Consider the following 57671-nt stretch of genomic DNA (forward strand, 5'->3'; position numbering starts at 1 on the left):
GGCGCGCGTCGCGCCGGTGATGACCGCGATGCCGAACAGGATGACGGCGACGATCTCGATGATGTGCTGCGAGACGTGCAGCGTCATCAAGCCCCAGGCGACGCCGCCGATGAAAATGATCCATCCGACCAGGTAGATAAGCAGGGTCATCGCTTTTTCTCCTTGCTGAATTGGCCCGTGGCGTCGGGTGCCGGTCGTGCAAAATTTACCGGGCGCGCCGTGAGCGCGATGAGGGCACTATCCGGGCGTGCAGGAGCATATTCCGGGCCTGGCCTTGCGATGCCGGACAGCATTCCCGATGGTCGCCGCTTGCGGAGCGTCTTCATTCGGGCGCCGCATCGTGCGCATGCACCCCGAGCCGCGCCATGAGCCGCCCGGCATCGAACGGCGCCTGCGTTTTCGTGTCGTTGTCGAAATAGCAGTACACGTCGCGCGTCGCCGCACGCGGCGGTTTCAGCGCCGGTGCGGCGAGACGCGCATCATCGGGCTGCGCGCCCCGGCTCCACGCTTCGATTCTGCGCGCCCATCGTTCGAGCGCCGCATCGGCGTATTCGCCCGAATACTTCGTTTCAGTGCCGTGCAGCCGGATATAGACGAACCGCGCGCTCAGATCCTCGAACTGCGGCCACGCCTCGGTCGAATCCGACACGACGAGCGCGACCTTGTGGCGGCGCAGCAGCTTCACGAACGCCGGATCCACGAAGCTGTCGTGCCGTACTTCCACCGCATGACGCAACGCGCGCTTGCGGTCGATCCGCAGATACGGCTCCCGGACCCGCGCATCGTGCCGTCGCGCGAGCGTGAGCGCGGCTTCCGTGTCGTGCGGGAGCAGGCTCAGGAAGCGTTCCATGTGAGCCGGATCGAACCGCAGCGACGGCGGGAATTGCCACAGCAGTGGGCCGAGCTTGTCCTTCAGTGCGAACAGCCCCTGAGCGAAAAAATTCGCGCACGCGGTCATGGCCGTTTCGTCGCGAAAGCGCAGCATGTGCGTCAGGTAACGCGAGCCTTTCACGCTGAACACGAACCCGGGCGGCGTGTCGGCGTACCAGCGCCGCCAGCTGTCAGGTGCTTGCAAGCTGTAGTGCGTGCCGTTGATTTCGATCGTCTGCATGTGGCCCGATGCATACCGCAGCTCGTTGGCCTGCTTCAGGTCGGGCGGGTAGAAGGTCCCCCGCCAGCCGGGGTAGCGCCAGCCCGAAATGCCGATGTGAATCCTGCCGGATGTGCGTGTCACGTCGATGCCCGGCCGCGCCGGTCCCTGATGCGGTTCGGGCGACGAGCAATCCGCGTGCCGCCGCCGTCGCCGATTTGATTTTTTAAAGACCGCGCCACGTTCGGCCGGTATGATCGCTGCGCTCGCGAACGATGCCATCGGCCGGTGCATCCGGCCGATGGCGTCACAGCCTTCGCCGGCACGGCAATCACGACACAACCGGACGGGCCCCGGCGACACGCGGTCCGCCGATCCGGCCGAACGGGCCAACCCAGCACGACGGAGTATCGACAGGATGTGGACGGAGACAGGGGCGGGACGGCGCGCGACAGTGATCGCGGCCGGCGGAGCGTTGTGCGTGGCCGCCGCGGGCGGCGCGTACGCGCAGGCATCGGCGCCGGGGGCGACGGGGGCCGTGCTGCCGCCCATCGACGTGCGAGGGCCGGCCGATGCGTCGTCGGTCGGGCTCGTCGGGCGGCGTACCGCCACCGGCACCAAGACCGACACGGCGATCGACGAGATTCCGCAAACGGTCAACCTCGTGACCGCGCAACAGATCGACATGACCGGCGCGACCGACCTGAACCAGGCGTTGCGCTACGTGCCGGGTTTCGCGACGTTCGGGGCTGACAGCCGCACCGACTGGTATGCGGCGCTGCGCGGCTTCACGCCGACGCTGTACGTCGACGGCCTGCCGGCGCCGGACACGGCCGTGATCGCGAACTGGCGCGTCGATCCGTACACGATCGATTCGATCGCGGTGCTGCGCGGGCCGACGTCGGTGCTGTACGGCGCGGGCGAGCCGGGCGCGATCGTCGACGCGCACACGAAGCTGGCCGATGGCGAGCGGGTACGCGAAGCCGGCGTGCAGATCGGCAACGATGCGCGCAAGCAAGCGATGCTCGACGTCGGCGACACGCTGGACCCCGATCGCAAGTATGCGTACCGTTTCGTCGGCGTCGCGCGCGACGGCAATGCGGTGACCGGCCCGAACGGTAACCGGCGTGTCGCGCTCGCGCCGTCGTTCCGGTGGCGGCCGAACGCCGACACGTCGCTGACGGTTTCCGCGACGTTCCTGCAGGACAGCGGCGACATCTCGTCGAACTTCCTGCCCGCATCGGGCACGGTGCTGCCGAACCCGAACGGCCGCCTGTCGCAGGATCTCTACATGGGCGACCCGTCGTTCAACGACTACCGCAAGAAGCAATGGTCGCTCGGCTACGCGCTGGAACACCGCGTGAACGCGATCTGGACGCTGCATCAGGACGTGCGCTGGTCGCACCTGTCGCTCGACGATGCGACGGTGTTCGGCAACGGCCTCGCGCCGCGCAGCACGACGAACATGATGCGTTTCGCGGGGCTGTTCCAGCTCAACTACAGCCGGCTCGATGTCGACAACCACGCGCAGGCGCGCTTCGGCACGGGGCCGCTCGAACACACGCTGCTGTTCGGCGTGCAGTTCGACCGGCAGACGACGACCAACAGCGTGTACCTCGCGCTCGCGCCGTCGCTGGACCTGTACCACCCGGTTTATCGGCCGGTGACGGCCGCGATCTTCTCGGGGCCGACGTCGCTCGGCCACGTCGACCAGTACACGGCGATGAACGCGGTCGGCGTCTATGCGCAGGACCAGATCCGCTGGCGGCGCTGGACGCTGACGCTCGGCGGCCGCGAGGATGTCGTGAATGCGCGGTTCGACGACCGTACGGCCGGCACGCACGCTCAGCAGGACGTCAGTGCGTTCTCCGGGCGTGTCGGGCTCACCTATCGCGGCGACGCCGGTTTGTCGCCGTACGTCAGCTATTCGACGTCGTTCGATCCGGTCATCGGCGTGCGGATGTTCGGCGGCGGCCTGCCGAAGCCGACCCGCGGCGCGCAGACGGAGGCCGGGCTGCGCTGGGAGCCGGCCGGCCGCAACCTGATGCTGAACGCGGCCGTGTACCAGATCGACCAGACCCACGTCGTGACGCCGACGCCGGTCAATCTCGACCCGACCGGCACGACGTCGGTGCAGACCGGCAAGGTGCGCTCGCGCGGCATCGAGTTGAGCGCGGTGGGCAAGCTGACGCGCGAGCTGTCGATCGTCGCGTCGTATGTGTATCAGGACGTCAAGAACGTGCAGGCGAACGACGCGTCGCTGAACCACTGGCCGGTGTCGGTGCCGCTGCCGCGGCAGATCGCGTCGATGTGGGCCGACTGGACCTGGCATACCGGCGCGCTGGCGGGCCTCGGCGTTGGCGGCGGCGTGCGCTACCAGAGCGCATCGGCGGGCGCGCCGGACAACTCGCTGACGGTGCCGAGCGCGACGCTTTACGACCTCGCGATCCACTACGAGCTGCCGCACTGGCGTTTCGCGGTGAACGTCGCGAACCTGTTCGACCGGCGCTACGTGAGCGGCTGCCAGTCGTACGCGGTGTGCGTGTTCGGCAACGAGCGGACCGTGCTGGCCAGCGCGAAATACAACTGGTAGGCGGGAGCGCGTCGCATGCGGCCTACGCGCGGCGTTGCGGTTCCCGGGCCGCGGTGCGCGCGCCGGCATGGGCCTGGCGCCGCCATTCGGTCGGCGTGATGCCGAACCGTTCGCGAAAGGCGGTCGCGAAATTGGCCGGCGTGGAAAAGCCGATTTCCTTCGCGATGCTGGCGATGCTGAGCGACGTGGAATCCAGCAGATCCTGCGCGATCCGCAGCCGCTCGTAGCGCAGATACTCGAACACGGTCTGGCCGAGATTGTCGCGAAACGCGCGCGACAAGCGCTTTTCGTGCGTGCCGACCGCGCGCGCCAGTTCCTCCACCGTCGGCGGATCGTTCAGTGTGCGCGACAGGTGGCGGATGGCCGCGCGCACGATGATGTCGTCCTCCTTGCCGCCCGCGGGCGGGCGTTCCGCCTGCTCCGTCACGGCCGGCCGTTCGCGCTTCGTCCGCGACAACTGCACGCGAATCCGCGCGATCACCTCCGCCGGCTCGAACGGCTTCGCCACATAGTCGACGCCACCGATCTCGAGCCCCTCGAGCCGTTCGTGCAACGCGTCGGCCACGGTGAGGAAGATGACCGGGATCGCGCTCGTCAACGGATCGGCGGCCAGCAGGCGGCATGCGGTGAAGCCGTCCATGTGCGGCATGCGCACGTCCATCAGGATCAGGTCGGGCATCAGCGCCTGCGCGCGCTGACACGCTTGCGTGCCGTCGAATGCGATGCTGATCCGGCATCCCGTGCTGCGCAGGATCTCGATCAGCAAACGGAGCTGGTCGGGTTGATCGTCGACGATCAGGATATGCGCGTCGCTCAACGCGGAGATCGGTGAAGACATCGTGCACCTGTGATGAAAAGGCGGTTGGCTGCGTTTCCGCGGGTGGCCTGCCCGGTGCGGTGGAAACGTCGGAAGCCGCTCTGTGGCGACGCATCCATGGCATCGCACGCTCGCATCGATGCCGGGCAGCCCGGCGTCGCGTGGCATGCAACCGTTCGACGCATCGCACGGCGTGCGTCGTTTTAATGACGGAGCCGGTCGACACGCGACGGATTGCCGTGATCGCGTGGTGAACGATCGCGACTGCCGGAATCGATGCGAGCGGAATTGTAGGAGCATATTTCGAATCCGGCCAGACATGACGGCTCTATTCGCATCATTCAATCTTCGCGATTATCGAAAATGGCGGTTTGCAACAGGAACGTAAGGCGGCGATGTGCGTCAATACTCATGGTTTACACGTATATCCAGTGAGTATTCGCGCGGCCGGGCGGCTCCCTGATTGTTTTTTGAAGAAAAAATATTATTGCAATCCGCTTTGGCAAAGTATTTATCCGCTCGGTAAAAGATTTTGAATAACGGCGTTGGCGCGAAATCGTTTGCGTAATGGCTGTATTTTTCGTAAGCCATTGAATATTTGGAATTTTACAATCTATAAAGAATGCCGGCTTTAATAATTCAGGCTCGTGTCTCATAATTCGTCCGAACTTTGAATGACGGGTGGAGCAGGGCAGCGAAAGCGCCGCAAGCGGTGACGGACGTTGCCCGACCCGGGGCCGGCGCATCAATTGATGGCTGTCCAGGCACGTGCTCGCTGCACCGAAATGAAACCCCGGTTGCCGGGGATGAAATAAAAGAAGCGTGGTGGGTCGCGGTCAACGCGACGGCGAATCGGGAATGGTCATGACGACGGGTTGAATCTCCGGATTCAGTCGGGGGAAAACTCGTCCATAAGAATCAATACGCATTCCTAATGTAATTGCAGAATTGACGGGACGGGACGTCAGGCCGACGACATGCCCGCGGCTTTCGAACGCCCTGCCGAAACGGGTGCTCGATGCGCGTCGTGTCGATATGGCCGGCCCGGTCGCGGAATCCGCTTCCGAAACGAAGTCGTAATCGAAGTCGAAGCTGTCAATAAAAGTAAGTAGTCCGTATTCAAACCAGACGCTACACAACGGAGCAGAAGACCATGAAGAGGAAGCAGATTTCGGCGCTCGCCGCCGCGATGTTCACCGGCGCGGGTGTGTTGATCGCCGGCGCCGCTCACGCGGACAACTTCGTCGACCGCGGCAACCCGGACAATGCGCTGAGCGGCCAGTGCATCGACGGCACCAACCCGCTATGCGTGGCGACCAGGAACGGCAGCTACGTGGCGGTCAGTACCACCAACGTGACGCAAGGAACCAATGCGAAGGCCGGCGCCAGCGGCATCGCGATCGGCGACCAGTCGAATGCGAGCAGCAAGGGCGGCAGCGGCAGCGGCGGCGCGATTGCGATCGGGGTCGGCTCGCAGGCGCTGGCGAATTCGGCTACCGCGATCGGCACGGTGGCGGTCGCGCAGGGCAACACGGCGCTGGCGATCGGCCGCCAGTCGGCGGCGGTCGGCGATTTCTCGATGGCGCTCGGCAACGTCGCGGACGCGCACGGCACGAGTTCGATCGCGCTCGGCCACTCGGCGCTCGCGAGCGGCGACCGCTCGGTCGCGATCGGCGGCGCGAACCCGACGTCGAGCGACGGCGTGTCGGCCGGCGCATCGTACGACGCGGCCACGCAGACGCGTGCTGGCGGCACCCAGTCGGTGGCGATCGGCGCCGGCGCGCAGACGAACGACAACAACCAGGTGGCGATCGGCTCGGGCAGCGTCGGCGCGAACAACGGCGGTACGCCGGTGTTCGGCGGCACGGCCGCGCCGGTCGGCGGCGCGGTATCGTTCGGCGCGCCCGGCAGCGAACGCCAGCTCAAGAACGTCGCGGCGGGCGCGGCCGATACCGACGCGGTCAACGTCCAGCAGCTGAAGAACGTGAACAGTACGCTGAGCACGGGCATCGGCAATGTCGACGCGCGCGTGACGTCGGTCGGCAATTCGCTGTCGACCACGATCTCGAACGTCGACCAGCGCGTGACCAGCGTCGGCAACAGCTTGAGCACGAGCATCGTCACGGCGACGCAGAACGTCGTCAAATACACCGACGACTCGCATGCGACGATCGCGCTCGACGGCGCGACCGGCACGACGATCGGCGGCGTGGCTGCCGGCGTCGCCGATACCGACGCGGTCAACGTCGGCCAGTTGAAGGGCAGCGTCGCGCCGTTGCAGACGTCCCTGTCGACGGCGGCGTCGAACATCACGAACCTGCAGAACAGCGTGACCGGCATCAACGGATCGTTGAGCACGGCGGCATCGAACATCGCCGGCCTGCAGGCGGCCGATACGCGCAACGTCAAGTACGACGGCGCGAGCGGCTTCGATTCGGTGACGTTCGCCGGCCCCAACGGCACGACGCTGCACAACGTCGCGGACGGCAAGGATCTGCACGACGCCGTGAACGTCGGCCAGTTGACGGGCGGCCTTGCATCGCTGAGCACGAGCGTGACGAACAACCTCGGCACGGCGCTCGGCAACCTGAGCACGTCGATCACCAGCCAGATCGGCAACGCGACGAAGAACGCGGTGCAGTACGACGACGATGCGCACGGCGGCGTCACGCTCGGCGGCACCGGCGCCACGGCGCCGGTCGGCCTGCACAACGTCGCGGATGGCGTGGCGGCAGGCGATGCGGTGAACGTGGGCCAGCTCGGCAAGGTGACCGACACGCTCAACCAGTCGATCACGGCCGTCGGCAACCAGGTGACGACGAACACCGGCAACATCGCGGCGCTTCAGCAGGACGCGCTGCAGTGGAACCCGGGCCTCGGCGCGTACGATGCGAGCCACGGCGGCCACGGCCCGCAGTTGATCAGCAACGTCGCGGCCGGCAAAAGCGGCACGGACGCGGTCAACGTCGATCAGTTGACCGCGGCGATTCACGACGGGACGAGCCAGCTCGACGCGCTCGCCGTCAAATACGACGATGCGAGCAAGCAGCAGGTATCGCTCGGCGCGGGCAACGGCGGCAGCCCGGTGCGCGTGACCAACGTCGCGGAAGGCAACGTGGCGGCCGGCAGCACCGACGCGGTGAACGGCGCGCAACTGCGTCGCGCGACCGACGGCGCGGCGGCCGCGCTCGGCGGCGGTGCGACGGCGAACCCCGACGGCTCGATCGGCGCACCGAACTACAAGATCGGCGGCAGCGCGTTCAACAACGTCGGCGACGCGCTGACGAACCTCGACGGCCGTGTCGGCAGCAACACGACGACGCTCGCGAATCACGAAACGCGCCTCGGCAATGCCGAAACGAATATCGCGGGCAACACGGCGGCGATTGCCGGGCTGCAGCAGGATGCGCTGCAATTCGATCCGGCGCTCGGCGCGTTCAATGCCGCGCGCGGCGGTGCGCCGACGAAGCTGACGAACGTGGCCGACGGCAACCTGGCCGCGGGCAGCAAGGATGCGGTCAACGGCGGCCAGTTGTCGGGCGTGAAGACCGCGCTCGAACAGCAGATCACGAACGTGTCGAACCAGGCCGGCGAAGCGGTGAAGAACGTCGTCAAGTACGACGTCGACCCGAGCGGCAACCGGCTGAATTCGGTATCGCTCGTCGGCGGAGACGCCACGTCGGCGGTCGTGCTGAAGAACGTTGCGGCGGGCACCAGCGATACCGACGCGGTGAACGTGAAGCAGTTGAAGGACGTGCAGTCGAACCTGAACCAGCTTGGCGCGCTCGCGGTGCAGTACGACGACAGCTCGAAGAGCACGATCACGCTCGGCGGCGCGGGCGGCACGCGCATCACCAACGTGCAGGCCGGCACGCTCGGCGCGACCAGCACCGACGCGGTGAACGGCTCGCAGCTCTACGCGACCAACCAGCAGGTGTCGAAGAACACCACCGACATCTCGAACCTGCAAGGCAGCGTGACCAACATCGCGAACGGCAAGGCCGGCCTCGTGCAACAGCAGGACCCGAACGGCGCGATCACGGTCGGCAAGGACTCGGGCGGCACGAGCGTGAACTTCTCCGGTACGGCGGGCGACCGCGTGCTGACCGGGGTCGCGGCGGGCGTGAACGCCAACGACGCGGTCAACATGGGCCAGTTCAACGCCGCGCTGCAGAACGTCGCGGCCAACGACAGGATCCGCGCGACCGCGACCGACGCGAACACCACGTGGATCGCGCGCGCCGATGCGGGTGCGATCGGGTCGACGGCGACCGCGACCGGCAAGAACGCGGTGGCGGTCGGCGCGGGCTCCGTCGCCGATCGCGACAATTCGTTCTCGGTCGGCGCGAAGGGCAGCGAGCGTCAGGTCACGAACGTCGCGGCCGGCACGGCGCCGACCGACGCGGTGAACGTGCAGCAGCTGAACGACAACCTCGCGACGGCGTCGACGCAGGCGAAGGGCTATACCGACCAGCGCATCGGGCAGGTGTACAACGCGTTCAACGACCTGAAGAAGGACATGTACGGCGGCGTCGCGTCGGCGATGGCGGTGGCCGGCTTGCCGCAGCCGACCGGCGCGGGGCGCTCGATGGTGTCGGCGGCGACGTCGAACTATCACGGCCAGCAGGGCTTCGCGGCCGGCTACTCGTACGTGACGGAGAGCAATCGCTGGGTCGTCAAGGCATCGGTGACGGGCAACACGCGGTCGGACTTCGGCGCGGTGGTCGGCGCGGGTTATCAGTTCTGATGCAGGCCGCGTCGCGTTGAGCGATGCGCGGTGCCGGGCAATGGATGCACAGCCCGGCGCCCGCTGTCGATCGAAGGCCCGGGGTTCGTTTGCGAATCCCGGGCCTTCGTCGTTGAGGTCGCCAGTCGATCGGGCATTGGGTATCGACGATGCCGTCGCGAATGCGAGTCACCCCATCCGCCGCGATCGTCGCCCTCCCGCAACCGACGGCGCGGCAAGGGTTTCACGCGCCGCCGGCGGAACGTCCAATGCGAGTTGTGGAATGCGAGCCCGCGCCCGTATTCTGAAGTCCTCGGGCGGCATGGCATGGCGCCTCGCCCATCACCGTATCAGAGAGTCCGACAATGACCGACACGACACACACGATGAAGCTCAACCACCTGAGCTTTCCTTCTGCCGACACGCTGGCGACGGCCCGATTCTTCGAGCGATACCTCGGCTTCACGATCGCGGGAAGCTGGGACAAATCGTGGATACTCAAACGCCCGGGCTTCGACGTCGTGATCGATCACGTCGGCGACGGCGCGCCCGCGTGGCCGGCCAACTTCCACGTCGGCTTCGAACTGCCGAGCCTCGATGCTGTGCATGCGCTGTTCGCGCGTTTCAAGGAAGAGGGCGTCGCGATGGAGACGGACGTCTTCAACAACGGGCGCGGCTCGCGCTTCTTTTGCCGTGCGCCGGGCGGCGTGATGTTCGAACTGAACACGCGCGCGGATGCCGCGCCGGAATATCAGGGCACCTTCGACGATTGACGTCGGAACGAGCGGATCGGGGAAATCCATCCCACGGGCAGAAGGTGAAGCCGCGTGTTGTGCCCCGATGCGCGACGGCCGCCATGCGGCCGCCGTCGCCTGTCGCGATGCGTCGCGCCGTCAGCGCGGCTGAAAGCGGATCCATGGCGTCGCATTGTTGGTCGGATAGACCACCCACCAGTGCGCGTACACGTCGACCTGCAACTCGTTGGCCAGCGCCTGCGCGAAACTGAAGCGGCCGGCCATCCCGGCGAAGCAGGTGACGAGCTTGATCGGCCTGCCCGACGCGGCGGGAAAGTTCGTATCGGCCGCGCCATAGCCCTGTGCGCGCAGGAACCGCGCCAGCGTGGACGCGGAGGTCGGCCGGTTGATCGGCACGCCGTTCGCGCCCGTCCACTCGACCATCGCGCTGCGCGAAATGCCGTGCGTCGCGACGACGTCGACGTCGAGGTTGCCGACCCGCGTGAGATTCTCCGCGAACTGCTGCCGCTGCAGATCGGTGGTGAACGCATCCCACGTGGCTTTCACGCTGGTCGTGACCGGATCGTTCGGCATCAGGATCCGCACCTTCCCGACCAGACCGTTCTGGCCGGGTTCGCTCGGCAAGCCGGGCGTGTTCGGCGGCGGATAGTTCGGGATTTCGCCGGCGTTCTCCAGGGGCGTCGGGTTCACGCCGAGCGACGCCTTGCCGGTGAAGAAGGTGAGGTGCGCGCCCGCCGCCATCAGCCCGGCGCCGCCGCCGGCCACCGCGCCGATCGCGATGTTCAGCGCGGTCGCCCGGCTGAAGAACGGCTGCCCGGTCATGCCTGCCGTCACGCCGGCCCCGGCCGCACCGCCCGCCACGCCGCCCGCGATGCCGGAGACGAGCGACACCGACAGCGTGGTGGCCACCTTGCTCGCGCTCAAGCCGAGCGCCGCGCGCGCGGTCAGTGCGCCGGCGCCGCCGCCCGCGAGCGCGCCGGCCGCGCCGGCCGCCGCACCGGCCAGCGCATCGATGCCGAACTGTTTCCAGCTGATCTGGTCGCCGGTGGCCATGCTCATGAGGTCGCCGGCCATCGACCCGACCGCGCCGGCCACGACGCCCACCAGGATCGCCGCGCCGATGCCGGTGCCGAGCAGCAGCACGCCGGCCACGCCCACCGCCAGCGTGACCAGCGCGCCGACGATGATGCCCCACACGTTCATGCCGCTCGGATCGGTGAAGACGAGCGGGTTGTTGCCGACATAGACGTACGGCGACGGCGTTTCCAGCATCGGATCGACGCTGAGGTAACGGCCGTAGCCCGGGTGGTAGAAGCGCGCGTTGCAGTCGTAGAAACCGGAATCCGCGTCGTAGTTGTGGCCGGTGAACAGTCGCGGCCACGCGAACGGCGCGGCCACCAGCACGGTGGGCTGGCCATACACGTCGTACTGCCACGCACCGACGGTCTCGCCGCTCGCGTCGAGCAGCACGCGCACGCTGCCGAGATGGTCGAGCAGCGCGAAGTAGAAGCGTCCGTCGTGCCACGCCACCTGGACGTCGAGCGCGGCGATGAAGCGGGTCGGCGTGCTCGCGCCGTTTGCCGCGTCGATCACGAGTTCGCCGTCGGGCATCGACGTCTGGAACCGCTGCGTGGTCGCGCCGCCGCTCGTACGGGTAAGCGCCGCGCGATTGCCGTCCGCGTCGCGCAGGATCGACAGCGACGCACCGGGGCCGGCGTAGCTGACGGGCCGCCCGGTGCCGGCGTCATAGCCGATCTGCCAGCGCGTCGCACCCGTGCCGTCGCTCGCGCCGACGATGCCGCCCGCATGGTCGTACGCGAACGTGGTGGTGTCCTGCGCGGCCGTATAGCCGGTCAGGCGGTTCGTGCCGGCTGCATACGTGTAGCCGGCCGAATCCGCGCCGCGCGTGTGCCGCTCGAAGTTGCCGTTCAGGTCGATCTCCCAGCGTTGCGCGTCGGCGCCGGAACCGAACGCGGTCAGCTGGCCGAGCGAATCCATCGTGGTGCAGGCCGGCCCGACCGACCCGCCGGGCACGTCCGACGTGACGGTCTGTCGTGCGATTTCGCCGTTGTAATAGCCGCCGCCCTCACAAGCGCCGGTGTCGTAGGCGAGCGCTTCCCTGAGCACGCCCCCGGCATCGCTGACGGTGGGCCAGCCGGGCGGCGTGTACGCGAAGCGTCGGGACAGCATCGACGCGCCTTTGCCGTCGGGCAGCAGGCGGGTGAGCGTCGGTTTGCCGTTGGGCGCGTACTCGTGCGCGATCAGCACCGTCGTCGTGCCGCCGGTATCGGCCGCGACCTCGAGCACGCGGCCGAGCGCGTCGTAACGGCGCAGGCTGACGAGCCCCGTGGTCGAATCCGTGCTCGACAGCAGGTTGCCGCCGGCCGACCACGTATTCGCGATGACGCAGTCGCCCGCCGGCATCCCGGCGAATTGCCGGCGCCGCGCGAGCACGCGCCCGGCCCGGTCGTACGCGACCGTCTCGGTCAAGCCGGCCTGCGCGGCGTCGCCCTGGTTGACCTCCACCTTCCAGAGCCGGCCGACGAGATGGTCGTCCTGGGTCGCATCCGACCCGTCGCCGTCGTAATGGCGGCGCACGCTCCAGGTGGGCGACGACGGCGGCCAGTCGGGGTCGTCGGCATGCTGCTGAAGCTGCGCGCGGTCCCACGCGACGGCACAGGTGCCTTCCTCGATCACGCGGCTCAGCGTGTCGTATTTCCGATAGGCGATGTAGCCGCCGTTCAATGCGTTGCCGTCGGCGAGGAAGCGCATCAGCCCGGCGCTGCTGTAGACGATCTGCGTCGTGCCGCTGTCGGGATCGGTCGAGCTGAGCCGATGCCCGGCGAAGTCGTAGTCGGCGGTGCTGCTGCCGGCCGGCACGGCTTTCGTGCCGGCGCCGCCTGCCGCGTACGACGCGGGCGGCACCGACGCGACGGTGCGGCCCTGCGCGTCGTAAATCTGGCTCATGCGCCAGTCGAGGCTGTCGTCGGTGAGCGCGTTCTGCACGACGCGGCCGATCAGGTGCTCGGCCGTGTCCGACCAGCTTTGCGTGACCGCGCCGTTGGGATCGACGTCCGTCGTCAGGTGATACTCGCCGATCGGCAACGGATAGGCGAAGCGTCCCGCGTCGGCGTTGACGCCGTAGCCGCGCGTCGCGTAATGCGTGCTGCCGGGCCGGATCGCATAGTCGTAGCCGGGCTGACCAAACGCCACCGGCCGGCCGAGCGGCGCGTTTTCGTAGACGGTGCGCGCGAACGGATAGCCGCCGGCGTCGGGATGCCAGGCGGCGAGCGCGCCCTCGAGCGGCGCGCCTTGCCAGAGGCTGCCGTCGGCGCCGCCGTTGGTCACCAGCCCGTCCTGGTAGACGAACAACGCCTGGGCGCCGGACACCGTGACGCGGCTCGTGAGCGCCCGGATCGCGGTGTTGCCGCGATCGTCGTACACGCCGGTGTCGAGCACCGCGCTATCGGCCGATTCGAGCTTCAGCGTCTGCAGGCTGCGCGCGAGGCCGTCCCGATACTCGACGCTCAGGCCGACGTCCTCGGCCACGGCCAGCGCCGAGAAGCTGCCGGGCTGCGTCATGCCGAGCTGGAGGCCGAACGGGGCGGCGACCGCGGCGTCCGCATATTCGAACACCTTGCGCCCGTCGGCGAAGAACAGCACGCGGCCCGTCACGGCCACCAGCAGCCATTCCCGGGCGGCCGGCGCGACGCTGTCGGATTGCAGCAGCACGGGGTTCGCGCCGTCGAGCCGCCACAGGCGCCAGCCCTGCGCCGGGCTGAAGCCGACGAACCAGGTACCGGTGCCGAGCACCGCGTCGCCGAGGCTGGCGCGGTCGACCAGCACGCGCGCGGCGATGCTCGTCGCCGCGAAACCGGTGCGTTCGAGCCGCGCGCCGAGCGGCCCGGCCGCTTCGCCGTGATAGCTGAGCAGCCCGCCGCCCGCGGTCCAGTCGGCCGCATTGCCCGACGCGGCCGTGTAGAACGCCAGCGCGCCGTTGCAGAAGCCGTCGTACACGCCGATCCCCTGGCCGTTGACGTTGATCGCCGCGTTCGGCGTGGCGCGCGGAAACGGCGCGGCGGGGCCGATCGTCGTGTCCTGCGCAGCGAACCACGTCATGCTGATCAGGCTCGGATTGTCCCAGGGGCCGACCGTCACGGACGGCTCGGCGAACGGGTTGTAGAGCGTGCGCGAGCGCACGCCGTTCGGCGCGGTGGTGCCGAGCGTGCGCAGCCGTGCGCCGTCGTAGGCGATCGACTGGAACTGGCAGTCGAGCGGCGTGAAGAACACGTCGTCGAGCCGCAGCCACGCCGCGCCGCCCGTCGGCAGTTCGGCCCGAATGCCGAGCGTGACGGTGGCGTTCGCGCCGAGGCCGAGCGACGACGGATCGACGGTCCATTGCTGCGGTTGCCACTGGCCGGCGGTGGGCGCGAGGCGCCGGCTCAACTGCGCGCCGCCCGGCGCGGTGAGCGTCAACGTCACGGTGAAGTCGCTCGCCGTCGCGCCGGTCGGGCTCTTGAACCACAGGCCGAACACCTGCCGCGCGCGACCGTCGGTCAGCGTCACGGCGCGGGTGAGCGTCGCCGACGCGGTGATCTGCAGGCAGGCGGTGCCGCTGGCCGCGTCGTCGCGATAGACGGCCGCGCCGGCCGGCAGGCTCCAGGTCGGCCGCTGGTAATCCTCGAAACTGTCGTATGCATTGCCGCCCGCCGAATTGACGAAGCCCGCGATACGAAAGCGCCCTGCATCGTCGAACAGCGAAGCCATCGGGCGGCCGGTGACGTCGTGAGAGAGCAGCACGTTGCCCTCGCCGTCGCGCGTATCGATACGCTCCTCCAGCAGCCAGCCCGCGCCGGGCTGACCGCCGTTCCATGCGGCGAACGGCGGCGCATTCTCGTCGACCGCGACCCAACTGTCGGCTTCCGCGAGATAGGTGGTGCCGTCGTCGTGATCCCAGCTGCGGAAGGTCTGCGCCTTCGCGGCCTGCAACAGCCAGTCGCCGTTCGCCTGCACCCGCGTCGATGCACTGGCCACCGGCGCGAGGATGTGCGCGCTCCACATCGCCGGGTAGACCTCGAAACCGAACAGCGACGTGCGCTGCGTGACGTTGAGCTCGCCCTGGCTGTCGTAATAGGCGGTTTGCACCGTAGCCGGATAGCCCGACGCCGCGTTGTACGCATAGGTCATGGTGCGCGCGACGCCCTGCAGGCTCTCGACCGACGTCGCGATCTGCGGCACGGCGTCGTAGAGATTGCGCAGCGTGGCGCCGTTCGCGTCGCTCGCGACCTGGTCGGTGTAGGTCCACTCGCTGGTCGTGGACGACAGCAGCGTGCCGTCGCGGTCGTACACCGAGGTCGACAGCAGCAGGCCGGCCGCCAGCGAATACGCGTCGTCGACCGGCGCGGCCGTACCGCGTACGCCGGCGCGGATGCGGCAATCGTCCGGCAACTGCAGCGTCCGCGCGGGCAGGCCGTTGTAGAAATGGCTCGTGGTCCAGCCGTAGCGCTGCGCCTGCGGCGTCGCGCACGCCTGGTATTCGGACACCTTAGAGAATTGCACGATGCTGCCCGACGGATCGGTGTTGGCCGACACGTCCGCGTACGCGTAGCAGCGCAGCATCGAGTCGTAGCCGCTGTCCATCGCGAGCGCGGTCACGACGAAGGCCGCCAGCGGCGCATGCAACGAGTGATTCGCATAGCGGTGCAGCGTGATGTGGGTCGACGCGTCGATCTCGTTGCCCGACGGGAAGGTCACGAACCCCGACGGAATCGCCGGCAGCTTGCCCGAAATGGCCGTCTCGTAATGCAGCGTGCTGTTGAGCAGGCGGAACATCTGCTGCCCGGGGAAACGCTCGACGACCGGCTCGCCTTGCGCGTCCCGCAGCAGCCCGCCGTTGCAGAAGAAGCGTACCTGCGTGTCGAGCGGCGCGCCGTCGGCGTCGAGCGTCATGAACGCGAGGAAGTCGGGCGCCTGGTTGATGACGGTCGTGCTGTCGAAGCGATCGACGGTGATCTCGCCCAGCCGGAAGCCGGCGAGCGGGTTCCACGCGGGCCAGACCGACCGGCCGTAGAGGTCGCGGTTCTGCGACAGGAAGGCGCCGGCCAGCGTCGGGAAGCCCTGCGTCTCGCGATCCGCGGGCGCCGGGTCCTCGTCCTGCAGCACCTGGGTGACCCAGGGCGTGTCGGCGTCGGGATCGAAACTGTCGAGCGCGGCGTAGAGCGCCGACGTCGTGTTCTCCGTCTTCAGCACGCCGAGCTGATCCCACGCGTACCAGTAGAACTGGCGGTTCGCGTCGCTGCCCGGCGGGTACTGGATGCCGGCGAAGTGGTAGGACCAGCTCACGCCGTCGAACACCAGCACGTTCGGGCCCGAGCCGATCAGGCTGTTGCCGGTGATCACCGGGCCGAGCGTCTGCATGAACGCCGGCGACAGGTTCGTGAAGCCCGGGCCGTCGAATACGTCGGGCAGCGGGCGCAATGCGAGGTTGCCGTAGTCGTCGTCCCACGCCGGCACCGCGAGGCGGTAGTCGAAGGCTTGCACCACGCCGCCCGACGATGCGTAGCGGTCGATCCACGCGGCGGCCGCGAAGCCCTGGCCCATCGACAGCTGGAAATACGATGTGGCGCCGACCGCCGGAATCGTGATCGCGTCGGTGTCCAGCGTGCTGCCGAGCCGCCACGCCAGCGTCGCCGCATCGCGGACCATCAGGCTGAAGCGGCCCCGCGCCGTGTCCTCGTCATAGCAGAACACCAGATAGTGGTTCGTGGCCGCCGCCACGTACGATTGCGTATTGACGCTGCCGGACGGGCAGCACGCGCCGCTCGCGAGCGCGGGCGCGACGTCCCAGCCGCGCGTCTGCCAGTTCAGCGCGTAGCGGTCGATGCGGCGATCGTCGTCGTCGACCACGACGAAGAAGTCGGCGCCGTTGGCGATCCGCAGCCGGGTGCTGTCGTAGCGGTACGGCGTGGGCGAGCCGGGCTCGCCCGCGAAATGCCAGTCCGCGTTCGCGACCGGCCGGCGCGACGCGAGATAGAGCGTCGATTGCGTATCGTCGAGGTTCGCCAGCAGCAGCATGAAGCTGTCGGCGCTGGTCGTGGCCACCGTCCGGTCGAGATCGAGCGCGCCGTCGAAACGCTGCCAGTCCGTCCAGGCCGGAATCCAGCGGCCCAGCCACGTGTAGACGTTCACCAGCAGCGCGTTCTCGCTGGCCTCGTACCAGGCGACGACCACGTAGTCGCCGCCGTACCAGATGCGCGGCGCGCCCGGCCGGCTGGCGCCGAACGGATTGTCGACGGTGAGGTTGCGCGAGCCCGGATCGACGTTCTCGTCCGCGCCCACGTCGATCTCGGCGTACGTGTAGCGCAGCACGCCGCCGGTGGGCAGCGTCATCGACGTCATCGCGCCCGGGTTCGCCGTGCCGCCGGCATCGAAGTTGTAGTCGAATGCGATGCCGGGGCGGGCCGCGCCGCCGCTGAAGGTATCGGTCACGCCCTTCAGATAGCGTTTGTAGCAGGCGCCGGTGGCGAGCGGATTGGCGGCGTCGCGCGGCGCGAGCAGGGTCAGGTCGTACCAGTCGAAATCGAGGCGGGTCTGCTGCGCGCCCGAGCCGTCGATCACGTCGACGTGGTCGAGATAGCGCGTCTCGTAACGGTCTTGCCACGCGTTCGGCGTGTCGCCCGGCACGCGAGTCGGGTCGCCGTGCGCGGCCAGGTATTCCTTCGGCGCATCGAGCGAGCGGGTGTCGTAGGTCATCGGCTGCCACGCGAACCGGCACGACCAGCCGAGATCGTTTTCCATGCTCGCGATCTGGCATTCGCGCGTGTAGGTCAACGTGCCGTCGCCGACCGCCTGCTCGATCGTGCTGTACGAAAATTCGATCCAGTGCCCGAGCGTGTTGCGCAGCTGCGCGAGATTCCACGCGAGCGCGTAGCGCTGCTGGTTTTCCGCGCGGCGGCTCGGGCCGACCCAGTTGCCCCAGCGGATGCCCCACTGGATCAGGCTGCGCGCGGCGGCGGCCGCATCCGAGCCGCCGTAGGTGGCGACCGTGCCGTCCGGGCGGACGACTTCCCAGCTGTCCCAGGCCGGGTAGTGCGTGATCTGCCAGAACTGGTAGGGCGCCGTTTCATAGGACTCGCCGTCGGTGGTCACGGCGATCGTGCCGTCCGGTTGCCGGCGCAACAGGTGCGAGCGGCGCAGCGGCGCATCGTCGACGCGCCACTCGTCGGGGCGGCCGGTGGACGCGATACGCGCGTCGCCGGACGGGCGCCAGCCGTGTCGTTCCAGCGCGGACGCGAGCGGCGCCGGCACGCGGTCGCTCGAGAACAGCGCCGCATTCGCGGCGTCGTCGAACGCGTCAGCGGGCAGCGTGCCGCGGCTCCACGCCGTCGGGATCGGCACGAGCTGCATCGCCTGGCCCTGGCTCATCAGGTAATACTGGACGTCGAGCGGGCTGCCCGTCCCCTGCGTTTCCGCGACGATGCGTTCGAGGGGCATGCTCCAGCCGACGCCGAGCGCGCCGCTCGGGTTCGTGAGGTTCCATTGCGAGACCTGGTCCGCGACGTTGCTCTGGTACAGCAGGGTCAGGTCGAACGCCAGCCCGCCACGCGCGGGCAGCGTCAGCAGCTTGAGCGGGAAGGCGAGATTGCCGCGGAACAGGTTCACGGCGGAACCGAAGCTGCCGGCGTCGAACTGGAGCACGCCCAGGGCGGGGATGTCGGCTTGCTGGCTGGCGCTGGTGGACATGGCGACTCCTCGAGAAAATGGTCCTCGACCCGAACCGCGGGCGGAGGACCATGAAAGGCACGACTGCAAACCCGACAATGGAACGACGCCGCGCATCGCGGCGACGAACGTCGCTTATTGCGCCCAGGCAATGACCGACGCGGTCAACGAGCAGCTGCTCGGGTTGAGCTCGTTGCTGCTGTTGTCGATCAGCTGGAGCGAGCCCGTGATGGTCACCGTCGGCGAATTGTTCTGCGTCTGTACCTGCACGCTCGCGCCTACCGTGCGCAGGTGGTGGTCGGTGTTGCCGAACGAGGCCGAGTAGCTGGCCACCGACGCGCCGGCCGCAATCACGTTGGTCGGGAAACTGTAGGTGGTCTGGGCCGTGATGACGCCCGAGTCGGACGGCGTGGCGGTGCTCACGGGAATCGAGATGTTCTGCACGTAGACGGACGGCATGAAAGACTCCTGTCGATCGGTAGGGTGGGGAAACACGCTGCGCGCCGGATGACGCGCATGGGCCGTACGGCGACTGCAAGCTGCCGCGACGCGGCGACCCGTCCCGCGCGCGGAATACGGTTCAGGGCAGGGTCACGCCGTGAGAATCGTTCTCGCCGGTCACGCCCGACTGCGATTCGCTGTTGCGGGTCCAGAAGATGTACAGGTACTTGCGCTCGCCCGGCGCCGGATCGCCCCATTGATTGCTGGCCGTGAATACGCGCTGGCCGTTCTTGTAGGCCGCCGCCACCTGGGTGGTGACATCGATGGTCGAGTTGTAGACCCCGTAACCGGCATTTTCGATCGTCGTGGTACTCATTTTCATTCCTTCATCAATATGTGAAATATCGACGCGCATGATTAAAAAAATCCCGAATTGGTAATGCATGGCCGGTGAAATTCGGGATTCACCGGATTTTGAAAATGGATATTCCGCGAACTTGCCGTCTCGCATTGAAACCCGACGCATGCGCGATGCGATGCGGGTGGACGACGCACGTGACGGCGCCGCCCCGGTTCTATCGAAAAACCGGCGGCGGACCTGCGTGGTCGGATGGCTGAATGGCGGGAATCAACCGCCAGGCGGCGGTTTGCTGGTAGCGGACATGGATGTGGCCCCCGTTCGGATCACGCCTGTTTTACTTCTTCGTCTTGCATTTCGCCGACACGCATTCTTTTTGCATGCCGATGCAAATGCAACTCTCAGTCCTGTTGTTTTTTCGCGCTGCGATTTCGTATTGCGTCGAGTGCAATGGGAGTAAATACCACGCGATTCGGCATGTCAAGGATGCGCTTATAAAAAGCGTTTGTAATCGACCGTCATTGAATCGGCGTGCTTTTCGTGATGGCGCGGCGGCCGCGCACCCTGGCGCGATTTCGATATGGAGCAGGGGCCGGAAGGGCAGCGAGGGGCCCGATCCGGGCCGGCGAACCCGCGCCTCGATCAATCGAGCGGCGGCACCGCGCCATCCCGCAACATCTTGACGAGCCGCGCGCGCCGCTTCTCCAGATCGGCGATCTGGCGGTCGATCGCGTCGAGCCGTTCGCGCTGGACCTCGGTGATCTGGTCGCACGCACGCGCGCCGTCGATCAACAGCATGCAGTCCGGAAAGCCGCGAATGTCGTCGAGCGTGAAGCCGGTCGCGATCATGCGCTGAATCTGCTTGACCTGCGTCACCGCGTTGTCGGCGAACAGCCGATAGCCGTTGGCCGCGCGCACCGACGCGAGCAGGCCGTGCTCGTCGTAGTGCCGGATCGAGCGCACGCTCGCGCCGGTGAGCTGCGCGAGTTTGCCGATGGTCAGCAGGGGTTGAGCAGGCGATTTTTTCATGGACGGCAGGTTAGCACGATCCGCTTGACTCTCACATCAGTGTGAGGGTTGAGACTGGGCGTTCTTTCACCCTGGAGGAAAAATCGTGACTACCCGAGTGCTGATCCGCTGGCTGATCGCCGTGACCTGGTGGGCGATGCCGTTCGCGTTGGCGTACCACGCGGCCGCCGCGCCGCTCAGCTATACCGTGACGTCGACGGATGGCGTGAAGCTGGCCGTGCAGGAAAGCGGCGACCCCGACGGCGTGCCGGTCATCCTGATCCACGGCTTGCTCGGCAGCCGCCTGAACTGGGACGCGCAGGTCCGCAGCCCCGACCTGCGCGGGTTCCGGATCATCACGTACGATCTGCGTGGCCACGGGCTGTCGGACAAGCCGTCCGGCGCACAGCCGTACCGCGACGGAACCCGCTGGGGCGACGATCTCGCCGCGGTGATCGACGGTGCGCATGCGCGCAAACCCGTCGTGGTCGGCTGGTCGCTCGGCGGCGTCGTGATCTCGAACTACCTCGCGAAGTACGGCGACCGCGCGATCGCAGGCGCGGTGTACGTCGACGGCGTGGTCGAGCTTGCGCCGGGCCAGATCATCGATCATCCGGACGTGTACCGGGACATGAATGCGCCGGACCTGAAAACGCATCTCGACGGCGAGCGTACGTTTGTCGGCCTGTGCTTCAACCGTCGGCCGGAGGCCGCCACGTTCGAGCGCTTGCTCGCGAACGCCGCGATGGCGTCGTGGGACATGCAAAAGGCGATCCCGATGATGTCGGTATTTGCCGCCGAGGGCCTCGGCAATGCGCGCGTGCCGCTGCTTTTCATCTACGGCGGCCGCGACGCGCTGGTCGATACGCACGCGACGCTGGCTCGCGCGGCCGCGCTGAATCCGCGCATCGCCAGCAAGGTGTACGCGGCGTCCGGGCACGCGCCGTTCCTCGAGGAAGCCGAGCGGTTCAATCGCGATCTGGCCGCGTTCGTGCGGTCGGCGTCGGCGCAGTGAAGTGGCGAGGTCAGCCCGGCGTGACCGCGATGCCGGCCGTGTCGCCCGCCGCACGATCGTGAAAGCGCTGGAACGCATCGAGCAGCCGTGCGCGCTGGGCGGCCAGCGCCGGATCGCGCCGATCGCGCGGCCGGGCGACGTCGACGTGGATGTCGTCGTCGATGCGGCCCGGGTTCGGCGCGAGCATCAGCACGCGATCGCCGAGATACAGCGCCTCGTCGAGATCGTGCGTGACGACGATCGCGGCCGTCCGGTGCCGGTGGACGACGTCGAGCAGCAGCGTCTGCAAGCGCATCCGCGTGATCGCGTCGACCGCGCTGAACGGTTCGTCGAGCAGCAGCAGATCCGGCTCGCCGAACAGCCCGCGTGCGATCGCGGCGCGCTGCGCCATCCCGCCCGACAGCGTCGCCGGCAGTTGCCGCGCGACGCCGGCCAGGCCGACCTCGTCGAGCAAGCGCGCGACGCTCGGGTCGCGCCCGCCGCGTGCGCCGGACGCGAAACCGACGTTGTCGGCGATCGACAGCCACGGCAGCAGCCGCGGCTCCTGAAAGATCACGCCGACGCGCGCGGACGGCCCGGCGAGCGCGCTGCCGTCGAGCGTCACGCTGCCGCGGAAGTCGGCGTCGAGGCCGGCGACAATCCGTAGCAGCGTGCTCTTGCCGCAACCGCTCGGGCCGACCACGCAGACGATCTCGCCGCGTGCGACCTGCAATGCGATGTCGGTGAGGATCGTGCGATCACCGTAAAGTTTGCGGGCGATCCGCAGGTCGAGCAGCGGCGTCGCGCTGCCGGCGGCCGGGCGGACGGAAGGAGAGGCACTCATTTCCCACCCTCGCGCGACGTGCCGTCGAACGCATCGCGCCAGCCGAGCCAGCGCGACTCGATACGGCGCATCGCGCCGTCGGTCAGCTTGCCGAGCAGCGCGAGCAGCAGGATCGCGCCGAACACGAGATCGGGCCGCCCGGTTTCGCGGCCGTCGCTCAGCAGGAAGCCGAGGCCGCGCGTGGCCGCGATCAGCTCCGCGGCGACCATGAACATCCACGCGAGACTGAGGCCGGTGCGCAGGCCGGTGACGATCTGCGGCAGCGCGGCCGGCAGCAGGATCCGGCGGAACAGCGCGAGCGGGCCGAGCCGGTACACCGCGCCGAGTTCGACGAGCTTGCGGTCGACATCGCGAATGCCGGCGACCACCGCGAGGTGAACCGGAAAGAACGCGCCGATCGCGATCAGCGTGATCTTCGGTGCTTCGTCGATGCCGAGCCACAGCAGCAGCACCGGCACCCACGCAAGCGACGGAATCGCGCGCAACGCCTGGAACGTCGGTTCGAACAGCGCGTCGATTCGCCGGCTCAGGCCCATCGCCGCGCCGACGACGAGCGCGAGCCCGGCGCCGGCCGCGAACCCGGCCGCGACGCGCAGCGTGCTCGCGCCGACATGGCGCGCGACCCGCGTGACGCCCATCCGCGCGAGCGTATCGAGAATCTCGCTCGGCGCCGGCACGAGATGATCGGGCAGCCAGCCGCGCCGCACCGCGACCTCCAGCAGCACGAGCGCGGCGAACGGCAGCGCGAGCCCCGCGATGCGCCAGGCGCGCAGCGGGTCGCGTCGCGCCGCGCGGGGTGGCGCAGCAGGTTGACGCGATGCGAGCGCGTCGCCGCGCGCGGTGGTGTCCGTCATCGGCGGCACGCTCAGTGCGATGCGGCGACGATCGGACGCGCGAACGACGGATCGATCAGCGTATCGACGATCTTCGCGGGATCGACGCCCGGCTTGGTCAACTGCTCGGCCGTCAGCACCGGCGCGGCAGCCTTCAGCGCCGCGCGCTGCGTGTCGCCCGGCACCGGGTCGCTGAAGTCGTTGCGCTGAAGCTGCAGCTTCGCGACCGGCAGCGACACCTTCGATTCGTCGGCGACGATCTGCGCGGTCTCGGCCGGATGCGCGACGATCCACTGGCGCGCGCGGTCATACACTTTCAGCACGCGCTCGACCGCCTGCGGATACTGGCTCGCGAACGCGTCGCGCACGTTCAGGAACCCGTACGTATTGAACGTGACGTTGCGGTACAGCAGGCGCGCGCCGTCGTCGAGCTGGGCAGCCGCCATGTGCGGATCGAGCCCGGCCCATGCATCGACCTGACCGTTCGCGAGCGCGGTGCGGCCGTCCGGATGCTGCAGGTTGACGATCTCGACGTCGTCGCGCGTCAGGCCGACCGTATGCAGCGCGCGCAGCGTGAACAGGAACGGATCGGTGCCGCGCGTCGCGGCGATCTTCTTGCCTTTAAGGTCGGCGAGCGAACGGATCGGCGAATCCTTGCGCACCACGAGCGCCGTCCATTCGGGGCGCGAGAACACGTAGACGGTATGGATCGGATTGCCGTTCGCACGTGCGAGCACCGACGCGAGTCCCGCGGCCGAGCCGAAATCGACCGCGCCGCTGTTCAGGTATTCGAGCGCGCGATTGCTGCCGAGGCTCAGCACCCAGCGAATCGCCGTCCCGTCGGCCTTGAAGGCGTCGTCGAGCCAGCCGAAGTGGCGGATCACGAGACTCTCGGGCGAGTAGTACGCATAGTCGACGCGGATTTCGGCGGGCGTCGCCGCGTGCGCTTGCATCGACGCGAGGCCGACCAGCGCGGCAACGACGACGGCCGCGGATTGCCACACGCGGGACCAGAACGGCTTCATCGGGGATTCTCCGGAAGAGCGGCAACGCGCCGCGAACAGGCAGGTGACCGGCTAATGTAACGAACCGCCGGCAATCCGTTAACGAAGGAATTCGCGATTGCACATGCGTGCCGCTGCTAAGCGCCGCCCGCGCAACTTTATGACGCACGCCGATTAATTTATCGGTTTATATCGCTTGGGATTGGCGGATCGAGGGAACAGAATTTCCGCTGCCGGAACCCGGCGGCAGCGGGCCGCATTCGCTCGGCGCCGCGATGGTCGCGCAGGCATCAGCCCGGTTCCCGGCTTCACGACGACCTTGCCGCGTGTTCGGCACCAAATTAAGGAATCCGATGAGTTCGATCGATCTGAGCCCGGTCACGCCGGTTTCTTCTCCCATCCGCTCGGCCAGCGACGTCGCGCGCCTGATCAATACGGTGGACAGTTCGGTGAGCCACGCACGGATGATCGTGCTGCTGGCGCTCGGCGGCGTGTTTCTCGACGCGTACGACCTGACGACGCTGTCCTACGGCATCGACGACGTGGCGCGCGAATTCGGTCTGACGCCCGCGCTGACCGGGCTGGTCGGGTCGGCGATCATGATCGGTACGATCTTCGGCAGCCTGATCGGCGGCTGGCTGACCGACCGGATCGGCCGCTATCAGGTGTTCATGGCCGACATGCTGTTCTTCGTGGTCGCGGCGATCGCGGCCGGGCTCGCGCCGAACGTCTGGGTGCTGATCGCCGCCCGCTTCGTGATGGGGCTCGGCGTCGGCATCGACCTGCCCGTCGCGATGGCGTTTCTCGCGGAATTCTCGAAGTTCAACGGCCGCGGCAACAAGGCGTCGCGGCTCGCCGCGTGGTGCCCGATGTGGTATGTCGCGTCGTCGGTGTGCTTCCTGCTGATCTTCGGCCTGTATTTTCTGCTGCCGGCCGAGCATGCGGGCTGGCTGTGGCGCGCGTCGCTGATCTTCGGCGCGGTGCCGGCGCTCGTCATCATCCTGTTCCGCAACCGCTTCATGAACGAATCGCCGCTGTGGGCCGCGAATCAGGGCGACCTGGCCAGCGCCGCGCGTATCCTGCGCAAGTCGTACGGCATTCACGCGCACGAGGCGGAGGACGCGCAACGCGAGCCGAGCCCGCCGCCCGTGCGGATTCGCGTGCTGTTCCAGCGTCCGTATCTGGGGCGCACGATCGTCGCCAGCGTGATGAACCTGTGCATCCCGTTCGAATACACGGCGATCGCATTCTTCCTGCCGTCGATCCTGTCGCAATTCCTCGGCGCGGGCGTGTTCGAGACGATCGCGGCATCGCTGGCGTTGAACGTGCTGTTCGCGTTCACCGGCGGCTTGCTCGGCATGCATCTCGCGTATCGGTATGCGTCGCGTCATGTCGCGATCACGGGGTTCGCGCTGCAAACGGTCGCGCTCGTCGCGCTGGCGCTCGCAGGGCATCCGCACGGGGCGATCGCGGTCGGTGTCGTGCTGCTGATGCTCGGCACGTGGCTGTTCGCCGAAGGTTTCGGGCCGGGTGCGCAGATGATGATCTATCCGACGCTGTCGTATCCGGCTGCGATCCGCGGCACCGGCGTCGGCTTCGGGCGGTCGCTGTGCGGCATCGGCCAGGCGCTCGCGCTGTTCGTGCTGCCGATCCTGCAGGCCCGCCTCGGCACCGACATGTTCTGGGTCGTCGCGGTCAGCGCGGTCACGCCGATCGTGTTTCTGCTGATCGTGCGATATGAACCGACGGCGCACGACGTCGACGACGAAAGCGCCGCGTAAGCCTTGACCCGGGGGCGCTCGCCGCTCCCCGAAAACACGAACGGCTTCGTCAGACTGCACGAAGCCGTTCCTACGGAATACTGAAGCCAGTCCCGCGTACGCGGACAGACCGGCTTCGACATAGTGCGCGTTACGCGCTGACCGCTTCCCGCTCGGCCGCGCGCTTGACCTGTTCGATATCGCGAAACTGCGCGGCCGGATGTTCGTCCGGCAACCGGGCCGACCCGCCGAACAGTTTTTCGCGCAGCGTGCCCGGCGCATACGCGGTCGGATACACGCCGCGGCGCTGCAACTCCGGCACGAGATAGCGCACGACGTCCTCGAAGGTTTCATGCGCGATCGCATACGCGAGATTGAAGCCGTCCACGTCGGTCGCGGCTACCCATTCCTGCAGGATGTCCGCGACGGTCGCCGCCGACCCGACGAACACCGGGCCCATCCCGCCGATGCCGCCCCACGCCGCCAGCGCCTCGATCGTCCACGCGGTGTCGCCGCCCGACAGGTGCTCGACGGCGGACACGATCGCATTCGTTTCGACGCGCCTGACGGGATCGGTCGGCGCGTACTGGCCGAAGTCGATGCCGGTCCAGCCGGACATGAACACCAGCGAGCCGTCGTACGACACGTAGCGCCGATACTCGTCGAACTTGGCCTGCGCCTTCTCGTCGGTCTCGTCGACGATCACCGTGACGAGGTTGTAGATCAGCACCTTCGCCGGATCGCGCCCGGCGGCCGCGGCCCGCGCACGCACGTCGGCGACGTAGCGCGCGAGCTGGTCGCGCGTCGGCGCGGCGACGAACACGCATTCGGCGTGCTGCGCGGCGAACGCCTTGCCGGGGCCCGACGCGCCGGCCTGGAACAGCACCGGCGTGCGCTGCGGCGACGGCTCGCACAGGTGATAGCCGGGCACGTCGAAGAAGCGGCCCTTATGGCCGATCTCGTGCACTTTCTCGGGATGCGTGAACACGCGGCCGTCGCGATCGCGCACCACCGCGCCATCTTCCCAACTGCCCTCGAACAGCTTGTACAGCACCTCGACGTATTCGGCCGCGACCGCATAGCGGTCGTCGTGCGTGCGTAGCCCGTGATCGCCGACGTTCTTCGCGCCGCTCTCCAGGTACGACGTGACGATGTTCCACGCGAGCCGCCCCTTCGTATGATGATCGGCGGTCGACAGCCGGCGCGCGAACGTGTACGGGTGTTCGAACGTCGTCGACGCGGTGATGCCGATGCCGAGATGCTCGGTCGCCATCGCGATCGGCGCGGCCAGTTGCAGCGGATCGTTGACCGGGATCTGCGCGGCCTGGTGCAGCGCGTGATAGTTGCTGCCCTTGTACACGTCGTAGTAGCCGATCACGTCCGCGATGAAGATTGCATCGAAGATCCCGCGCTCCAGCACGCGCGCGAGGTCGGTCCAGTAATCGAGATCCTTGTACTGCCAAGAGCGGTCGCGCGGATGCGCCCACAGGCCCGGCGACTGATGGCCCACGCAGTTCATCTCGAATGCGTTGAAGCGGATGGTCTTGCTCATTGCGCGGCCCCCGTTTCCGCGCCGGCCTGCGCATGGGCGCCCGCACCGTTGCCGACACGCCAGACGAACGGCGGCGTGCGGCCGTTGATGATCCAGTCGCCGACGATGCGCGCCTTGTACACGAGCGGGTTGTGCGACGACACCGTGCGCGCGTTGCGCCAGTGGCGATCGAGCGCGGTCGTGCTGCGGGTCGCGGATGCGCCGAGCGCGTCGAACAGGCGCGTCGCCGCGCGCAGCACGAGTTCGGACACGACGAGCTGGCTTTGCGCGGATTCGATTTCGGCCGCGACGTTCGCGGTCTGCTCGGCCGCTTCGTCGCCGCCGAAGCGCGCTTCATAGGCTTGCTGAAGCGGTTGCGCGGCGCGCAGCGCGAGCGCGTCGGCCGCGTACGCCCATGACGCGATCTCGCCGATCACCTGCTGCAGCTGCGCGTCGTCGCCGGCACGCTGCGCGTTGCCGTGGCTGTACACGCGCGTGCGGCTGCGCACGAGCTCGCCCGCATCGCGCACGATCGCGTGGCCGATGCCGGCCAGCGTCGCGACGTGGAACAACTGGTAGAACGCGGTCTGGTACTTGAAGCGGCGCGCGAAATCGATCACGTTGTCCGCGTCGACCGCCGCATTCTCGAAACGCGTCGTGCCGCTGCCGGTGGTGGTCTGGCCGAAGCCGTCCCAGTCGTCGTCGCGGATCACGCCGGGCTGCGCGGTCGCGACGGCGACGATCACGTCGCTGCCGTCATGCGCGCGCTGCGCGAACACGTCGATCCAGTCGGCGAACAGGCTGCCGGTGCTATAGAACTTCCTGCCGTTCAGCACGAGCCGGCCGTTCTGCTCCGACACCTTCGTGACGGTCTGGCCGAGCGGTACGTCGCCGGCCTCCGACCATGCATTGCCGACGAGCTGGCCGCTCGCGAAGCGGTCGAACCAGGCCGTGCGCTGCGGCCCGGCCGGCACGTTCAGCCAGTCCTCGACGAACGCGAAATGCCCGCGCAACGCCTGCGGCAAATTGGAATCGGCTGCGGCGAGCTCGGTCAGCAACCGGAACAACTGCGGCAGCGATGCGCCCGCGCCGCCGGCGCTGGCCGGCAGGCGGATCGCGCCGAAGCCTGCGGACTTCAGCCAGCCGATCGCCTCGTGCGGCAATTCGCGGTTGCGTTCGCGCTCGGCGGTGCCGGCGGCGATACGCTCGAAGATCGGCCGGAACCGGCTCGCGAGCGCGTCGTAATCGGTACCGGTGGAAAGGTCGAAAGCTGCGTGCGACGAAGTCATGCGGATTTCCTCGAAGGGCGTGGCCGTGTGCGCCGGGAGCCCAGTATAGGAAGCGCGATGCGAGCGTTCCAATAACGGATTCTCGGATCGTTATCGTCGCTGCGTATTACCGACGCCGCGCGGGCACGCATCGACGTTCTCGCGTCCATTGCGACGTCGAAGCGCCGATTCGCGTGCATCCATTGCGACGTCGTTTGTTCTCCAAAGGAATATCGTTTCGAGAATCGCTCGGTTTTCCGGCCCGCGCGGCGCTGCTAGATTGAATGCTTTCGCCATTCGACAGGAGAACCCGATGTCAGACACGAGCGCGACGATTCAGGAGCGGCCGGCCGATGCGCAACCCCAGCTGGCCCGCGTGATTGCGGACGATGCGGAAGCGATCGCGGTCGCGCATGCACTGGCGCAACGCCTTGCGCAAGGGGCCGCCGAGCGCGATCGCGAGCGCCGGCTGCCGCGCGAGGAAATCGAATGGTTCTCGCAGTCGGGGCTGTGGGCGATCACGGTGCCGAAGGCATACGGCGGCGCGGGCGTGTCGCACGTGACGCTCACCGAGGTGATCAAGATCGTCGCCGCGGCCGATGCGTCGCTCGGGCAGCTTCCGCGGAATCATTTCGGGTTGGTCGACGTGATCACGCTCGTCGGCACCGACGCGCAGAAGCGTCATTTCTTCGCCGAAGTGCTGAGCGGCAAGCGGTTCGGCAACGGATTCTCGGAGAAGGGCACGAAGCACGTGCTCGACCTGAAGACGCGCGTGCGCCGCGACGGCGACGACTATGTGGTCGACGGCACGAAGTTCTATTCGACCGGCGCGCTGTTCGCGCACTACGTGCCGGTGCTCGGCCTCGACGACGCGCAGCAGGCCTGGCTCGCGTACATACCGCAACCGACGCCGGGGCTGACCGTGATCGACGACTGGTCGGGATTCGGGCAGCGCACGACCGCGAGCGGCACGGTCGTGCTCGATGCGGTGCGCATCCCCGCGTCGCACGTGCTGCCCGCGCAGCGCGTGTCGGACGTGCCGACGCTCAACGGCCCGCTGTCGCAGATCATCCAGGCGGCGATCGACGCGGGCATCGCGAAGGCGGCGATCGACGATACGCTCGCATTCGTGCGGACCCGCACGCGGCCGTGGGTCGACAGCGGCGTCGAGCGGGCGGTGGACGATCCGCTGACGATTCGCGAAATCGGCCGGCTGCACATCCAGCTGCATGCGGCCGACGCGTTGCTGGAACGCGCGGCGCGCACGCTCGACGAGATCGCGGCAAAGGGCGACGTGACGGAAGACGATGTCGCGCGGGCGTCCGTTGCGGTCGGCGAGGCGAAGGTGCTGACGACCGAGGTCGCGCTGCTCGCGGGCGAGAAGCTGTTCGAGCTGGCCGGCACGCAGTCGACGCTCGCCGAGCACAACCTCGACCGGCATTGGCGCAACGCGCGCACGCATACGCTGCACGACCCGGTGCGCTGGAAATATCACCTCGTCGGCAACTACTATCTGAACGGCGCACGCCCGGCGCGCCATGCGTGGAATTGAGCCGCCCGCGGCACACGGTTCGTCCGATTGCCGCGTATCGCGTGAGCGGCGCTAGCGGTCGGACGCCAGCAGCGCGCGGGTCAATAACCGCGCGATGCCGTCCAGCGTGAAGCCGAGCGCACCGATGACGACGATCACCGCGGTCAGTTCGGCATACGCGAGCCGGTCGCGCGTGTCGAGGATCAGGTAGCCGAGGCCCGCGTTGACGCCGAGCATCTCGGCCGGCACCAGCACGATCCACAGAATGCCGATCGCGAGCCGGATGCCGTTGAGCAGCGGCCCCGCGATGGCGGGCAGCACGATATGCACCAGCAGCTCGCGGCGGGTGGCCGCGAGGCTGGCGCCGAGTTGCAGCCAGCGCCGGTCGATCTGCATGACGCCGGCCGCCGTGCTCATCAGCACCGGCCACAACGCGGCGAATCCGAGCAGGAAGTAGATCGCACGATCGCCGATGCCGAACGACATGACCGCGAGCGGCATCCACGACAGCGGCGACACCATGCGCAGGAACTGGAACGTCGGCGACAGCATCCGCTCGACCCATTGCACGCGGCCGATCAGCAGCCCGAGCGGGACGCCGGCCAGCAGCGCCGCCCCGAGCCCGACGCCGATGCGTCGCAGGCTGACGAGCGCGTGTTCGACGAGATGATCGTCCGCGCACAGCGACCGCAGGCTGGCGAACGCGCGGTCCGGCGCGAACTGCCGGCCGAGCGAGCCGGGCTCGGTCAACCCGTGGATCGCAGCCCACCACACGGCGACCGTCGCAACGAGCCCGGCGACGCCGAGCCAACCCGCGGCCACGCGTGCCGGCAAGCGGGAACCGACGTCCCGGTGCGTGTCGGGTGCCGATGAGCGGCGGGTGGCGAGCGCATCAGACAACGACGATCTCCTCGCGCTGGAACGCGCCTGCTTGACCGAATGCGCTCAGCCCGCCGACCGCCTCGATGCTCTTGCGTACGAAGCGGGTGTCGACGAGATCGCGGGCCGCGAACGCCGGGTCGAGTGACGCGAGGAAGCCGCTGTCGCCGTCGACCACCGTGCGCTTCAGGCGTTGAACCAGCGCCTCGGTATAGCTCGGGAACGGATACGGCTGGAAGTCGATCCGCTTCGCGTGCCAGTCGGCATGGCGGATCGCGCCGCTCGCCCGGTAGGCGTCGGCCAGCGACGCCGACGGCACCAGCACGCGCTCGAGCGACGCGAGCGTATGCGGCGAATAGCGGTGCGCGCCGTCCTTCGACAGCAACTGCGCGGTGTCCTGCGGATGCGCGCGCGCCCACAGCTGCGCCTTCACGATCGCGTCGACGACCTTTTGCGACCACGCGGGCCGCTGCGTCAGATCGTTCTCGTGCATGAACACGACGCAGCACGCATGGTTTTTCCACACATCGCCGGTGAAGCGCAGAATCTTGCCGATCTTCATCAATTCCGCGGTCGCGTTGAACGGCTCCGCGACGATATACCCGGCGATCTGGCGCGCGGCGAGCGCGGGCAGCATGTCCGACGGCGCCATCACGACCAGGTTGACTTCGTTCGCCGCGGGCGTGCCGCGCCGCTTGAGCACGGGTGTGAGCCCCTGCTGGCGCAGCATGTCCTGCAGCACGACGTTGTGAATCGAATACCAGAACGGAATCGCGACGGTCTTGCCGCCGAGATCGCGCAGCGAATCGATGTCGGGCGCGACCGTCAGCCCGGAGCCGTTCACGTGGTTCCACGCGACCACCTTCGCCGGCGCGCGGCTGCCGTAGCGCGCCCACAGCGTCATCGGCGACAGCAGGTGCACGACGTTGACCTGGCCGGACAGGAATGCTTCGACGAGCTGCGCCCAGCTGCGCAACAGCTTCGGCGGTTCGACCGTCAGCCCTTCGGACGCGAAATAGCCGTTGTTGTGGGCGACCAGCAACGGGGCCGCGTCGGTGATCGGCAGATAGCCGATGCGAACCGGCGCATCCGGTTCTGCCGCGGCGTGCGCGTTCGCCATCGACAGCAACGGGGCGGCCCCCGTCGCGGTGAACAGGGCCGCAAGCTTCAGCCATTCGCGGCGCGACATCGGAATCTGGCACATGGATAGGCGGGTCGGGTCAGTTCAGGGAGGGGAGTTCGGACGCGTGCGGACGCTTCATGCCGGCCTGCAACGCCTTCAGGATGTCGATGCGCATCGTGCCGAGTTCGGTGACGAACGCATCGCGCGGGTGCGGGAAATCGACGTGCCATGCATCGATGAGGCGGCCTTGCGTGCCGAGCAGCACGATGCGATCGGCCACGAGCAGCGCCTCGTCGATATCGTGCGTCACGAGCACCGTCGCGCAGCGTGTCGTCGACACGACGTTGACCAGCAACTGCTGCATCGCGGCGCGCGTCACTTCGTCGAGCGCCGAGAACGGCTCGTCGAGCAGCAGCGCGTGCGGCTGACGCGCGAGTGCGCGCGCCAGCGCCGCACGCTGCGCCATCCCGCCGGAGAGCTGGGCCGGACGCAGCGACGCGGCGGCTTCGAGCCCGACCGCCTGCAGCGCCGAGCGGACGCGTTCGCGTTGCTGTTCGCGCGTGAGGCGCTCCTGATGTTCGAAGGCGAGCCCGAATGCGACGTTCTTTTCGGTCGACAGCCACGGCAGCAGGCATGGGTCCTGAAACGCGATCGCGATCCTCGGGTGCGGGCCCTGCAACGTCGTACCGTCGATCGACACGGTGCCGGATTGCGGCCGCTCCAGCCCGGCCAGTGCGCGCAACAGGCTCGACTTGCCGGTGCCGCTCGGGCCGATCAACGCGACGATTTCGCCGCGATCGACCGACAGTGACACATCGGCCAGGATGGTATTGTGCCGCTCGCCGTCGTAGCCGAGCGTCAGATGGCGTGCGTCCAGCAGCGGCGGCGTCATGCGGCGATGCTCCGCGCCTGCGCGGCGAGTTGCGCCTTCAACTGCACGACGCTCGGCGTGACGATCGGAATGAACGCCGCTTCGCGCCAGCGTCGCTCGAAGCCGAGCCCCGCATCGCGCAGATAGCCGCGGCCGCCGCTCGCCTCGAGTTCGAGGTTCACGGCGGTGGCCACGTGCGTCGCGAGCGCGATGCGCAGCTCGAACAGGCGGTTCGGATGCGCGCGCAGGCTGCCGTCGGCGAGGCCGGCCGACAGGTGCGCGCAGGCGGCGGCCAGTTCGGCCGCGCAGGCTTCGACTTCGGGGCCGAGAATGCCGCGCGTCGTTTCCGCCGCGCGCCGCGCTTCGGCCAGCGCGCGCCGCGCGAGCCCGATCGACAGCCCGCACTGCAGGCCGAGGAAGGCCGGTCGCACGGCGGGCAGGAAGGTTTGCGCATCCGGATGGATCAGCCACGCGGCGTCGGTCGGTACGCCGTCGAGATGCAGCGCGGCGGTGTTGCTGCCGCGCAGCGCGATCAGGTCGAGATCGGCGCTGCGGGTAAGGCCCGGCGCGTCATCCGGGATCGCGACGATCGCGGACGGGCGCTCATCACCGAACGTGACGGCGGCCGCCACCACGAATCGTTCCGCACGCAGGTTCGTGACCCACGCCATCCGGCCGGTCATCCGCCAGTCGTCGGCGCCTTCCGCGTGCGGCGTCGCGTCGATCTGAAGCGACTCGATGCCGGACAGGTATTTCATCGCGTTCGACAGGCCGCTCGCGCCGGCGCAACGGCCGTCGAGCAGCGCCGGCAGCCAGCGCTCGCGCAGCGCGGCATTCGGGCTTTGCAGCAGATATTCGATGAAGCTGCGCTGGCCCCACAGCACGAAGGCGGCGGTCAGCGAATGCTCGGCCACCGCGGCAATGCCGGCGATGGCGTCCGTGGTGGCGCCGCCCGCGCCACCGAGGCTCGCGGGCACGCCGGTCCGGAACAGGCCGGCGGCCGCGAGACGCGGCACGACCTCCGCCTTCAGCGCGGCGCTCGTGTCGAGCTGCGTGGCGTTCGCGTCGAGCCAGTCGACCAGCGACGCGTCGAGTGCGGGCGCCGTCAGGCGGCTTGTGTCCGGGGTTCCCATCGGTATGCCGCCAGTTCGGGGTTGAGTTCGTTGCGCGACAGATTGTTCGCGAAGTTGCACAGCGTCGCGAGGCTCACGCCCAGCACCACCTCGAGCGCGTTCGCTTCGGTGAAGCCGGCGGCCAGGAACGCGTCGAGCGCGTCGTCGGTCACGCCGCCGCGCGTCGCGATCACGGCGCGCGTGAAAGCCGCGACGGCTTCCAGCCGCGGCTCGGCGACCGGTTCGCCGTCGCGCAGTGCGTCGACGTCGGCGCGATCGACATGGGCTTTTTTCAGCGCGGCGGCGGTGTGTCCGGCCACGCAGAACGCACAGCCGTGGACGGCGGCCGCGGTGATCTGCACGGCTTCGCGCTCGGCGAACGTGAGGCCCGCGCGGCCGTTGATCTCCGCGACGGTCAGGTAGGTTTCGAGCGCGACCGGCGCGTTCGCGAGCGAGCGCACGAGGTTCGGCAGGAAACCGTTCGCGCGCTGCGATTTTTCGAGGAACGGCTGGCTGGCCGCGGGGGCGGTTTCGACGGTAAGCAAAGGCAGGCGGCTCACAGGATTCTCCGGAGGGGCAGTGAGATCATTGTCGAGGCGCCGCCGCGGCCGGACAATGCGCGAACATCCGCGATTCCTGTGCGTTCGTCCCGCGCCGCGCGCCGCGACGGCCGGCTAGTGCAGGCGGGCTGCCGATGGCGACGCGTCGTCGCGGTCGCGGCGCCATGCGCCGGGTTGCATGCCCATCGTGCGCTTGAACGCATGCGCGAACGCCGACTCCGACTGATAGCCCACCAGTTCGCCCGCCCGTGAAATCGGCAAGCCTTGTTGCAGCAGGTCCGCCGCGAGCCGCATCCGCACCATCGTGACGAACTGCATCGGTGGATGGCCGGATGCTTCGCTGAAATGCTTGCAGAACGCGGTGCGCGACATGTTCGCGAACGCGGCCATCGATTCCGTGGTCCATGCGTCGGCCGGCGCGTCGATGATCGCGGCGACGAGCGTGCCGAAACCGGTCCGCTGCATCAGCGACGCGAGCCCGCTGGCGACGGTATCGTGCCCCGCGGCGTCCCGCACCGCGTAGAACAGCAGCAGTTCGACCAGCTTGTCGATCAGCGGGGACGGCGCGTCGACGCCATGACGCCCTTCGGCGCGAATCAGATCGAACAGCCCATGGATGCCGCGATAGGCGTCGTCGCCGCGCCGTACGATCAGGTATTCGGGAAAGAGCGACACGATCGCGCGCGACACGGTGGACTGGAATTCGATGAAACCGCAGGCGAGGCCGACGCTGCCGTCGATTGACGGGTCGAGCGGTTGCATCGACCCGCGTCGCTCGAGCGGATGGCTGCCCGCGACCGCACAGGCGTGCGGATTGACCGGGCTCGGCGACAAGCCGTGCGGCACGTCGCGCAGCAGAAAGACGGCTTCACCTTCGGCGACCGGGATGCTGTCGCGGCCGTCGGCGAAGTGCAGCCACGCCGATCCGTGAAGGAGGATGTGGAAGCTCGCTTTCGCACGGCCGGCGGTGGATGCCTGCCAGTCGCCGCAATACTGGCCGACGTGGAAAAGCTGGCTTTTCGGCTCCAGGCTGGACAGCAGCCAATGGACGACCTTGTCTGTTTGCGCGGACATTCCGATGCTGGAGGATGGGTGACGCGCCCATGCTACGGGCTGCGCCGCACCGCTCAAACCAAGGAATGGTGGAAAGCATTTTCTCGTGGCGACGAAGGGCAGTCCGCGATCGGCAACGCAGGGCGGCGATTGACGCAGGTCAATCGCATTCGCGCTGCCGGCAATACAGTGGACGTCGGCGCTCGCATGACGCGGCACCCGATGGCACGCGCGAGTCGCCGCGTGATGAGGCATGGGCAATGAAACATCCGACGTGGGCGATCGGCGCCGCGCTCGCGCTGGGCGCTTGCGCGGGTATGGGCCAGGAGGCGGCGTTCCGGTCGACCGAAACGCAATTGAAGGCGGCACGGGAGGCTGCCGCGCTGCAGTGTTCGACGCCGCCCGAATGCGACCGTGCATGGCAGCTCGCACGGCGCTACATCGACGCGCATTCGTCGACCCGTATCACGCGAGTCAGTGCGGACCGGATCGAAACCGCGCAACCGCATTTCGCCGGAGAAGTGTATCTATGGGCGTCGCGCACGGCATCGGGCGACGGCGGCGCGGTGATCCGGCTCAAGGCGATGTGCAAGGGCATGTACGGCACCGATGGCGGCCCCGGCTGGCAATACGATGCATGCGCGTCGAAGATCCTTGAAATCGAGCGCGGTTTCGCGACGTACGAGCGCCCAACGGGCACGCCGACGCTGCCGGTCGACCCTCGATAACGGAGCGCCTCCCGCGTCGGCTCATATCGCTTCAAACCGTTGACTTCGGTCAACGCCGGTTTCCAGCGAGCGCTGATGATGAAACAACGCCGAACGCCACCGGCGCGTCCAGTCATCCAGCGAGGTCAGTATGTACACGAACATCATGGTCGCCGTCGACGGCAGTCCTTCTTCGAATCTGGCGCTTGAAGAGGGCTTGAAGGTTGCCCGGTCATGCGGCGCGCGCCTGTTCGCCGTTTTCGTCGTCGACCAATCGCTTCTGATCACGTACGCCGGACGCATGAACCCGGATGCCCTGCTCGACGAGGTTCGGCGCGATGGCGCGGCCGTGCTGCGAAGCGCGGAGCGGGCCATCTCGCATGCGGCCGTCAACGGCGATACCGAAATCATCGAGACCGAACCCGGCGTGGATATCGCCGAGCGGCTGCAACGCTATGTCGTCGAACGGTCGATTGATCTCGCCGTGGTCGGCACGCACGGGCGGCGCGGCGTCCGTCGGCTTGTCCTCGGCAGCGTAGCCGAACGGTTTCTGCGCCGATCGAGTTGCCCGGTCCTGCTCGTACGCGGCGACGATGCCGCGCCGGCTGCCGTCGCGGCAGCCTAGCGTCGCCGTGCCCGATAACGGGTCGGGCCGCCCGGGTCGAGTCGGGCGACGGTCGGCACGCAACCTGCCCAGGAGATCGTCATGCAGATAACTTTTCCTTCCGAACCGCCGACGTATTGCGGTCAAGACTCGGCACTGGCCTTTCCGGCCGTGGTCGAAGGCCGACGCGTGCGCTGCGCGATCACCGCGGAAGCGCTGGAAGATCACTTTCGGGCGGCATCGCCGCGCGAACAGGATCTTGTCGACGCATTCGCGCACCATCGCTCCGCGATCGAACGCGCGGCGCGCTGCCTGCTCGAGGAAATGGACGGCAGGCCGATCCTGCTTCACAGCGGATTTTTCCGGTTCTGTACGTGATCGCCGTGGGTCATTGACGCGTATCAAGCGCGTGACGGTGCGAGCGGATACGCTGATTTCGAAGGGATCCTTCGTCCGTTGCGCGGCACGCGATGCCGCGCCAGTCCGATCCGCATCACGGCACCGCGCTGGCCGGACGAAAGCGCTGCTGCATGTCAACCGTACGAGGAGTGCGAACCATGACCCACCTCACGCGTTACGATCCGTTTTCGATCGAACCCGTCTCCGACCTGTTTCAGGGGCTGTTCAGGCCGCTGCGCGGCGTGGCGACGACGGACGAACCCGATCTTGCGTCGATGAAGATCGACGTGACGGAAAGCGACAATGCCTACAAGGTCAATGCGGAGTTGCCGGGCGTCGCGAAGGAGGATATCGATGTCCAGGTGACGGGCCGAACCGTCACGATCAACGCGAAGGTCGAGCGCAACAACGAGCAGAAGGATGGCGAGCGCGTGATCCGGCGCGAGCGCTACAGCGGCGCGATCGGCCGGTCGTTCTCGCTGTCTGGCGAGATCGACGACGCGAACGCGACGGCGACGTATCAGGACGGCGTGCTGTCGCTGACGCTGCCGAAGAAGGCGCCGGTCGGGCAGAAGAAGCTGACGATCAGCTGATCGGGAGGCAGACGCCGGGCGACGCGGGGCACGCGTCGCTCGAAGGGAGGATGACGGCGCGCGGAGCCATCCGCGCGCCGTTTCTTTCAACCGTCCACGTGCGCTCACGCCGCCGATACCGTCCCGCCGGCACGGTATCCGACGGTCTGCGCGAGGATCGGCAGTTCGTCCTCATTCAGCCGCAACGCGTCGGCGAGCACGCGATGATTGATCCAGCCGCGCACGACCGTGCCGAGGCCGGCTGCCGCACAGTAGAGCGAAACGTTCTGTGCGATGGCGCCCGCCGCGATGGCCGAGAACACGTCGCGTTGCGGCGGCGGCATGTCGAGGATCGCGGCGGTCCGCACTACGTAGACGAGATCGAGTGGCGCGCGGCCCACGAAGTCCTGGTACCCCGTCAGGTTGCGTGCATCGGCCGCGTGTTTCAGCACGAGCCGATGCGCGGGCGCGTCGTAGCGGTAAACGCCGTGCGGCAGCGCGACGTAGAGGTCGATTTCATTGAACGCGTGCGCGGACGGCGCCGTACGACCGCCGCTTGCCGGCCGGTTGATGCCGTCCGCGGCCCACAGCAATTCGCCGAGCGTCGCAGGCGAGAGCGGCGTGGCGGTGAATTCGCGTGAACTCATTCTCGTTGCGAGTGCCGTCATCAACGGCGTGCCGCCGTCGAGGGTCGGGCGCGGCAGATCGATGATGGCCGGCGACGCCCCTTGCGGCGGCGCCGGCAGCGCCGGAGGCGCCGGCGAATAGGCCAACAGTTGCTGTTCCGTCATGTGAATCTCCTTCGGGCATCGCTGCGCGAGCCGGACACGTCGCGCATCGGCGATCTCACGATAAGACGGCCGGGCCGCACCGGCTTGACCTTCGTCAAGCGACCCATGCACGAGCCGCGAAGCCCGGCACAGGGCATCCGTTGACCTGCATCAGCAACGCGGGGCCGCGCGTGTGCAAATCTGGCCGTGTACGGCGGACAAGCGCGCCGCGGCTCACGGGAGTGCAGACGATGAAAACCGACAAGCAGTTGAAACAGGACGTTCAGGACGAGCTGGAATCCGACCCGGCAATCGACGCGACACGAATCGGTGTCGAGGTGTCCGACCGGATCGTGACGCTTTCGGGTCACCCGCCGAGCTATGCGGAGAAACTCGCGATCGAGCGTGCGGCGAACCGCGTGGCCGGTGTCAAGGCGCTCGTCGTCGACATGACCGTGCATCTGCCGAACGACGACGTCCGCACCGACGAGGACATCGCGAATGCCGTGCGCTCGGTGCTGCACTGGACGGTCGGGCTGCATGACGACGCGGTCAAGGTGCAGGTCGAGCACGGCTGGATCACGCTGTCCGGCCGGGTCGAATGGGCATATCAGAGCCATCTGGCCGTGCGCGCGATCTCGCAGATGCGCAGCGTGACCGGCGTGACCGACCACATCGTCGTGCAGGGGGCGGTCGGCTCGGCCGACATCGGCGGCAGCATCAAGCGCGCGATCATGCGCCACGCGGAGCGCGAGGCGAAACACATCGCGGTCGAGGTGCGCGACGGCACCGTCCGGTTGTCCGGCAAGGTCGGCTCGTTCTCCGAGCGCAAGGCCGTGCGCGGCGCCGCGTGGTCGGCGCGTGGCGTGCGCGCGGTCGTCGACGACCTGGTCGTCGAGTAAGGTTGTCGGACAGAAGCCGACCGCTTCTCCCGGCTCGACGCGATGCGCGTGGCGGCCGCCCATCTTCAAGCGTCTAGCCGCCCATCCTTTTCCGCGCGGGCGGCGATGCCGCGGAACGCATGCCGTGCTCGCCATTCCGCTGGACGTGATGCGCAACGGCATCGGTCACGGTCGGAAAGAAGCTGGCCGCGCCGAACACGTCGAACAGCCCGTAGGCGCGCAGGCGATCCTTCACCGGCCCCTACCAGCACGGCGGAAAGCGCGATGCCCGCATAGAGATCGCGCGATAACCATGCACACCGATAGTTCGCGAGCAACGCCCCACCGGGAACATGAGTGCGATGCGTCCGGAGCGGAGCAGGTTCATCGCCGCTTCATTCAGCGGATATCCGGGCAAAAGGGGCGGCCCGATCCGTGAGGGCCAGTTCATCGGCATTGAGTCGGCGCGCGGCACGGCTTCGATCGCGCCCGGTTTCATGCAGCCTTGAGCGCCGAACGTTGCAGCGCCTGCGCGAAGCGGGCGAGCGTGGCGATCGATCCCGTCACGCTTTCGTACCGTTCCCGTCCGATCTGGCCGTCGAGGATCACGAGCATGCCGGCATCGCGGGCGAGGGTGACCAATGCCAGCGTGTCGAGCGCTGCTGCATCGGACCGACCGGACGGATTGCCCGAATCGGCAGGCTGGGTAGCGTGTGACATGACGTCTCTCCTGAGGGCTCGCGATCGGTATGCCGGGAGCCGTTATCCGTGATTTCAGTATCGTTGGCGTGCATGCGCGATTCAATCGGCGTGTCCCGAAGTTGTAGTAGGAATCGAGCGGAGGCCGTCGGCGGATTCCTACACGGCGGACGGCTTCGGCGAAGGGCTTCGTCGGGCCGCCCGCCCGGCGCGGCACCGTGCATACCAGGATCCGATCGCGTGCCAGATATCGGCGGCGGATTCGCAGTAGGTGAACAGTTCGAGGTCGCGGCGGTCGATCATCCCTTCGTCCGCGAGAAACGCCAGATCGACGGCACGCCGCCAGTACGCTTCGCCGACCAGGACAACCGGCAGCGGCGCGATCTTGCGCGTCTGCAGCAGCGTCAGGACCTCGAACAGTTCGTCGAACGTGCCGTATCCGCCGGGGAAAAACACGGCTGCCTTGGCGCGCTCGAGCAGGTGAAGCTTGCGAATCGCGAAGTAGTGGAACCGGAAGCACAGATCCGGCGTGATGTACGGATTCGGCGCCTGTTCGTGCGGCAGCTCGATATTGAAGCCGATGCTCGGGGCGCCGCGCTCGTAGGCGCCGCGATTGGCGGCCTCCATGATGCCGGGGCCACCGCCCGTGACGATTGCGAGGCGCGCCGTACGCGCGCGCCGGTCGGCATGACCGACGATACGGCCGAATTCGCGTGCGACGCGGTAGTACGCGCTGTGCTCGAGGAGACGGCTGGCGACCGCGACGGCACGACGCCGGCCCGGGTCACGCGGACGCAGCGCGAGCAGGCGGTTCGCTTCGGCGAGCCGTGCGTTCGCGACGGCGGGCGCGACGATGCGCGTGCTGCCGTAGATCACGACGGCATGGCCGATACGCTCGTGTTGCAGGCGCGCTTCGGCGTTCCAGTAGTCGAGCTGCAGCCGGATACCGCGCATGGTCGCGCGTTGCAGCAACGACGTGTCCGCGTCGCCGGGCGTGCAGTCCGGATGGCTGGCGAGATGCCGCCCTCGACGAGACGGCCGCGGGATGTCGTCGAGGCTGGCGGGCGATTCGGGCCGGGCGCGTACCCGCTTGCCGCGCGCGCCGCCGCGCGCCATGCCGGCAGGAGCGCGTTTGACTATCGTGCGCACGGTCACTGACTCAACACCCATTGGACGAACTGATGCGCGTCGTCGGCAGACAGCGGCCCGCCGCGATCGATCGCGGACGGCATCGGCGTGTCGCCCCAATGCGCGGGGCCGCCGACGCGCAACTTGCGTTCCAGTTCGGCGGCCGCGTGAGGATCGCCGCGGTAGCGCGCGGCGATGTCGTGGAACGACGGCCCGAGGAACGTCATGTCGGGCGTGTGGCAGAACATGCAGTGCTGCGCGTTGACGAGCTCGGTCGGCTCGGGCACGGTCGTTTGCGCGACCGCTGTTCCGGCCATGGCAGCGAGCAGAAAGAAAGAGAAAGCGGAGCAGCGCGTGATGTTCATGTTTTCCTCGTCCGGAGCGGAATGCGCGCGGCGCGTCGCCGGTTGCGCTCAGGAGATCACTTCGCCGAGCGGGCGACGGGGCGAATGCGGCGTGTGCGGGCCGCGGCCCACCCGCAGCAGCAACTGCGGCTCGCCGTGTAGCCCGAGCATCCGGCCCAGGTCGGCACGCAGCGCGGCCGTCTCGATCGGCTGGTTCAGGTACGACGCCGTATAGCCCGCGCGCGCCGCGACGAGCAGGATCCGCTCCAGCGCCTGGCCCGCGGCCAGCCACGCTTCGCGGTCGTCGCGCACGGTCGACAGGCACACGATCAAAGGCGATGCGCCGACGAGTTGATGATGGAGCGCGGCCAGCCCGTTGCCGAGATCGAACGTTCGCACCGCCATCGTCACGACAGGCGCCGCGAAGTCCAGCAGCGTCGGCACGCCGGCCGCGAATGCCGGCATGCCGTCGACGCGCCGGCGCGGATCGATCCAGCTCGCCAGTTCGCGGCGGAAGCGCGGATCCGCGAACTGCTGCTGGTCGGCCTGCGCAACCAGTTCGGCGACCCGTGCGCGACGTGCAGTCGAGTCGATGCACGCGACCTCGGCGCCTTCCGCGACGCCGGCCGCGATCAGCTCGCGCTGAATCTCGTCGGGCACCGCGGTAGATTCGAATGGCGCGCGCGTCGTGACGCGGTCCTGGATCGCGTCGAACAGCCCGCCGAGAGACGGATCGGAATAGCCGTCGTCGCAGACGCGGACCAGCGCAAGGAGATCGGGGTCGACCTCGGACGGAAACGTGCTGATCGTGTGGGCGAGGCCGGCGTGATCGAGCGCGACGCGCAGGTTGAGCAATGCCGCGCCGCAACTGATGATCAGTTCGCGGTCGAACGGATCGACCACGGGCAACGCGCGGACCCGGTCCGCACAGACAGCGATCGTGGCGCCGTTGACGATGAACCGCCACGGCTGCGAATTGTGGCTGGACGGAGCCAGCACCGCGTACGCCAACAGCGACTTCAATTGATCGTCGACATGGGCGCTTGCGGCAAGCGGGGGAACGGATATCATTCGATCATCTCCTGGCACGCCGCGCGGGCGGCGTCATGCCACCTCATCGTGTCAGCAACCGTCCGGCAGCCGTTGACCCACATCAAGCGCCCGTCACCGGGCCATGCGCGCGCGATGCGCCGGGATTAGCCTTGGACAGCGAAGCACGAAGACGACCGAGCGGGAGGCGAGCATGCTTGCGATGATGTTTGACGGCACGACACCGTATTTGCGCGAGGCGCACATGCCGGATCCGCTGCCGGCGCCGGGCCAGCTGCTGATCGACGTGCACGCATGCGGTGTCTGTCGAACCGATCTGCACGTCGTCGACGGCGAGCTCGCGCACCCGAAGCTGCCGCTGGTGCCGGGGCACGAAATCGTGGGAACGGTGCGCGTGCTCGGCGAGGGCGTGACGGGGTTCTCCGTCGGCGACCGGATCGGCGTTCCGTGGCTTGGCTCGACATGCGGGCATTGCGCGTATTGCGTATCCGGCCGAGAAAACCTGTGCGACAGCCCGGGTTTCACGGGCTATACGATCGACGGCGGCTATGCCGAGTGCACGGTCGCCGACCACCGGTATTGCGTGCACCTGCCGCAACGCTATTCCGATCTGGAAGCCGCGCCGTTGCTGTGCGCGGGCCTGATCGGCTATCGAACCTTGCGCATGGCCGGCGACGCGCGTCGCATCGGCATCTACGGCTTCGGCGCGGCCGCTCATCTCGTCGCGCAGGTCGCGCATGCCGAGGGGCGCAAGGTGTTCGCGCTGACGAAACCGGGCGATACCGCGGCACAACAGCTCGCGCTGTCGCTCGGCGCCGCGTGGGCCGGTGGCAGCGACGAAACACCGCCGGAAACACTCGACGCCGCGCTCATTTTCGCGCCGGCGGGCGCGCTGGTGCCGGCCGCGCTGCGCGCCGTCGGCAAAGGCGGGATTGTCGTATGCGGCGGCATTCACATGAGCGATATCCCGAGCTTTCCGTACGCGTGGCTGTGGGGCGAGCGCCGGATCGCATCGGTCGCCAACCTGACGCGTGCCGATGCGGTCGAATTCATGCGGATCGCCGCCGCGATGCCGCTGCGGGTCGAGGCCGTGCGCTACGCGCTGACCGATGCGAATCGCGCACTGGACGATCTGCGCAGGGGCCGCGTGTCCGGCGCCGCCGTGCTCGGCATGCGCGATTGATCCCGCCCGGTTCGCGCGATCCGCTCAGATGCGCCCGAGGCCTTCCGGATCGACGATGCGGATCTGCTTGCCTTGCGCGGCGACGAGCCCGTCACGCTGGAACTTCGACAGCATGCGGCTGACCGTTTCGAGCTTCATCCCGAGATATTCGCCGATCTCGTCGCGCGTCATCCGCAGCACGAATTCGGCGGCCGAGTAGCCGCGCGTCTTGAAGCGGGTGGACAGGTTCAGCAGGAAGGCGGCCACGCGCTGCTCGGCGGTCATCGTGCCGAGCAGCACCATCAGCGCCGATTCGCGGACGATTTCGCCGCTCATCATCTGATACACGTGATGCTGCATCGGCCGCACTTCGCGACACATCTGCTCGAGCTGGCCGAACGGAATGATGCAGACCGTACTGTCCTCGAGCGCGATCGCATCGCCGTTGTGCCGTCCGGTATGCACGCCGTCGAGCCCGAGCGCTTCGCCGACGATCTGGAAGCCGGTGATCTGCTCGTCGCCGTCGCGATGCATCATCACGGTCTTGAACGATCCGGTTCTGACCGCATAGATGCTGTGGAAAGTGTCGTCCGCGCGAAACAGCGTTTCACCGCGTTTGACGTGGCGCGTCGTGCAGATCATCGCGTCGACCCGGGCGAACTCGTCGGGCGTCATTTCCCGCGGCATGCAAACGGTGCGCAGCGTGCAGGACGAGCAGCGGGACGACGTGCGCTTCGGCTGGTCCGCCCGCGCGACGGGATGCAGCGGAATGAACGGGTGCAACGGCGCCGTCGTCGTGGTTTCGGCATGGCTCTGCATGATCTGCTCCGGTTGGGGCGGCAGCGGATCGCGTCGTCGCGGTTGCGCTGGCCGTCGTACAGGCGGACAGGCACGTCGCCGCCTGGTTGGTCGAATCGGCGTCCACCGGATCGGCGGGCCGACGATGCAGTCGCGACGGGACGGCAAGGCCGGGCAGCTCCGGAAGGCGCGCCGGTGTGTTGTTCTTGATCGGAGTATGGACAGCCGGATGCTTGATTGAAATCAGCGGAAATTGAAGATGCGGTAGGTGATAGGGAAGGTTTGTAGGACGATTCCTACAACGGTGCGGCGGGTTGTCGCGGTCAGAGTTCGTCAGGATCGTCGAACAGCTTGTGGCGCATCGCGTACCGGACGAGCGCCGTATCGTTGGCCATCTGCATTTTCTCGAGGATTCGCGTCTTGTAGGTGCTCACGGTCTTGACGCTCACGCACAGCGCCCGCGCGATCTCGGAAATGGACTCGCCGGAGGTCACGCGCCGGAACACGTCGAATTCGCGATCGGACAGCCGTTGATGCGGCAACAGGTCGGTCGGCTCGTTGAGGCTTTGCGCGAATTGCTCCGCCATCGACAGGCTGACGTACACGCCGCCGCCGGCAATTTTCGTCAGCGCGGCCACCAGCTCAGCGCTCGCGCTTTCCTTGGTCATGTAGCCCGATGCGCCGGCGCGGAACGCACGCACCGCATATTGCTGCTCGGCATGCATCGTCAACACCAGGATGTGCAGCGCCGGTTTCTCGTCCTTGATCTGCTTGATCAGTTCGATGCCGTTGCGGCCGGGCATCGACAGGTCGAGCACCAGCACCTCGGCCTCGGTGCCGCGCGTCAGCGCGATCGTCGACGCACTGTCGCTGGCTTCTCCCGCCACGACGAAATCGCGCGCGTTCTGCAGGATGTGCCGCAGTCCGTCCCGGACGAGCGTGTGGTCGTCCGCAATGAGTACCCTGATCATGGCGTGCATCCTTAGCCGGCTCGCGCGGGGCAGGCGCCCGCCGGCGTTCGTCGATCCGGCTCCGACCGGAGCGTTGCAATCGTCCGATTCCGGACGGCGGACAGGATGGCGGCCGTCGATGACCGGACGATGTCTCTTCAAAGGGTCGCATCGAAAGCATGTCCGATGCGCCGAAATTGTGCGCGTTTTGCCGGTATTCGCCAATCGGGACCGATGCGTACGTCCGTTGCCGTGCGGGCTTGACCGACGTCAACCGGACGATGTGCGTCGCGCCCAGACTGGTGGGCATGCCGATCGACACCGAACGGCAACAGGGGAGGCTTTATGTATGCACGAATCTTTGCGGCCCTCGACGGCAGCCGCGGCTCGCGGCTCGCGCTCGACGAGGCGATCGCGCTCGCCCGCGCGTCGGGCGGCTTGATCGTCGCCGTGTGCGTGGTATCGGACGCGCCGCGGCTGACGGACGTCGATAGCGGCTATATCGGCCGGCGCGACCCGGCCGGGCTGGACGCGGACAAGGCCGCGGTCGCGGTGGCGGATGCCGAGACGGCGTTCCGGCTGTGCGGCGTGCGCGGCACGGTGCATGCGATCGACGCGTGCGGAGAGGACGTGTCGTCGGTGCTGGCGCGAGCGGCCGCCGAATGCGACGCGGACTTGATCGTGATGGGCACGCATGGCCGTCGCGGCATGCGCCGCGCGTTGCTCGGCAGCGTCGCCGAGTCGCTGGTGCGCACCGCCGACCGGCCGGTGCTGGTCGTGCGGGAGGGGCTGGGCGCGGGTGCGGCCGTGTTGTGACGAAAGCGGGCAGCCTCGACCGGCTGCCCGATACCCGCCCGCCGGTTCAGTGAGACAGCAGCACCGGCACCGTCATCGTCTCGAGGATCGTGCGCGTGGCTCCGCCCAGCACGCGCTCGTGGGCGCGGGTATGGCTGTACAGGCCCATGACGAGCAGGTCCGCATGCACGTCGGTCACGCGGTTCAGCAGCGTCCCGCCCACGCCGACCGACCGCTCGCGCGGCGTCGTCGAGAACGACGCGCGAACGCCGTGTCGTTCGAGATACGCGGCGACGTCGACGCCGGCCGGCGTGCTGTCCGGATCGGGTTGTCCGCGGACGACCGTCTCGACGTTGACGAAGCGTGCGCGGGCGAGCAGCGGCAGCGCGTCGGCCATCGCACGCGCGGCCTCGCGCCCGCCGTCCCAGCCGATCAGCACGTTCTCGCCGAACGTGCGCACGTCGCCCGCATACGGCACGACGATCGCCGGACGGCCGCTGCCGATCACGACATCCTCGACGAAATGGCGCGCCACGTACGTCATGCGATCGTCCGGATCTTCCTGGCCGAGCACCAGCAGATCGGCGTGGCGCGCGTGCAGGATCGCGGCATCGATCGCATTGCCCGCCGGCGCCTGCCATTCGACACTGCGTCCGGCACGTTCGGCGGCCGTCAGGAAGCGTTCTTCCGCCTCCTTGCGCCGCTGGTCGCAGAGGCGCTCGTAGACGGCCAGCTTGAGCGGTTCGTCGGGCCGGCGCAACGGCTCGAAGAGATCCTGGCAGACCAGGTAGAGGCCGATCAAGTGCGCGTTCCAGCGTCCCGCGAGCTGGAGCGCGAGGTCGACGCGCGTCGCACAGCGATCGCTGTCGTCGAGGTGAACGAGCAGGGTCTTGTAGCTCATGACGGCTCCTTTGCGGTGGAAGCGGCGGTGACGTCGGCGGATGCCTTCGCTGCGCAGCTCGCCGGAATCATCAGGACCGGGCATCGGGCCTGGCGCAGCACGCGTTCGGCCACGCTGCCGAGGAAGAGGCGCCGAAAGCCGCGCCGGCCGTGCGTGCCCATCACGATCAGATCGGCACCGATCTCGCTCGCGACGCCGACGATCCGGTGCGGGACGTCTTCGCCTGCCGGCGCGACGTTGGAGATCTGCGGCGTGCCGGCCACGTCGCGCGCCTTCATGCGCCGCGCGGCGTCGTCGATCACGCGCAATCCTTCTTCACGGAACGAATCGACCAGGATCGACGGATCGTATCCATACATGTCGTAGGCCGGCGCGAGGAAATCGACGACGTAGACGGGTGTGAGCCGCGCACCCGTTTGCGCCGCGAGCGCCAGCGCGGCGTCGAGTGCACGGGACGACGTGTCGCTGCCGTCGAGTGCCACCAGAATGTTCGAGTACATGGCATGTCCCTTGAACGGATGTGGATGAAACCATCATCGGCGCGTGCACGCCGATGGCGCTGATCTGGATCAAGCGTCCCGATTGCCGCGCAGCACGCCCATCGCGGCGCGTGCCGCGATCCACGCTTCGTTGGTCGGCTCGACGACCACGTGAGCGCGCTCGACGCGGACGACACGACGTGTGCGTCGGACGCGTCAGTGCGACATCAGTACCGGCAGCGTCATCGACGCGAGCACCGTGCGTGTCGCGCCGCCCATCAACAGCTCGCGCCAGCGCGGATGGCCGTACGCGCCCATGACGAGCAGGTCGGAACCCGTGTCGTACGTGCGCGACAGCAGCGTTTCGCCGACGGACGAGCCAGCGCCGGTGTCGATGTCGAGCACGTTCACGTCCTGCGCGTGGCGCGCCAGCATCAGCGCGGCATCGGCGGCGGGGATCCGCGTGGCCGCGGCCTCCGACTTGCCGTCGACCACGGCGACGACCGTCGTCCGCTTCGCGTGTTCGAGAAAGGGCAGCGCGTCGTGCGCGGCGCGGGTCGCTTCGCGGCTGCCGTCCCATGCGACGAAAACCCGTTCGCCGACCGACGGGAATTCTCCGGTGTACGGCCAGAACAGCACCGGGCGGCCGGCGGTCAACACGAGATTTTCCGGAAACTGGTCGTCGATATAGGTTTCGGGATCGTTCGGGTCGCTCTGGCCCGCGATCACCAGGTCGGCGAGACGGGCAGCGCGCGGTACGGCCACGTTCGCCCGCTCGTCGGTGCGAATCCAGGTTGCGGGCACTTTGGCGCGCGCCGTCTCCGCATGGAACAGACGCTCCAGCGCGGCAAGCCGCTCGTCGCGCCGTTCGCGTTGCGCGCGGAAATAGTCGGCGGAACCGGCCATCACGTAGAACGAATGTGGCTCGGGCGTGTAGATGGCGAACAGCCCGGTGAGATGCGCACCGAAGCGCCGGGCGAGACGCAATGCGAACTCGAGACGCGAATGCGCGCGGGCGCTCGTATCGAGGTGCACGACCATGCTTTTGTAGCTCATCGGAATCGCTCCATCGACGGGTGATCCGCCGGTGCAATCCAGTCTACGAAGCAGGGTTTCCACGCGGTTGACTCAGATCAACGGCAGCCGTGCGCGATACCCGCACAGTGAAGCGGTCGCGACGCCGAGGCCGGGCAGGCGGCACGACGCGGATGCCAACCCATGGATACGATCGAAAGGGGACGCCGATGAGTAGCGATGCTTTGACGACATCGAACGACGCTTGGCGCGCGGGCTGCGATCTCGCGTTGCGCATGGTCGCGCTGAACCGCGACTGGCAATACGAATGGCATGCGCTGGCAGGGCGGCGCATCGAGCGCGACCGCACCGCGGTGCGGCGCCTGCAGCAGGCGCTGGCGGAAACGAACGAGTGGACGGCCTTCGCCGAGGCTGGCCGGCAGGTGACGAGCGACTACGCGATCGCGAGCGTCGAGATCTGGCAGGACGCCGCCGAGCTGTGCATGCGTGCGCAATTCGAGCGCGCCAGTGCGTGGCGTACCTGGTTGCGCGAATACGGCTCGGGCGCGCTGTCGCGTTATCAGACCGACTGGTTGCCTGACCTCGAGCGACTCGCGGTGGTCAACGAAGCCAGCATGCCGTGGGCCGACTGGATGGCCGCGCTGGAGCGCGGGATCGAGGAGGCGGGCGGCGCGACGAACGGGGCGCTCGCCGCACGCCGCCTGAACGGCATCGCAGACGCACGGGAGAGCGATCATGTGCGCTGACCGCGTCGCGTTCGTCACGGGCGGGATGGGCGGCCTCGGTGCCGCGATCAGCCGTCGCCTGCACGACGCCGGCATGACGGTGGCCGTGTCGTACACGGAGCGCAACGACCACGTCGCGACGTGGCTCGCGCACGAACGCGACGCGGGCCGCACGTTTCATGCGTTCGAAGTGGACGTGGCCGACTACGATTCGTGCCAGCACTGCGCGGCATGCGTGCTGGCCGAATTCGGGCGCGTCGACGTGCTCGTCAACAACGCCGGCATCACGCACGACGCCACCTTCGTGAAGATGACGAAGAGCATGTGGGACGCGGTGCTGCGCACCAATCTCGACAGCATGTTCAACATGACGAAGCCGTTCGTGCCGGGCATGATCGACGCCGGTTTCGGGCGGATCGTGAACATCGGCTCAGTTAACGGGTCGAGAGGCGCGTACGGGCAAGCCAACTACGCGGCCGCGAAGGCCGGCATCCACGGCTTCACGAAAACGCTGGCGCTCGAACTCGCGCGGCATGGCGTGACGGTCAACACGGTGTCGCCCGGCTATCTGGCGACCGCGATGCTCGAGTCGGTGCCGAAGGAGGTGCTCGACACGAAGATCCTGCCGCAGATCCCGGCCGGGCGGTTGGGCGACCCCGACGAAATCGCCGCGTTCGTCGCGCTCTTGTGCTCCGATGCCGGTGCGTTCGCAACCGGCGCGGAATTCGACGTCAACGGCGGAATGTACCTGCGATGAACGCGTCCGTGCTGCGCGCGCGTCGCGCGCCGGCATCGCTGCCCACGCCGGCCGACGATGGGCACGCGCCGGCGGCGACGCGATGCGCGCCTGCCCGGATGAGCGCGGCCGAACAGTGGAACCGTGCCGCGCACGCGAATGTGGCCGCGCTGACGTTCGGGCTGTCGCCGGTATCGCTGGCGCTGGCCATGCTCGACTGGAGCGCGCATCTGGCGGTGGCGCCGGGTAAAGGCTTCGAGCTCGCCGCACAGGCGTGGCTGGGCGCCGTGGCGCCGGCGGCAAGCGGACGCGACGGCGAGGCCGACGATGCGGAGTCGGGCGGCCTGGCCGTACACGCTGGCGACGCCGATCCGCGCTTCGCCGCGCCCGCGTGGGGCGGCTGGCCGTTTTGTGTGTATCGCGACGGTTTCCTGGCGATCCAGCGTTGGTGGCGCGACGCGACACGCGGCGTGCCGGGTGTCGAACGCCATCATGAGGAACTGGTCGGGTTCGCCGCACGCCAGTGGCTCGACGCCTGTTCGCCGGGCAATTTCCTGGCGACCAATCCGGTCGTGCTCGACGCGACGATGCGCAGTGGCGGCGCGAACCTCGCGGCAGGTTTCCGGCACTGGCGGGACGACGCGAACGCGTTCGTCGAGCGCGCGAGCGGCACGCAGGCACACGATGCGCGCGCCTATCTGCCCGGTCGCGACGTGGCGATCACGCCGGGTCGCGTCGTCTGGCGCAACGCGCTGTGCGAGCTGCTGCAATACGCGCCGACGACGGCCCGCGTGGCGCACGAGCCGATCCTGATCGTGCCGTCGTGGATCATGAAGTACTACATCCTCGATCTGCAGCCGCACAATTCGCTGATCCGTTTCCTGGTCGACGCGGGCTATACGGTGTTCGCCGTGTCGTGGCGCAACCCGGGTGCGGAGTCGCGCGACCTCGGGCTCGACGACTATCTGCGGGACGGCTGCATCGCGGCGCTCGACGCCGCCCGTTCGATCGGCGGCGAAGCGGTCCACGCGGTCGGCTATTGTCTGGGCGGCACGCTGCTGACGATCGCCGCGGCGGCGCTGGCGCGCGACGGCCAGCAGTACGAAGCGCTGCGCTCGATCACGTTGCTCGCGGCCCAGACCGATTTCAGCGAACCCGGCGAGCTCGGCCTGTTCATCGACGCGAGCGAGCTGTCCGCGCTCGACGCGCTGATGTGGCGGCAGGGCTACCTGGACGGCGCGCAGATGTCCGCCGCGTTCGAACTGCTGAACGCGCGCGATCTGATCTGGTCGCGGATGATGAGCGAATACCTGCTCGGCACGCGCACGAAACCCAACGACCTGATGTCGTGGAATGCGGATACCACGCGCATGCCGTATCGCATGCATTCGGAATACCTGACGCGGCTCTTTCTCGACAACGATCTCGCGGCCGGCCGGTATTGCGTCGACGGGCGGCCGGTCGCGTTGTCGGATATCGACGTGCCGACGTTCGTGGTCGGCACCGAGCGCGATCACGTGTCGCCGTGGCGGTCCGTCTACAAGCTCCATCTGCTCACGCACCATGCGCTGACGTTCGTGCTGACGTCGGGCGGGCACAACGCGGGCATCGTGTCCGAACCGGGCCATCCGGGGCGCCACTATCGGTGCGGGACGCGCGACCCCGGCGTGGCTTACCGCAGCCCGCACGACTTCGTGCGCGATACGCCGGCGGTCGACGGATCGTGGTGGACATGCTGGCGCGACTGGTTGCACGCGCGCTCGTCGGGCGACGTGCCGGCCCGTACGCCGCCCGACGGCTTCGCGGCGGCGCCCGGCGCCTATGTACTGGAAACATGAACGGAGAAACAGCGATGAAAGCACTCGTCTACCACGGGCCGGGGCGCAAGGCGCTCGAGGAACGGCCCAAGCCGGAACTGCAGTCGCCCACCGACGCGATCGTCCGCGTGACGCGCACGACGATCTGCGGCACCGATCTGCATATCCTCAAAGGCGACGTACCGACGTGCGAGCCCGGCCGCATTCTCGGCCACGAGGGCGTCGGCATCGTCGAACAGGTCGGCGCCGCGGTCGATTCGCTGAAGCCGGGCGATCGCGTGCTCATTTCGTGCATCTCGTCGTGCGGCCGCTGCGAATACTGCCGCCGCGGCCTGTATTCGCATTGCACGACCGGCGGCTGGATTCTCGGCAACCGGATCGACGGTACGCAGGCCGAGTACGTGCGTATCCCGCATGCGGCGACCAGCCTGTACCGGATTCCGGCCGGCGCCGACGAGGACGCGCTCGTGATGCTGTCCGATATCCTGCCGACCGGGTTCGAATGCGGAGTGTTGAACGGCAAGGTGCAGCCCGGGTGCTCGGTCGCGATCGTCGGCGCGGGGCCGATCGGGTTGGCCGCGTTGCTGACCGCGCAGTTCTACTCGCCTGCGCAGGTCATCATGATCGACCCGGACAGCAACCGGCTCGAGATCGCGCGGCACTTCGGCGCGACGGATTGCATCGACGGCCGCGCCGGCGATCCGGTGGCGGAGGTCATGAAGCTGACCGACGGCATCGGCGTCGATTGCGCGATCGAGGCGGTCGGCATTCCCGCGACGTTCGAGATGTGCACGGCGCTCGTGGCGCCGGGCGGTGTCGTCGCGAACGTCGGCGTGCATGGCGTGAAGGCCGACCTGCACCTCGAGAAGCTGTGGGATCGCAACATCTCGATCACGACGCGGCTCGTCGACACGGTCAGCACGCCGATGCTGCTGAAGACCGTGCGCGCCGGGCGTCTCGATCCGACACGCCTGATCACGCACCGGTTTTCGCTCGACGACGTCGAGCGTGCGTACGACACGTTCGGTCGCGCGGCGCAAACCCATGCGCTGAAGGTGATCATCGAAGTCGGCTGACGGGCCGGTGGCGCGTGACGGGGACCGGTACGCAACGTCGTTCGGTTCCCGCCGCGCCCGACCGGTGTTTCGCCGGCGCCGGAGTCAGGACGAAACGGCGGCCGGCTCGCGCGCATCGCCCGATTCGACTGCATCGAGATCGACGGTCTGCGCGTAGGTCGGGACTTCGCACGGCCAATGCAATCGCTCCGAAATACGCCGCCGCAGTGCGTCCGCCGATGCAGGTTCGCCATGCGTGATGAAGGTCCGTACGGGCGCGGGCTGCATCGTACCGAGCCACCGGAGAATCTCCTCGTAGTCGGCATGCGCGGACAGCGCGGCGATCGACTCGACCTGCGCGCGCACACGCACGTATTCGCCGTGAATCTTGACGGTCGGTTCGTGCGCGGCCAGCGCCGCGCCGCGTGTACCGGCCGCCTGATAGCCGACCAGCGCGATCGTGTTGCGCGCGTCGGGCGCGTAGCGGCTCAGGTGATGGAGCACGCGCCCGCCCGTGGCCATGCCGCTGCCGGCGATGATGACCATCGGCCCGTGGTGTTCCGCAATCGCCTTCGACTGCTCGACCGTCCGGATCATCGTCGCCGCGTGGCCGAGCGCGTTCGCTTCCGAAAGCGTCAGCCGGTGTTCGAGGATGTGGTGGCGATAGATTTCGGTCACGTCGGTCGCCATCGGGCTGTCGACGAACACGGGGACGCGCGCCATGCGGCCGGACGCCTTCAGCCGCGCGATGTAGTGCAGGATCTCCTGCGCGCGGCCGACGGTGAAGCAGGGCATCACGACGACCCCGCCGCGCGCGAAGGTCGTGTCGAACAGCGTGGCGAGCGCGTTCTCGGGATCGGATTCCGGATGCAGCCGGTCGCCGTAGGTCGATTCGACGACGAGATAGTCGGCATGCGCCGGCGGTCGCGGCGGCTGCATGATCGGGTCGTGATAGCGGCCGAGGTCGCCCGAGAACGCGAGCACCTTGTGATCCCAGTGCATCACGACGCTCGCCGCGCCGAGGATGTGCCCGGCCGGCAGCAGGCGGAACGCCAGGCCGTCGCCGAGCGCCGTGCATTCGTCGAAGGCGACGGGCTTCAGCAGCCGCAGCGCCCGCTGCGCATCGTCGAGCGTATAGAGCGGCTGCGCCGGATGATGCTTCGAGTAGCCGTGCCGGTTCGCGAAGTCGGCTTCTTCCTCCTGCAGCCGCGCGCTGTCGCGCAACATGATGTCGCAGAGTTCGGCCGTGGCCGCCGTGCAGTACACCGGCCCGCGATAGCCTTCGCGCGCCAGCACTGGCAGATAGCCGGTGTGGTCGATATGCGCATGCGTGAGCACGACCGCGTCGAGCGTGTCGGGCGCGAGCGGCAGCGGGCTCCAGTTGCGCAATCGCAGGTTTTTCGTGCCCTGGAACAGGCCGCAATCGACCAGCACGCGCCGGCCGCCGTGCTCGACCAGATACTTCGAGCCGGTCACGGTTTCGGTCGCACCGAGAAAAGTCAGTTTCATCGTTCGCCTTCCTGAAAATTGACGGGTTCAGTGCGTCGATTACATCGCGAAGCGGCGCGCGGCGATTGACGGAAATCAGCGATTCCCGCCTCGAGCAGGATGTCGAATGCGACGCGTCCGGATGTCTCGCTAGCGCTCGCCCGGTGCGGGATCGAGCTGCGCGACGAATGCGACGCCGCCCGACACCAGCGTGACGATCGCGTAAGGCAGCACGTGCGCGTCGACCAGCATCGCGTGCACGACGCCCAGTAGCGATGCGAGTGCGATGAACACGCCCAGCGTGGCGAGCGCGGTCCGGTACGAATGGCGAATCATGACGGTCTCCCGGGGAGCGGCTGGCGTTCGTCCGCGTTGGCGCGCAGCGGCAGTTTGCGATTTCGCAAGGTAGGGCATCATGATCGCGTACCGGCTTCCGGCGCGGTTGATCTGTATCAACAGGCGAATCCCGGCCTCGCGTGCGATGGGGCGATGAGGCCGTGGAACGATCAAGTCATCTGACCAATGGTCTTGCGGAACCGCATCAGCGACAGCAGGAACAGCACGCCGCCGATCGCGAACAGCGCCGCGAACTGCGGCCACACCGCAGCGAAGCCGGCGCCCCGGTACAGGATGCGTTGCGCGAGCTCGACGAAATGGGTCGTCGGCGCGGCCAGCATGATGTCCCGCACGGCCACCGGCATGCTTTCGCGCGGCGTCAATCCGCCCGACAGCAGTTGCAGCGGCAGCAGCACGAGCACGAGCAACATGCCGAACTGCGGCATGCTGCGCACGAGCGTCGCGAGAAAGATCCCCATCGACGTCGTCGCGAACAGGTGCAACGCCATCCCGGCCACGAACAGCGGGATGGAGCCGGGAATCGGCACGTGCAGGGCGCCGCCCACGACGCACGTCAGCGACGCGACGGCAGCCACCGTGACGACGAGCCCCATCGACCAGACTTTCGCGAGCATGATCTCCGCCGCGGTCACCGGCATCACGAGCAGATGCTCGATCGTGCCGTGTTCGCGCTCGCGAATCAGCGCGGCGCCGGTGAGGATCATCGACAGCATCGTCACGTTGTTGATCAGTTCCATCAGCGCGCCGAACCAGACCTCGTCGAGATTCGGGTTGAAGCGCATCCGCATCGCGAGATCGACGGGCGGCAATGGCGTGCCGCGGTAGCGCCGCACGAACGTATCGATCTCGCCCGACACGATCTGCTGGATGTAGGTGCTGCCGGTGAAGGCTTGCGTCATGCGGGTCGCATCGACGTTGAGCTGGATCGTCGCGTGACGGCCGGCCAGCACGTCGCGCTGGAAGTCCGGCGGAATGTCGAGCGAGAACGTGTAGTCGCCGTTGTCGAGGCCGCGATCGGCCGCGCCGGCGTCGACGATCGGGGGCGGCGCGAACTGCGGCGGAAAGAACGCCGCCGCGATCCGCGCCGACAGCGGCGACGCGTCTTCGTCGACGAGCGCGATCGGCACCTTGTGCAGCGTTTCGGGGCGTGCGGTCGCGGCGACGTAGATCGACGCGCTGAACGTATAGATGATCAGCGCGAGCAGGATCGGGTCGCGGGCGAGGCTCCAGAGTTCCTTGATCCCGAGCCGGTAGATGGAGAGCAGGCGCGACACGATCAGCGCTCCTGTTTGCGCAGCAGGATGCCGGTCGTCACCATGATCACCGGCACGGCCGCGAGCAGCGGCCAGAACTGGGACGACAGGTCGGCGAGTCCGAGCGCCTTGTTGTATACGCCGCGGCTGATCGCAAGCATGTAGGTGGCCGGATAGATCGTACCGATCCACTTGCCGCTGCCTTCCAGCGACGACAGCGGCGTGAGCAGGCCCGAGAACTGCACGACGGGGATCAGCGTGCCGACGATCGTCATGAAGATCGCGGCGATCTGGCTGCGCGTAAACGTCGACGCAAACAACCCGATGCCGGTGGCGACGACATTGAAGATCAGCACCGCGGCCGCCAGCGTCGCGAAGCTTCCCTTGATCCGCACGCCGAACACGACGTCGGCCAGCACGACCATCAGCAGGAAATTCAGCATGGCCAGCATCACGTACGGCGCCTGCTTGCCGAGCAGGAATTCGGCGCGGGTCACGGGCGTCACGTACAGGTTGACGATCGATCCGAGCTCCCGTTCCCGGACGACGGCGAGCGCCGTTAGCATCGCGGGCAGCATCAGAAGCAGCATCGGCATGATCGCGGGGATCATCGCGGGCAGGCTCTTGACGTCCGGGTTGTACCGATAGCGGATCGCGACATCGACGGCCGGGACGAGCGACACGCCGAGCCGGCGCTTCGCCTGATCGCGCAGCCAGTTCTCGTGCATGCCGGCCACATAGCCGCGGATCGTTTCCGCGCGCATCGGCATCGCGCCGTCGACCCACGCGCCGATCTCCACGTGCCGGCCGCGGGCGACGTCGCGTGCGAAACCGGGCGGGATCTCGATCGCGAGCGACAGCTGGCCGTTGCGCATGCGGCGATCGATGTCGCGGTCATCCACGAGCCGCGCGCGCGGCACGAAGTAGCGGGAGCCCGCGAGATTCTGCGCGTAGTCCTGGCTCAGCATCGATTGATCGCGATCGAGCACGGCGAACGTCAGGTTGTCCACGTCGAGACTGATGCCGATGCTGATCACGCACATCAGTACGAGCGAACCGAACAGCGCCAGCGTCGCGCGCAGCGGGTCGCGTCG

At 67.9% G+C, this 57671-nt stretch carries 50 protein-coding genes (2 of these 50 only partly in view); 18 read left to right on the forward strand and 32 right to left on the reverse strand.

Annotated features, from left to right (window positions below):
* Positions 1-150, reverse strand: the 5' portion of a protein-coding gene (locus tag A9Z05_RS37015) for a hypothetical protein (protein ID WP_006397039.1). The gene continues 21 nt to the left of window position 1, outside the view; the window shows 150 of its 171 coding nt (coding positions 1-150); the start codon lies at positions 148-150; its stop codon lies beyond the left edge, outside the window.
* A gap of 172 nt (positions 151-322) precedes the next feature.
* Positions 323-1234, reverse strand: a complete 912-nt coding sequence (locus tag A9Z05_RS22265; RefSeq protein WP_069620116.1) for a DUF72 domain-containing protein — start codon at positions 1232-1234, stop codon at positions 323-325.
* 274 nt (positions 1235-1508) lie between these two features.
* Between A9Z05_RS22265 and A9Z05_RS22270 the strand changes: the two genes are divergently transcribed.
* Positions 1509-3683, forward strand: a complete 2175-nt coding sequence (locus A9Z05_RS22270) for a TonB-dependent siderophore receptor (protein WP_069619973.1) — start codon at positions 1509-1511, stop codon at positions 3681-3683.
* 22 nt (positions 3684-3705) lie between these two features.
* Here A9Z05_RS22270 and A9Z05_RS22275 read toward each other — a convergent pair whose 3' ends face one another.
* Positions 3706-4521, reverse strand: a complete 816-nt coding sequence (locus A9Z05_RS22275) for a response regulator (protein ID WP_069619974.1) — start codon at positions 4519-4521, stop codon at positions 3706-3708.
* 1132 nt (positions 4522-5653) lie between these two features.
* Between A9Z05_RS22275 and A9Z05_RS22280 the strand changes: the two genes are divergently transcribed.
* Both A9Z05_RS22280 and A9Z05_RS22285 read left to right on the forward strand, forming a co-directional pair.
* Positions 5654-9247 (forward strand): YadA-like family protein, encoded by a 3594-nt coding sequence (locus A9Z05_RS22280; protein ID WP_069619975.1) that lies wholly within the window; start codon positions 5654-5656, stop codon positions 9245-9247.
* Positions 9248-9591: 344 nt separating this feature from the next.
* Entirely contained in the window at positions 9592-9999 is a 408-nt protein-coding gene (locus A9Z05_RS22285) for a VOC family protein (RefSeq protein ID WP_176730238.1), read from the forward strand.
* A gap of 120 nt (positions 10000-10119) precedes the next feature.
* On the opposite strand, the gene A9Z05_RS22290 is transcribed toward A9Z05_RS22285, so the two are convergent.
* The 3 genes from A9Z05_RS22290 to A9Z05_RS22300 form a co-directional block, all read right to left on the reverse strand.
* On the reverse strand, positions 10120-18723 hold the full coding sequence (locus A9Z05_RS22290; RefSeq protein WP_069619976.1) for an RHS repeat domain-containing protein: 8604 nt from the start codon (positions 18721-18723) through the stop codon (positions 10120-10122).
* Positions 18724-18837: 114 nt separating this feature from the next.
* Complete coding sequence (locus A9Z05_RS22295) at positions 18838-19161, reverse strand: hypothetical protein (RefSeq protein ID WP_069619977.1); 324 nt, start codon at positions 19159-19161, stop codon at positions 18838-18840.
* Positions 19162-19282: 121 nt separating this feature from the next.
* The gene (locus A9Z05_RS22300; RefSeq protein ID WP_141723462.1) at positions 19283-19588 is read right to left on the reverse strand and encodes a DUF3395 domain-containing protein; all 306 of its coding nucleotides are present in this window, start codon (positions 19586-19588) and stop codon (positions 19283-19285) included.
* On the opposite strand from A9Z05_RS22300, the gene A9Z05_RS36380 reads away from it, so the two are divergent.
* Complete coding sequence (locus tag A9Z05_RS36380; RefSeq protein WP_124502920.1) at positions 19587-19961, forward strand: hypothetical protein; 375 nt, start codon at positions 19587-19589, stop codon at positions 19959-19961. The two genes, A9Z05_RS22300 and A9Z05_RS36380, sit on opposite strands and share 2 nt — an antisense overlap.
* A 182-nt stretch (positions 19962-20143) precedes the next feature.
* Here A9Z05_RS36380 and A9Z05_RS22305 read toward each other — a convergent pair whose 3' ends face one another.
* Positions 20144-20530: a MerR family transcriptional regulator gene (locus A9Z05_RS22305; RefSeq protein WP_069619978.1), complete on the reverse strand. Its 387-nt coding sequence runs from the start codon at positions 20528-20530 to the stop codon at positions 20144-20146.
* 85 nt (positions 20531-20615) lie between these two features.
* Between A9Z05_RS22305 and A9Z05_RS22310 the strand changes: the two genes are divergently transcribed.
* Positions 20616-21524 carry an alpha/beta fold hydrolase gene (locus A9Z05_RS22310; protein WP_084044386.1) on the forward strand — a complete coding sequence of 303 codons (909 nt, stop codon included), beginning with the start codon at positions 20616-20618 and terminating at the stop codon, positions 21522-21524.
* Positions 21525-21534: 10 nt separating this feature from the next.
* Here the strand turns inward: A9Z05_RS22310 and A9Z05_RS22315 are convergent, their stop codons facing one another.
* From A9Z05_RS22315 to A9Z05_RS22325, 3 genes are read right to left on the reverse strand one after another with little or no spacing between them, the layout of a single operon-like run.
* Positions 21535-22347: an ABC transporter ATP-binding protein gene (locus A9Z05_RS22315; RefSeq protein ID WP_069619979.1), complete on the reverse strand. Its 813-nt coding sequence runs from the start codon at positions 22345-22347 to the stop codon at positions 21535-21537.
* Entirely contained in the window at positions 22344-23201 is an 858-nt protein-coding gene (locus A9Z05_RS22320) for an ABC transporter permease (RefSeq protein ID WP_069620119.1), read from the reverse strand. Before A9Z05_RS22320 ends, A9Z05_RS22315 begins: the two co-directional genes overlap by 4 nt.
* 11 nt (positions 23202-23212) lie before the next feature.
* Entirely contained in the window at positions 23213-24205 is a 993-nt protein-coding gene (locus tag A9Z05_RS22325; protein WP_069619980.1) for an aliphatic sulfonate ABC transporter substrate-binding protein, read from the reverse strand.
* A 332-nt stretch (positions 24206-24537) separates the two neighbouring features.
* Here A9Z05_RS22325 and A9Z05_RS22330 point away from each other — a divergent pair, with 332 nt between their 5' ends.
* A complete protein-coding gene (locus A9Z05_RS22330; protein ID WP_069619981.1) occupies positions 24538-25965 on the forward strand; it encodes an MFS transporter in 1428 nt (475 codons plus the stop codon).
* A gap of 130 nt (positions 25966-26095) precedes the next feature.
* On the opposite strand, the gene A9Z05_RS22335 is transcribed toward A9Z05_RS22330, so the two are convergent.
* The gene (locus A9Z05_RS22335) at positions 26096-27496 is read right to left on the reverse strand and encodes an LLM class flavin-dependent oxidoreductase (protein ID WP_069619982.1); all 1401 of its coding nucleotides are present in this window, start codon (positions 27494-27496) and stop codon (positions 26096-26098) included.
* Positions 27493-28764: an acyl-CoA dehydrogenase family protein gene (locus A9Z05_RS22340; RefSeq protein ID WP_069619983.1), complete on the reverse strand. Its 1272-nt coding sequence runs from the start codon at positions 28762-28764 to the stop codon at positions 27493-27495. The genes A9Z05_RS22335 and A9Z05_RS22340 overlap by 4 nt, the downstream gene beginning before the upstream one ends.
* A 292-nt stretch (positions 28765-29056) precedes the next feature.
* Between A9Z05_RS22340 and A9Z05_RS22345 the strand changes: the two genes are divergently transcribed.
* On the forward strand, positions 29057-30295 hold the full coding sequence (locus A9Z05_RS22345; RefSeq protein ID WP_069619984.1) for an SfnB family sulfur acquisition oxidoreductase: 1239 nt from the start codon (positions 29057-29059) through the stop codon (positions 30293-30295).
* A 51-nt stretch (positions 30296-30346) separates the two neighbouring features.
* On the opposite strand, the gene A9Z05_RS22350 is transcribed toward A9Z05_RS22345, so the two are convergent.
* The 6 genes from A9Z05_RS22350 to A9Z05_RS22375 form a co-directional block, all read right to left on the reverse strand.
* Positions 30347-31174 (reverse strand): ABC transporter permease, encoded by an 828-nt coding sequence (locus tag A9Z05_RS22350; protein ID WP_069619985.1) that lies wholly within the window; start codon positions 31172-31174, stop codon positions 30347-30349.
* Complete coding sequence (locus A9Z05_RS22355) at positions 31167-32357, reverse strand: ABC transporter substrate-binding protein (RefSeq protein WP_069619986.1); 1191 nt, start codon at positions 32355-32357, stop codon at positions 31167-31169. Before A9Z05_RS22355 ends, A9Z05_RS22350 begins: the two co-directional genes overlap by 8 nt.
* A 16-nt stretch (positions 32358-32373) precedes the next feature.
* Positions 32374-33168: an ABC transporter ATP-binding protein gene (locus A9Z05_RS22360; protein WP_069619987.1), complete on the reverse strand. Its 795-nt coding sequence runs from the start codon at positions 33166-33168 to the stop codon at positions 32374-32376.
* Complete coding sequence (locus A9Z05_RS22365; RefSeq protein ID WP_069619988.1) at positions 33165-34280, reverse strand: acyl-CoA dehydrogenase family protein; 1116 nt, start codon at positions 34278-34280, stop codon at positions 33165-33167. Before A9Z05_RS22365 ends, A9Z05_RS22360 begins: the two co-directional genes overlap by 4 nt.
* Positions 34253-34819 (reverse strand): carboxymuconolactone decarboxylase family protein, encoded by a 567-nt coding sequence (locus tag A9Z05_RS22370; RefSeq protein WP_069619989.1) that lies wholly within the window; start codon positions 34817-34819, stop codon positions 34253-34255. The genes A9Z05_RS22365 and A9Z05_RS22370 overlap by 28 nt, the downstream gene beginning before the upstream one ends.
* 114 nt (positions 34820-34933) lie before the next feature.
* Entirely contained in the window at positions 34934-35893 is a 960-nt protein-coding gene (locus tag A9Z05_RS22375) for an AraC family transcriptional regulator (RefSeq protein ID WP_069619990.1), read from the reverse strand.
* 239 nt (positions 35894-36132) lie between these two features.
* On the opposite strand from A9Z05_RS22375, the gene A9Z05_RS22380 reads away from it, so the two are divergent.
* The 4 genes from A9Z05_RS22380 to A9Z05_RS22395 all read left to right on the forward strand — a co-directional run bounded on the left by A9Z05_RS22380 (position 36133) and on the right by A9Z05_RS22395 (position 38175).
* On the forward strand, positions 36133-36600 hold the full coding sequence (locus A9Z05_RS22380) for a hypothetical protein (RefSeq protein ID WP_069619991.1): 468 nt from the start codon (positions 36133-36135) through the stop codon (positions 36598-36600).
* 130 nt (positions 36601-36730) lie between these two features.
* Positions 36731-37204 carry a universal stress protein gene (locus A9Z05_RS22385; protein WP_069619992.1) on the forward strand — a complete coding sequence of 158 codons (474 nt, stop codon included), beginning with the start codon at positions 36731-36733 and terminating at the stop codon, positions 37202-37204.
* Between the two features lie 81 nt (positions 37205-37285).
* Positions 37286-37561 (forward strand): DUF1488 domain-containing protein, encoded by a 276-nt coding sequence (locus A9Z05_RS22390; RefSeq protein WP_069619993.1) that lies wholly within the window; start codon positions 37286-37288, stop codon positions 37559-37561.
* Positions 37562-37740: 179 nt separating this feature from the next.
* Positions 37741-38175 carry an Hsp20/alpha crystallin family protein gene (locus A9Z05_RS22395; RefSeq protein ID WP_069619994.1) on the forward strand — a complete coding sequence of 145 codons (435 nt, stop codon included), beginning with the start codon at positions 37741-37743 and terminating at the stop codon, positions 38173-38175.
* Between the two features lie 104 nt (positions 38176-38279).
* On the opposite strand, the gene A9Z05_RS22400 is transcribed toward A9Z05_RS22395, so the two are convergent.
* Positions 38280-38945, reverse strand: coding sequence for a nitroreductase family protein (locus A9Z05_RS22400; RefSeq protein WP_069619995.1), 666 nt, complete (start codon positions 38943-38945; stop codon positions 38280-38282).
* A gap of 230 nt (positions 38946-39175) precedes the next feature.
* Here A9Z05_RS22400 and A9Z05_RS22405 point away from each other — a divergent pair, with 230 nt between their 5' ends.
* Positions 39176-39826, forward strand: coding sequence for a BON domain-containing protein (locus A9Z05_RS22405; protein WP_069620121.1), 651 nt, complete (start codon positions 39176-39178; stop codon positions 39824-39826).
* Between the two features lie 474 nt (positions 39827-40300).
* Here A9Z05_RS22405 and A9Z05_RS22410 read toward each other — a convergent pair whose 3' ends face one another.
* The 4 genes from A9Z05_RS22410 to A9Z05_RS22425 form a co-directional block, all read right to left on the reverse strand.
* A complete protein-coding gene (locus A9Z05_RS22410; protein ID WP_069619996.1) occupies positions 40301-40525 on the reverse strand; it encodes a hypothetical protein in 225 nt (74 codons plus the stop codon).
* A gap of 138 nt (positions 40526-40663) precedes the next feature.
* Positions 40664-41653 (reverse strand): TIGR00730 family Rossman fold protein, encoded by a 990-nt coding sequence (locus A9Z05_RS22415; RefSeq protein ID WP_256122068.1) that lies wholly within the window; start codon positions 41651-41653, stop codon positions 40664-40666.
* Positions 41654-41655: 2 nt separating this feature from the next.
* Positions 41656-41997, reverse strand: coding sequence for a cytochrome C (locus A9Z05_RS22420; RefSeq protein ID WP_069619998.1), 342 nt, complete (start codon positions 41995-41997; stop codon positions 41656-41658).
* Between the two features lie 48 nt (positions 41998-42045).
* A complete protein-coding gene (locus A9Z05_RS22425) occupies positions 42046-43047 on the reverse strand; it encodes a nitroreductase family protein (RefSeq protein WP_069619999.1) in 1002 nt (333 codons plus the stop codon).
* A gap of 172 nt (positions 43048-43219) precedes the next feature.
* Here A9Z05_RS22425 and A9Z05_RS22430 point away from each other — a divergent pair, with 172 nt between their 5' ends.
* On the forward strand, positions 43220-44209 hold the full coding sequence (locus A9Z05_RS22430) for a zinc-dependent alcohol dehydrogenase family protein (protein ID WP_069620000.1): 990 nt from the start codon (positions 43220-43222) through the stop codon (positions 44207-44209).
* Between the two features lie 24 nt (positions 44210-44233).
* Here A9Z05_RS22430 and fnr read toward each other — a convergent pair whose 3' ends face one another.
* Together fnr and A9Z05_RS22440 are read right to left on the reverse strand one after the other, a co-directional pair.
* Positions 44234-45007 (reverse strand): fumarate/nitrate reduction transcriptional regulator Fnr, encoded by a 774-nt coding sequence (gene fnr / locus A9Z05_RS22435; RefSeq protein WP_069620001.1) that lies wholly within the window; start codon positions 45005-45007, stop codon positions 44234-44236.
* 302 nt (positions 45008-45309) lie between these two features.
* Entirely contained in the window at positions 45310-45957 is a 648-nt protein-coding gene (locus tag A9Z05_RS22440) for a response regulator transcription factor (protein ID WP_069620002.1), read from the reverse strand.
* 324 nt (positions 45958-46281) lie between these two features.
* Here A9Z05_RS22440 and A9Z05_RS22445 point away from each other — a divergent pair, with 324 nt between their 5' ends.
* On the forward strand, positions 46282-46752 hold the full coding sequence (locus A9Z05_RS22445) for a universal stress protein (protein WP_069620003.1): 471 nt from the start codon (positions 46282-46284) through the stop codon (positions 46750-46752).
* Between the two features lie 46 nt (positions 46753-46798).
* Here the strand turns inward: A9Z05_RS22445 and A9Z05_RS22450 are convergent, their stop codons facing one another.
* From A9Z05_RS22450 to A9Z05_RS22460, 3 genes are all read right to left on the reverse strand, one after another.
* On the reverse strand, positions 46799-47632 hold the full coding sequence (locus A9Z05_RS22450) for a universal stress protein (RefSeq protein ID WP_069620004.1): 834 nt from the start codon (positions 47630-47632) through the stop codon (positions 46799-46801).
* Entirely contained in the window at positions 47629-48132 is a 504-nt protein-coding gene (locus A9Z05_RS22455; protein ID WP_069620005.1) for a universal stress protein, read from the reverse strand. The genes A9Z05_RS22450 and A9Z05_RS22455 overlap by 4 nt, the downstream gene beginning before the upstream one ends.
* A 195-nt stretch (positions 48133-48327) precedes the next feature.
* Positions 48328-49167 (reverse strand): universal stress protein, encoded by an 840-nt coding sequence (locus A9Z05_RS22460; RefSeq protein WP_069620006.1) that lies wholly within the window; start codon positions 49165-49167, stop codon positions 48328-48330.
* A gap of 188 nt (positions 49168-49355) precedes the next feature.
* Between A9Z05_RS22460 and A9Z05_RS22465 the strand changes: the two genes are divergently transcribed.
* From A9Z05_RS22465 to A9Z05_RS22480, 4 genes are read left to right on the forward strand one after another with little or no spacing between them, the layout of a single operon-like run.
* A complete protein-coding gene (locus A9Z05_RS22465; RefSeq protein WP_069620007.1) occupies positions 49356-49892 on the forward strand; it encodes a hypothetical protein in 537 nt (178 codons plus the stop codon).
* Complete coding sequence (locus A9Z05_RS22470; protein ID WP_069620008.1) at positions 49882-50628, forward strand: beta-ketoacyl-ACP reductase; 747 nt, start codon at positions 49882-49884, stop codon at positions 50626-50628. Before A9Z05_RS22465 ends, A9Z05_RS22470 begins: the two co-directional genes overlap by 11 nt.
* Positions 50625-52445: an alpha/beta hydrolase gene (locus A9Z05_RS22475; protein WP_069620009.1), complete on the forward strand. Its 1821-nt coding sequence runs from the start codon at positions 50625-50627 to the stop codon at positions 52443-52445. The genes A9Z05_RS22470 and A9Z05_RS22475 overlap by 4 nt, the downstream gene beginning before the upstream one ends.
* A gap of 14 nt (positions 52446-52459) precedes the next feature.
* Entirely contained in the window at positions 52460-53500 is a 1041-nt protein-coding gene (locus A9Z05_RS22480) for a zinc-dependent alcohol dehydrogenase family protein (RefSeq protein WP_069620010.1), read from the forward strand.
* An 84-nt stretch (positions 53501-53584) separates the two neighbouring features.
* Here the strand turns inward: A9Z05_RS22480 and A9Z05_RS22485 are convergent, their stop codons facing one another.
* The 4 genes from A9Z05_RS22485 to rbbA form a co-directional block, all read right to left on the reverse strand.
* Positions 53585-54988, reverse strand: coding sequence for an MBL fold metallo-hydrolase RNA specificity domain-containing protein (locus A9Z05_RS22485; RefSeq protein WP_069620011.1), 1404 nt, complete (start codon positions 54986-54988; stop codon positions 53585-53587).
* A 129-nt stretch (positions 54989-55117) separates the two neighbouring features.
* Positions 55118-55303, reverse strand: a complete 186-nt coding sequence (locus A9Z05_RS22490; RefSeq protein WP_069620012.1) for a DUF2964 family protein — start codon at positions 55301-55303, stop codon at positions 55118-55120.
* A 170-nt stretch (positions 55304-55473) separates the two neighbouring features.
* Entirely contained in the window at positions 55474-56598 is a 1125-nt protein-coding gene (locus tag A9Z05_RS22495) for an ABC transporter permease (protein WP_069620013.1), read from the reverse strand.
* A 2-nt stretch (positions 56599-56600) separates the two neighbouring features.
* On the reverse strand, positions 56601-57671 hold the 3' portion of the coding sequence (rbbA, locus tag A9Z05_RS22500; protein ID WP_069620122.1) for a ribosome-associated ATPase/putative transporter RbbA. The gene runs 1734 nt beyond the window's last position; the window shows 1071 of its 2805 coding nt (coding positions 1735-2805); its start codon lies beyond the right edge, outside the window; its stop codon occupies positions 56601-56603.

It is taken from the genome of Burkholderia sp. A2, assembly GCF_001729305.1.
GTDB classification, from domain to species: domain Bacteria; phylum Pseudomonadota; class Gammaproteobacteria; order Burkholderiales; family Burkholderiaceae; genus Burkholderia; species Burkholderia sola.

Bases quoted from the DNA above. Each gene is read 5' to 3' on its own strand.
- A9Z05_RS22270 (WP_069619973.1), top strand. From the start codon at position 1,509: ATGTGGACGGAGACAGGGGCGGGACGGCGCGCGACAGTGATCGCGGCC.
- A9Z05_RS22275 (WP_069619974.1), bottom strand. From the start codon at position 4,521: ATGTCTTCACCGATCTCCGCGTTGAGCGACGCGCATATCCTGATCGTC.
- A9Z05_RS22280 (WP_069619975.1), top strand. From the start codon at position 5,654: ATGAAGAGGAAGCAGATTTCGGCGCTCGCCGCCGCGATGTTCACCGGC.
- A9Z05_RS22285 (WP_176730238.1), top strand. From the start codon at position 9,592: ATGACCGACACGACACACACGATGAAGCTCAACCACCTGAGCTTTCCT.
- A9Z05_RS22290 (WP_069619976.1), bottom strand. From the start codon at position 18,723: ATGTCCACCAGCGCCAGCCAGCAAGCCGACATCCCCGCCCTGGGCGTG.
- A9Z05_RS22295 (WP_069619977.1), bottom strand. From the start codon at position 19,161: ATGCCGTCCGTCTACGTGCAGAACATCTCGATTCCCGTGAGCACCGCC.
- A9Z05_RS36380 (WP_124502920.1), top strand. From the start codon at position 19,587: ATGGCCGGTGAAATTCGGGATTCACCGGATTTTGAAAATGGATATTCC.
- A9Z05_RS22300 (WP_141723462.1), bottom strand. From the start codon at position 19,588: ATGCATTACCAATTCGGGATTTTTTTAATCATGCGCGTCGATATTTCA.
- A9Z05_RS22305 (WP_069619978.1), bottom strand. From the start codon at position 20,530: ATGAAAAAATCGCCTGCTCAACCCCTGCTGACCATCGGCAAACTCGCG.
- A9Z05_RS22315 (WP_069619979.1), bottom strand. From the start codon at position 22,347: ATGAGTGCCTCTCCTTCCGTCCGCCCGGCCGCCGGCAGCGCGACGCCG.
- A9Z05_RS22320 (WP_069620119.1), bottom strand. From the start codon at position 23,201: ATGACGGACACCACCGCGCGCGGCGACGCGCTCGCATCGCGTCAACCT.
- A9Z05_RS22325 (WP_069619980.1), bottom strand. From the start codon at position 24,205: ATGAAGCCGTTCTGGTCCCGCGTGTGGCAATCCGCGGCCGTCGTCGTT.
- A9Z05_RS22330 (WP_069619981.1), top strand. From the start codon at position 24,538: ATGAGTTCGATCGATCTGAGCCCGGTCACGCCGGTTTCTTCTCCCATC.
- A9Z05_RS22335 (WP_069619982.1), bottom strand. From the start codon at position 27,496: ATGAGCAAGACCATCCGCTTCAACGCATTCGAGATGAACTGCGTGGGC.
- A9Z05_RS22340 (WP_069619983.1), bottom strand. From the start codon at position 28,764: ATGACTTCGTCGCACGCAGCTTTCGACCTTTCCACCGGTACCGATTAC.
- A9Z05_RS22345 (WP_069619984.1), top strand. From the start codon at position 29,057: ATGTCAGACACGAGCGCGACGATTCAGGAGCGGCCGGCCGATGCGCAA.
- A9Z05_RS22355 (WP_069619986.1), bottom strand. From the start codon at position 32,357: ATGTGCCAGATTCCGATGTCGCGCCGCGAATGGCTGAAGCTTGCGGCC.
- A9Z05_RS22360 (WP_069619987.1), bottom strand. From the start codon at position 33,168: ATGACGCCGCCGCTGCTGGACGCACGCCATCTGACGCTCGGCTACGAC.
- A9Z05_RS22365 (WP_069619988.1), bottom strand. From the start codon at position 34,280: ATGGGAACCCCGGACACAAGCCGCCTGACGGCGCCCGCACTCGACGCG.
- A9Z05_RS22375 (WP_069619990.1), bottom strand. From the start codon at position 35,893: ATGTCCGCGCAAACAGACAAGGTCGTCCATTGGCTGCTGTCCAGCCTG.
- A9Z05_RS22380 (WP_069619991.1), top strand. From the start codon at position 36,133: ATGAAACATCCGACGTGGGCGATCGGCGCCGCGCTCGCGCTGGGCGCT.
- A9Z05_RS22385 (WP_069619992.1), top strand. From the start codon at position 36,731: ATGTACACGAACATCATGGTCGCCGTCGACGGCAGTCCTTCTTCGAAT.
- A9Z05_RS22390 (WP_069619993.1), top strand. From the start codon at position 37,286: ATGCAGATAACTTTTCCTTCCGAACCGCCGACGTATTGCGGTCAAGAC.
- A9Z05_RS22395 (WP_069619994.1), top strand. From the start codon at position 37,741: ATGACCCACCTCACGCGTTACGATCCGTTTTCGATCGAACCCGTCTCC.
- A9Z05_RS22400 (WP_069619995.1), bottom strand. From the start codon at position 38,945: ATGACGGAACAGCAACTGTTGGCCTATTCGCCGGCGCCTCCGGCGCTG.
- A9Z05_RS22405 (WP_069620121.1), top strand. From the start codon at position 39,176: ATGAAAACCGACAAGCAGTTGAAACAGGACGTTCAGGACGAGCTGGAA.
- A9Z05_RS22410 (WP_069619996.1), bottom strand. From the start codon at position 40,525: ATGTCACACGCTACCCAGCCTGCCGATTCGGGCAATCCGTCCGGTCGG.
- A9Z05_RS22420 (WP_069619998.1), bottom strand. From the start codon at position 41,997: ATGAACATCACGCGCTGCTCCGCTTTCTCTTTCTTTCTGCTCGCTGCC.
- A9Z05_RS22425 (WP_069619999.1), bottom strand. From the start codon at position 43,047: ATGATATCCGTTCCCCCGCTTGCCGCAAGCGCCCATGTCGACGATCAA.
- A9Z05_RS22430 (WP_069620000.1), top strand. From the start codon at position 43,220: ATGCTTGCGATGATGTTTGACGGCACGACACCGTATTTGCGCGAGGCG.
- fnr (WP_069620001.1), bottom strand. From the start codon at position 45,007: ATGCAGAGCCATGCCGAAACCACGACGACGGCGCCGTTGCACCCGTTC.
- A9Z05_RS22440 (WP_069620002.1), bottom strand. From the start codon at position 45,957: ATGATCAGGGTACTCATTGCGGACGACCACACGCTCGTCCGGGACGGA.
- A9Z05_RS22445 (WP_069620003.1), top strand. From the start codon at position 46,282: ATGTATGCACGAATCTTTGCGGCCCTCGACGGCAGCCGCGGCTCGCGG.
- A9Z05_RS22450 (WP_069620004.1), bottom strand. From the start codon at position 47,632: ATGAGCTACAAGACCCTGCTCGTTCACCTCGACGACAGCGATCGCTGT.
- A9Z05_RS22455 (WP_069620005.1), bottom strand. From the start codon at position 48,132: ATGTACTCGAACATTCTGGTGGCACTCGACGGCAGCGACACGTCGTCC.
- A9Z05_RS22460 (WP_069620006.1), bottom strand. From the start codon at position 49,167: ATGAGCTACAAAAGCATGGTCGTGCACCTCGATACGAGCGCCCGCGCG.
- A9Z05_RS22465 (WP_069620007.1), top strand. From the start codon at position 49,356: ATGAGTAGCGATGCTTTGACGACATCGAACGACGCTTGGCGCGCGGGC.
- A9Z05_RS22470 (WP_069620008.1), top strand. From the start codon at position 49,882: ATGTGCGCTGACCGCGTCGCGTTCGTCACGGGCGGGATGGGCGGCCTC.
- A9Z05_RS22475 (WP_069620009.1), top strand. From the start codon at position 50,625: ATGAACGCGTCCGTGCTGCGCGCGCGTCGCGCGCCGGCATCGCTGCCC.
- A9Z05_RS22480 (WP_069620010.1), top strand. From the start codon at position 52,460: ATGAAAGCACTCGTCTACCACGGGCCGGGGCGCAAGGCGCTCGAGGAA.
- A9Z05_RS22485 (WP_069620011.1), bottom strand. From the start codon at position 54,988: ATGAAACTGACTTTTCTCGGTGCGACCGAAACCGTGACCGGCTCGAAG.
- A9Z05_RS22490 (WP_069620012.1), bottom strand. From the start codon at position 55,303: ATGATTCGCCATTCGTACCGGACCGCGCTCGCCACGCTGGGCGTGTTC.